The 57,671-nt window shown below is 72.5% G+C and carries 21 protein-coding genes (1 of these 21 only partly in view); 18 read left to right on the forward strand and 3 right to left on the reverse strand.

Annotated elements, in window-relative coordinates; all coding sequences use genetic code 11:
* The 9 genes from HUT18_RS28265 to HUT18_RS28320 all read left to right on the forward strand — a co-directional run.
* A protein-coding gene (locus tag HUT18_RS28265; RefSeq protein ID WP_176103358.1) for a type I polyketide synthase crosses the window boundary here: on the forward strand, nt 1–3,431 show its 3' portion. It extends 2,578 nt beyond the left edge of the window; the window shows 3,431 of its 6,009 coding nt (coding positions 2,579–6,009); its start codon lies beyond the left edge, outside the window; it ends in the stop codon at nt 3,429–3,431.
* Nucleotides 3,432–3,496: 65 nt separating this feature from the next.
* A complete protein-coding gene (gene pabB / locus HUT18_RS28270; RefSeq protein ID WP_176103359.1) occupies nt 3,497–5,626 on the forward strand; it encodes an aminodeoxychorismate synthase component I in 2,130 nt (709 codons plus the stop codon).
* A gap of 288 nt (nt 5,627–5,914) precedes the next feature.
* Entirely contained in the window at nt 5,915–7,177 is a 1,263-nt protein-coding gene (locus HUT18_RS28275) for a cytochrome P450 (protein WP_176103360.1), read from the forward strand.
* A 115-nt stretch (nt 7,178–7,292) separates the two neighbouring features.
* On the forward strand, nt 7,293–18,776 hold the full coding sequence (locus tag HUT18_RS28280) for a type I polyketide synthase (RefSeq protein ID WP_176103361.1): 11,484 nt from the start codon (nt 7,293–7,295) through the stop codon (nt 18,774–18,776).
* A complete protein-coding gene (locus HUT18_RS34245; protein WP_303246559.1) occupies nt 18,763–25,935 on the forward strand; it encodes a type I polyketide synthase in 7,173 nt (2,390 codons plus the stop codon). The genes HUT18_RS28280 and HUT18_RS34245 overlap by 14 nt, the downstream gene beginning before the upstream one ends.
* Before the next feature lie 60 nt (nt 25,936–25,995).
* Nucleotides 25,996–33,219 carry a type I polyketide synthase gene (locus HUT18_RS28305; protein WP_176103362.1) on the forward strand — a complete coding sequence of 2,408 codons (7,224 nt, stop codon included), beginning with the start codon at nt 25,996–25,998 and terminating at the stop codon, nt 33,217–33,219.
* Between the two features lie 34 nt (nt 33,220–33,253).
* Complete coding sequence (locus HUT18_RS28310; protein WP_176103363.1) at nt 33,254–34,024, forward strand: class I SAM-dependent methyltransferase; 771 nt, start codon at nt 33,254–33,256, stop codon at nt 34,022–34,024.
* 378 nt (nt 34,025–34,402) lie between these two features.
* Complete coding sequence (locus tag HUT18_RS28315; RefSeq protein WP_176103364.1) at nt 34,403–35,122, forward strand: helix-turn-helix domain-containing protein; 720 nt, start codon at nt 34,403–34,405, stop codon at nt 35,120–35,122.
* 115 nt (nt 35,123–35,237) lie between these two features.
* Complete coding sequence (locus HUT18_RS28320) at nt 35,238–36,965, forward strand: protein kinase (protein WP_176103365.1); 1,728 nt, start codon at nt 35,238–35,240, stop codon at nt 36,963–36,965.
* 70 nt (nt 36,966–37,035) lie between these two features.
* On the opposite strand, the gene HUT18_RS28325 is transcribed toward HUT18_RS28320, so the two are convergent.
* Nucleotides 37,036–38,865, reverse strand: a complete 1,830-nt coding sequence (locus HUT18_RS28325; protein ID WP_176103366.1) for a glycoside hydrolase family 15 protein — start codon at nt 38,863–38,865, stop codon at nt 37,036–37,038.
* 177 nt (nt 38,866–39,042) lie between these two features.
* Between HUT18_RS28325 and HUT18_RS28330 the strand changes: the two genes are divergently transcribed.
* The 9 genes from HUT18_RS28330 (at nt 39,043) to HUT18_RS28370 (ending at nt 52,028) form a co-directional block, all read left to right on the forward strand.
* Nucleotides 39,043–39,834 carry a glycosyltransferase family 2 protein gene (locus HUT18_RS28330; RefSeq protein WP_254878843.1) on the forward strand — a complete coding sequence of 264 codons (792 nt, stop codon included), beginning with the start codon at nt 39,043–39,045 and terminating at the stop codon, nt 39,832–39,834.
* A 488-nt stretch (nt 39,835–40,322) separates the two neighbouring features.
* Nucleotides 40,323–41,045 carry a glycosyltransferase gene (locus HUT18_RS28335; RefSeq protein WP_176103367.1) on the forward strand — a complete coding sequence of 241 codons (723 nt, stop codon included), beginning with the start codon at nt 40,323–40,325 and terminating at the stop codon, nt 41,043–41,045.
* Between the two features lie 4 nt (nt 41,046–41,049).
* The gene (locus HUT18_RS28340) at nt 41,050–42,549 is read left to right on the forward strand and encodes a glycosyltransferase family 4 protein (protein ID WP_176103368.1); all 1,500 of its coding nucleotides are present in this window, start codon (nt 41,050–41,052) and stop codon (nt 42,547–42,549) included.
* On the forward strand, nt 42,546–45,830 hold the full coding sequence (locus HUT18_RS28345; RefSeq protein WP_176103369.1) for a glycosyltransferase: 3,285 nt from the start codon (nt 42,546–42,548) through the stop codon (nt 45,828–45,830). The genes HUT18_RS28340 and HUT18_RS28345 overlap by 4 nt, the downstream gene beginning before the upstream one ends.
* Entirely contained in the window at nt 45,820–46,824 is a 1,005-nt protein-coding gene (locus HUT18_RS28350) for a PIG-L deacetylase family protein (RefSeq protein WP_176103370.1), read from the forward strand. Before HUT18_RS28345 ends, HUT18_RS28350 begins: the two co-directional genes overlap by 11 nt.
* On the forward strand, nt 46,821–48,461 hold the full coding sequence (locus HUT18_RS28355; RefSeq protein ID WP_176103371.1) for a glycosyltransferase family 39 protein: 1,641 nt from the start codon (nt 46,821–46,823) through the stop codon (nt 48,459–48,461). The genes HUT18_RS28350 and HUT18_RS28355 overlap by 4 nt, the downstream gene beginning before the upstream one ends.
* Nucleotides 48,451–49,551 (forward strand): glycosyltransferase, encoded by a 1,101-nt coding sequence (locus HUT18_RS28360; protein ID WP_176103372.1) that lies wholly within the window; start codon nt 48,451–48,453, stop codon nt 49,549–49,551. Before HUT18_RS28355 ends, HUT18_RS28360 begins: the two co-directional genes overlap by 11 nt.
* On the forward strand, nt 49,548–50,927 hold the full coding sequence (locus HUT18_RS28365; RefSeq protein WP_176103373.1) for a beta-galactosidase: 1,380 nt from the start codon (nt 49,548–49,550) through the stop codon (nt 50,925–50,927). Before HUT18_RS28360 ends, HUT18_RS28365 begins: the two co-directional genes overlap by 4 nt.
* Nucleotides 50,928–50,948: 21 nt before the next feature.
* Nucleotides 50,949–52,028, forward strand: a complete 1,080-nt coding sequence (locus tag HUT18_RS28370) for a GNAT family N-acetyltransferase (RefSeq protein ID WP_176103374.1) — start codon at nt 50,949–50,951, stop codon at nt 52,026–52,028.
* 67 nt (nt 52,029–52,095) lie between these two features.
* On the opposite strand, the gene HUT18_RS28375 is transcribed toward HUT18_RS28370, so the two are convergent.
* Both HUT18_RS28375 and HUT18_RS28380 read right to left on the reverse strand, forming a co-directional pair.
* Nucleotides 52,096–52,854: a class I SAM-dependent methyltransferase gene (locus HUT18_RS28375; protein WP_176103375.1), complete on the reverse strand. Its 759-nt coding sequence runs from the start codon at nt 52,852–52,854 to the stop codon at nt 52,096–52,098.
* On the reverse strand, nt 52,851–57,482 hold the full coding sequence (locus HUT18_RS28380) for an aminotransferase class I/II-fold pyridoxal phosphate-dependent enzyme (RefSeq protein WP_254878844.1): 4,632 nt from the start codon (nt 57,480–57,482) through the stop codon (nt 52,851–52,853). The genes HUT18_RS28375 and HUT18_RS28380 overlap by 4 nt, the downstream gene beginning before the upstream one ends.
* Nucleotides 57,483–57,671: the final 189 nt, after the last annotated feature.

Genomic DNA, 57,671 nt, shown 5'->3' on the forward strand with positions numbered 1-57,671 from the left:
AGGCGCTCGCGGCCTTCGAGGCGGACGGCGTGCGCGTACGGCGGATTCCGGTGGACTACGCGTCGCACTCGGCGCAGGTCGACGAGATGCGCGAGACCCTGTTGGCGACCCTGGACGGTGTCCGTCCGCGCGCGGCGACCGTGCCGTTCCATTCGACGGTGTCCGGCGAGCCGGTCGACACCACGGTTCTGGACGCCGCGTACTGGGTGCGCAACCTCCGCGAGACCGTCCGGTTCCACAGCACGCTGGAGGGTCTGCTCGCCGAGGGTCACACCACGTTCATCGAGATGAGCCCGCACCCCGTGCTCACCCTCGCCATCCAGGAGACCGCCGAGGCCGCGGGCCCCGAGCGGGCCGGAGACGTCCTGACCGTCGATTCGCTGCGGCGCAACGAAGGCGACCTGGCGCGGTTCCTGACCGCGGTCGCCGAGGCCCACGTCCATGGCGTCGCCGTCCACTGGCCGGAGGCGTTCCGCCACACCGACCCCCGCCTGACGGACGTCCCGACCTACGCCTTCCAGCGGACCCGCTACTGGCTGGAGGACGCGGCCGCGCCGGAGACCGACGTGACCACAGCCGGTCTGGACGGCGTCGACCACCCCTTGCTGGGGGCGGCCGTACCCCTCGCGGACGGGACCGGGGGCATGCTCTTCACGGGGGCGCTGTCCACACGGACCCACCCCTGGCTCGCGGATCACGCCGTCGCCGATGTCGTGGTCGTTCCCGGCACGGCGCTGGTGGAGATGGCGCTGCGAGCGGGCGCGCGAGTGGGCCACGAGGTTCTCGACGAGCTGGTCCTGCAAGCCCCGTTGATCCTGCCCGACCAGGGCACCGTACGCCTCCAGATCGCCGTCGGCGGCCCGGACGACGACGGGCGCCGGGACATCACCCTGTACTCGCAGTCGGGCGCCGCCGCACCGAACGCGCCCTGGACCCGGCACGCCGAAGGCGCTTTGGCACGCGGCGGCGAGCTGCCACCAACACCGCCGCGCCACTGGCCGCCGGGCGACGCGGCCGAGGTCGAACTCGGCGCGTGTTACGAGGAGTTGGCCAGGACGGGACTCCACTACGGTGCCGCGTTCCAAGGGCTGAAGCGCTGCTGGCGTCGAGGCGACGACCTCTACGTGGAGGTCGAACTGCCCGAGGGCGCCGGTGGTGTTGACCGCTATGGGCTGCACCCCGCCCTGTTCGACGCGGTCCTGCACGCCGCGGCACTCGTACCCGCGCCGGGTGCCGCACCCGGCGAGTCCCGGCTGCCGTTCTCGTGGCGCGGCGTAACCGTGAACGCCACGGGTGCCACCCGGCTGCGGGCCCACCTCCACCTCACGGGGACCGGTGCTCTGTCGGTTATGGCCACGGATCCGCAAGGGCGGCCGGTGGCACGCGTCGAGAGCCTCGGGCTGCGGCCGGTGGCCGCGGCATCCCTGCGCCGCGCCGCCGCCATGGCCGCTGCCTCACTGCTGCGCCTGGAGTGGCTGCCCGGCCAACGGCCCGCCCCGCGCGACCCGGTGACGGTACGTTGGGCCTGGATGGGGCCCGGTGCCGGGACCGACGGAGTCGACGGCGTGCTGGACGTACGAGGCATCGAGTGCACGCACCACTCGGATCCGGCGGCGCTACGGGCGTACTTGGACACCGGTGGCGCCGTGCCCGAAGTTGTCGTCCTCGCTCTGCCACCGGGGCTCTCGGGGCACTCGCCGGTTCCGGAACCCCGGGCCGCCGCCGACACGGACGCAAGTGCCGATACGGCCGCGAGCACCGGCACGACCACGGCGAGTCACCCTTCCGCGCCCGGCCCGGCCCCTCTCGTCGATCCGGCCACCGCGGCGCACAAGGCCGCACACACCGTTCTGGCCGCCCTGCAGGACTGGCTGGCCGACGAGCGCCTCGCGGACTCGCGCCTGGTCGTGCTCACCCGAGGCGCGGTCGCGGTGGCCGACGGCATGGCGCCCGACCCCGCCCTCGCCACGGTCTGGGGACTCGTCGCCTCGGCGCAGTCGGAGTACCCGGACCGTATCCGCCTCGTGGACCTCGACGGGCTCGACTCGTCCCGGTCCGCGCTCGTGGACGCGGTGGCGGGTGAAGCGGACCGGGTCGCGGTGCGTGAAGGCACCCTCCTGCTGCCGCGCCTGGCTCGGGTGGCGACGCCACCGTCCGCCGCCGGTGCGGGCTGGCGCACGGACGGGACGGTCCTGGTGACCGGTGGTCTTGGCACCCTGGGCCGGTTGGTGATGCGCCACGTGGTGGAGTCGTACGGAATCCGGCACCTCGTCGTGGTGTCACGGTCCGGCGACTCGGGCGCGGGGGCCGCCGAGTTCGTGAAGGAACTCGGCGCGGACGGCGCCGACATCCGTGTCGTGGCCGGTGACGTGGCGGACCGCGAGGTGCTGACGGAGGCGCTGGAGGCGGTTCCGGACGGGCACCCGCTGACGGCCGTGGTGCACATGGCCGGTGTCCTGGACGACGGCGTCCTGTCGGCACAGACACCGGAACGTCTCGACCGGGTGCTGCGCCCCAAGGCGGACGGGGCCTGGCATCTGCACGAGTTGACCGCCGACCCGGACGTGGCGTTCGTGGCGTTCTCGTCGGTGTCCAGCGTCCTCGGCCCGGCCGGACAGGCCGGTTACGCGGCGGCCAACGCCTTCGTGGACGCCCTGATGGAGTGGCGCAGGGCCGCGGGCCTGCCGGGTGTGTCGCTGGGCTGGGGGCTGTGGGAGAAACGGTCGAGTCTGACGGCGGGGCTGGCGGAGGCCGACGTACGGCGGATGGCCCGCTCGGGAATCAAGGCGCTCTCCGGTGACCAGGGGCTCGCCCTCCTCGATGCCGCTCGTGCCACCGGCGAACCGGTCGTCTTCCCGCTGCGTCTGGACACCGGCAACATGGCCGAGGGCGACGAAGTCCCTTACCTCTTGCGGGCGTTCGCCGGGACCCCGGTCCGCCGGTCCGCTGCCGGTACCGACAAGAGCGGAAACGAGCAGGGCAGCGAGCCGTTGGCCGTCCGTCTCGCCCCGCTGTCCGAGAGCGAACAGGACGACTTCCTGCTGACCTTGGTGCGCACCCATGTCGCGGCCGTCCTCGGCTACGACGATCCACGGACCGTGGGCGAGCGGCGGCCCTTCGCCGACATCGGCTTCGACTCCCTGCGCGCCCTGCAACTGCGCAACCGTCTGGGCGCCGCCACCGGCCTGCGGCTGTCGCCCACGCTGGTCTTTGACTACCCGACACCGGTGGCACTCGGCCGCCACCTGCGCACCGTACTGCTGCCGGACCCGCGGACGCCGACCGGGACGACAGCGGCGCCGGACGCCCATGCCGCGCCGGAGGTCTCGCCACCGCACGCTCCGCACCAGGGCGACGCGGTCATGGAGAAGCTGCGCTCGGCCTCCCGGGACGAGGTCTTCGACTACATCGACAACCTGCTCGGCGAGTAGGCCGTCTCCGGCGCGCTGAACCGGAACCCATCCGGTCCCGTTCGAACCCGACAAGGAGCAGCTCGATGCGTGCGCTGCTGATGGACAACTACGACTCCTACACCTACAACCTGTTCCAGCTCCTCGCCGAGGTGTACGGCAAGGAGCCGACCGTCATGGTCAACGACGACGCGGCATGGGCGAAACTGGACCCTTCGGCGTTCGACTGCGTGGTCATCTCACCCGGCCCGGGGCGCCCCCAGCGCCCGTCCGACCTCGGCTTCTGCCAGGACATCCTGGAACGCTGGCAGGACGTGCCGGTCCTCGGTGTGTGCCTGGGCCACCAGGCGATCGCCCACCACTACGGCGGACGGGTGGCCACCGGAGTCCCCCGGCACGGTCACCTCACCCGGGTCCGGCACGGTGGCGAGGACCTGTTCGACGGCCTGCCCCAGAACTTCACCGCCGTGCGCTACCACTCGCTACGGGTCACCGAACCGCTGCCGCGCACCCTGCGGGCCACCGCCTGGGCGGAGGACGGGACGGTCATGGGACTGCGGCACGAGACCCTGCCCCGGTGGGGTCTGCAGTTCCACCCGGAATCCGTCGCGAGCGAGTGGGGCGCCCAACTGCTGCGCAACTTCGCGGAGTTGATGGGCGGCCATTATGTCCCGCCGCCACCGGAGGACACCCGGTTTGCCTCCCCGCCGCCGGAGCACACCCGCTGGGCCTGTCCGTCCGAGGACGCCCCGGCGTCCCCACTCGACCTGTCCGTCGAGGTCGTCGAGCGGGCGGTGGACACCCCGGCTGCCTTCACCACACTCTTCTCGAAGAGCGAGTACGCCTTCTGGCTCGACAGCAGCGCACCCGGCGTCGGCGGCGCCCGGTTCTCCTTCCTCGGCGACGACTCCGGTCCCCTCGCGGAGACATTGACGTACCGGACCGGGAACGGCGCGGTGACGGTCCGCGACGCCACCGGTGAACGGACCGAGGACGGCACTGTCTTCGAGGTGCTCCAGGAACGGCTCCGCACCCGTGCCGTCCCCCCGACGGACCTGCCTTTCGATCTGAACGGCGGCTACGTCGGCTACTTCGGGTACGAGCTCAAGGCCGAGTGCGGGAGTCCGAACGTCCACCGGGCCGAGACACCGGACGCGGTGTGGATGTTCGCCGACCGGTTTGTCGCGGTGGACCACGAGCAGGGGCGCACCTACGTCCTGGCCCTGAGCGGCCCGGGCGCGGACGAACTCGCCAACGCCCGCGCCTGGGCGGCACAGACGGCACGAGAGGTCCGCTCCCTGCCCGGCCCCGCGGCCGACCGCACCCCCGGTCCGGAAGCAATGCCGGCGCACGGGCCGGTCCTCGCCCGTGGACGGGACGCATACCTCGACGACATCGAGGACTGCCTCGAACAGCTGCGCGGCGGCGAGAGTTACGAGATCTGCCTGACCAACCGGCTGCGGCTCCCGGCCCTGGCGGACCCCCTCGGGTACCACCTGCTGCTCCGGCGCCTCAACCCCGCTCCGTACGGCGCCTTTCTGCGGCTCGGCCCCGTCGGCGTGGTCTGCTCGTCGCCGGAGCGGTTCCTGCGTATCGACCGCGACGGAACCGTCGAGAGCAAGCCGATCAAGGGGACGGCGCCCCGTGGCGCGGACCCGGTCAGCGACGAGGAACTGCGCCGCTCGCTGGCGGCATCGGCCAAGACCCGCGCCGAGAACCTCATGATCGTCGACCTGCTCCGCAACGACCTGGGCCGGGTGTGCGAGGTGGGGTCCGTCGACGTGCCCGCGTACATGGTGACCGAGTCGTATGCGACGGTGCACCAGCTGGTCACGACGGTCCGTGGTCGGCTGCGACGCGAGGTGGACCCGGTTGCCTGCGTCCGGGCGTGCTTTCCCGGCGGCTCGATGACGGGTGCGCCCAAGCGCCGGACGATGGCGATCATCGACCGTCTGGAGCAGGACGCGCGGGGCATCTACTCCGGCACCATCGGCTACTTCGGGCTCTCCGGCGGCGCGGACCTCAACATCGTGATCCGCACGGCGGTGACTTCACCGGCGGGCACGGTGATCGGCGCGGGCGGCGCGATCGTCCTCGACTCGGACCCCGCCGACGAGTTCGACGAAGTGCTCCTCAAGGGCCGCGCGCTGGTGCGGGCACATGCCCTGCACTCCGCGATGGAGACGAACTCGACGCCGGATGGGGCGAGTTCCTGACAGGCGCGGTGTTCGTCGTCGTACGGCCGCTTGCGCTGTGCCACGGGCCGCCGCCCCGCCAGGTGTGTGGGGCCCGTCGGCCGTGGTCACGGCGCGCGGCTGCCCCCGTACCCGTCGATCTCCTCGACGCCCTCGATCCCGCCCAACAACCTGCCCGGACAAGCCCTGTGACCCTCCGCGCCGGGGAGCGAGCCGGCGATCAAGCGCATTCCAAGAGGGCGCCAAGACCCGCCGCACACAATCGCGATGCGGCAGCGAACCGCCAGTTATCCGAGGGAAGGACCGAGTATGTCGACCGTCGCAGAGCCCGGGATGTCGTGGCAGAACCTGCCGTTCCTGGACATCACCGTGCCGGATTTCGCATGGGACTCTCCCGAGGTGGCCGAGGCCAGAGAGCGCTCCTGGGCCGCCACCACCCCGCTGGGACTCCTCGTGCTGCGCTATGCGGAGTCCCACAGCCTGTCCCGCGACGCGCGGCTGGTGTCGGGCTTTCGCGATGTGGTGGACATGGTCGGGCCCTCCGACGGGCTGGTGCGCGACTTCATGCGCGACTTCATGCAGAGCCTGGAGGGCCCCGACCACCGCCGTCTGCGCGGCCTGGTGAGCCACGCCTTCACGGCGCGCCGCATCACCGCGCTCCGGCCGTTCATCCGAGCCACCGCGGAACGCCTCGCCGACGAACTGGCGGACGGCGGCGGAGAGCGCGACTTCGTGGAGGCGTTCGCCGACCCGCTGCCCGCGGCCGTGGTCTGCGAACTGCTCGGCTTTCCCCCGGCGGACCACGCCGTCGTCGGCCGCTGGTGCAAGAACACCAACCTGGTCCTCGCCCTCGGCCCCGACCAGAGCAGGGTCGGGGAGGTCGAGGAAGGCCTGGCGGGGATGTACGACTACTTCGAGACCGTGATCCAGGAGCGCAAGGCGAACCTCGGCGACGACCTGTTCTCCGACATCCTCCGAGCCCAGCAGCAGGACGGCGCGCTGGACGACCGCGAACTGCGCACGCTGATCGCGACCCTGCTGGTCGCCGGGTACCAGACCACCAGTCACCAACTCGGCCACTCCATGGTGGCGTTCGCGGCGCACCCGGAGCAGTGGCCGCTGCTGCGCGAGCGGCCGGAACTGGTTCCGCAGGCGGTGGAGGAAGTGCTGCGCTGGTGCCCCACGACGACGGTGGTGGCCACCAAGTCCGCGGCCGAGGACTTCGTCGTCAACGACCTCCCGATCCAGGCCGGAACCCCCGTGTGGCTGTGCGCACACTCGGCGCAGCGCGACCCCCTGGTGTTCAAGCGGGGCGACGAGTTCGACATCACCGTGCAGCGGGAGGCGTCCCCGCTGGCCTTCGGCGGCGGTGCGCACTACTGCCTGGGCGCGGCGCTGGCCCGCGTCGAACTCGCCGACGCCTTCGAGGCGCTCGCCGCCCGGCTCGGCCCGCCCGAGATCGCGGGACCGATCACCTGGCGGCCCTCCACCGGCGTCTCGGGCCCGGACGTCCTGCCGCTGCGCTTCGCACCTTTGTCGGAGCCCGACCCCGCCCGGTCCGCGGGCTCATGACCGAGAGGGCGCGGGAGGCGGTCACCACCGAGGGCGGACCAGTGCGGTCCGGCTTCCGCGCCACCCCCGGGCTCACGAGGTCCCCCAACTGTGCCGGAAGGGCAGCACGTTCGACATGACCCACGACTCCTACGACACCCATGACGACAGGACGCTGGACTATCTCAAGCGTCTCTCGGCCGAGTTGGGCAGGACGCGCGAGCGTCTCCGGCTCGCCGAGGCGGCGAGCCGGGAGCCGGTCGCGCTGGTGTCGATGGCGTGCCGTTTCCCCGGGGGTGTCACCTCGCCCGAGGACCTGTGGCGCTTGGTCGCCTCGGGGGAGGACGGGGTCGGCGCGCTTCCCGGGGACCGGGGCTGGGACGTCGAGGGTCTCTATCACCCGGACCCCGACCGGGTGGGCGCCTGCTATGCGCGCGAGGGCGGATTCGTCGACGACATCGCGTCGTTCGACGCGGCCCTGTTCGAGATCAGCCCGCGTGACGCACTGGTGATGGACCCGCAGCAGCGGCTCCTCCTGGAGGTTTCCTGGGAGACGTTCGAGCGGGCGGGCCTCGCGCCGGCCGCGGTGCGCGGCAGCCGGACCGGGGTCTTCACCGGGATGATGGGGCAGGACTACACGGCGCGGCTGCCCGGCACACTCTCGGAGCACGAGGGCCGCCTTGAGACCGGACGCGCGGCGAGCGTCGCCTCGGGACGGGTCGCCTACACCTTCGGACTCGAAGGCCCGGCGGTCACCCTCGACACGGCCTGCTCCTCGTCCCTGGTGGCACTTCACCTCGCCGTACAGGCACTGCGGAACCGCGAGTGCGACCTCGCCCTGGCCGGTGGGGTCACTCTGATGTCGACCCCGGCCACGCTTCTGGAGTTCAGCAGGCAGCGTGTGCTGTCACCGGACGGCCGGTGCAAGGCGTTCGCGGGCCGGGCCGACGGCACCGGGCTCGCCGAGGGCGTGGGAGTCGTCCTGGTGGAGCGGCTCGCGGACGCGCGGCGGCACGGGCATCCCGTACTGGCCGTCGTCCGTGGCAGTGCCGTCAACCAGGACGGCGCCTCGAACGGACTCACCGCGCCCAACGGCCCCTCGCAGCAGCGTGTGATCCGCGCGGCTCTCGCGGGCGCCGGACTCACGGGGGCCGACGTCGACGCGGTGGAGGCGCACGGAACGGGGACACGCCTCGGCGACCCCATCGAGGCACAGGCGATCCTCGCGACGTACGGGCAGGACCGTGCCCCGGAACGGCCGCTGTGGCTCGGGTCGTTGAAGTCGAACATCGGCCACACCCAGGCCGCCGCGGGCATCGCGGGCGTCATGAAGACGGTCATGGCGCTGCGGCACGGGCTGCTGCCTCGGACCCTGCACATCGACACCCCCACCCCGCACGTCGACTGGTCCGCGGACACCGTGAACCTCCTGACCACGTCCCGGCCTTGGCCGGACACCGGTCGCCCCCGGCGGGCGGGGGTCTCGTCGTTCGGCATCAGCGGTACGAACGCGCACGTCATCCTCGAAGCCGCCGACGAGGCACAGGAGAGCGACACCCGAGCCGAGACGGGTCCGACCGGGACGGCCGCGACCGAGACGGCTCCGACCGAGACGGCTCCGACCGGGACGGCAGATCAGGAGGCGGGCACCGCTGGCGTTCCCGTGCCATGGGTGCTGTCCGCGGGGAGCGCCGAGGCGCTGCGTGCGCAGGCGGCCCGGTTGCGGGAGCACGTGACGGCGCATGCCGGCCTGCGCGCGGTCGACGTGGCCCACGCACTGGCGACCACGCGTGCGCCGCTGACGCACCGGGCCGTCGTGGTGGGCCGCCACCCCGGCGAACTTCTGGACGGAGTCTCGGCGCTGGCCGACGGCCGACCCCGCGCGAACCTCGTCGAGGGCGTGGCAGGCGACCCGGGCCGGACGGTCTTCGTGTTCCCGGGCCAGGGCTCCCAGTGGGCCGGTATGGCCGTGGCGCTCTGGAACTCGTCCCCCGTCTTCCGCGAGCGGATGCGGGACTGTGCGACAGCCCTGGACCCGTACGTCGACTGGTCGCTGTGCGACGTGGTGCTCGGTCGCGCCGACGACGCCGTGAAGGACCGTGCCGACCGCGTCGATGTCGTCCAGCCGGTGCTGTGGGCCGTACTGGTGTCCCTTGCGGAGCTGTGGCGTTCGTACGGTGTCGAACCGGCCGCTGTGGTCGGGCACTCGCAGGGTGAGATCGCCGCGGCATGCGTCGCGGGCTCGCTGTCGCTCGACGACGGTGCCCGGATCGTGGCCCTGCGGTCCCGGTTGATCGCCGAGCAGCTGACCGGGGCGGGTGGCATGGTCTCCGTGACGGCCCCGGTGGCCGAAATCCGCACACGCCTCGCGGAGTTCGCGGGACGGCTCTCGCTCGCCGCCGTGAACGGCCCTTCCTCCGTTGTGCTTTCCGGAGATCCGCGGGCGCTCGACGAGTTGATGGGGAGCTGCGAGCGGGAGGGCGTACGGGCCCGGCGTATCGCGGTGGACTACGCGTCGCACTCGCCACAGGTGGAACTGCTGCGCACGGAACTCCGCGAGCAGTTGGCCGGGATCCGCCCCCGCGCGGGCGAGCTGCCGCTGTACTCGACGGTCACGGGCAACGTGGTGGCGGGCGAGCAGCTGACGGCCGAGTACTGGTATCAGAACCTGCGGCGCACGGTCCGGCTGTCGGACGTGGTGGACCGTCTCGCCACCACCGGACACGGCACGTTCGTGGAGTGCAGCCCGCACCCCGTGCTCGCCCTCGGCCTGACCGAGACCCTCGGCCACTTGGGCCGGGACGCGCTCGTGACGGGCACACTGCACCGCGACGACGGTGGACTCGACCGCTTCCTCCTCTCCCTGGGCGAGGTGCACGCGGGCGGCCGGTCTCCCGACTGGGAGAAGGTCTTCGCCGGGGCCGACGTCCGCCGCGTGGCGCTGCCCACGTACGCGTTCGAGCGGCAGCGCTACTGGCTCGATGCCACCCCGCCCGCCGGTGACGTCGGTTCGGTCGGGCTGAGCCCGCTGGACCACCCCTGGTGGGGCGCGGTCGCCGACCTTCCCGACTCGGGCGGAGTTCTTCTCACCGGGCGGCTGTCCCGGGACACGCACTCCTGGCTGGGCGACCACGCGGTCGACGACCTCGTCCTGTTGCCGGGAACGGCCTTTCTGGAACTGGCCGTTCGGGCCGCCGAGCAGGTCGGCTGCGCTGAGGTGGCGGAACTGACCCTGGAGGCGCCGCTCGTTCTGCCTCCCCGCGGCGGGGTTCAGTTGCGCGCCGTGGTCGGCCCCGCCGACACGGCGGGGAGCCGCCCGATCACCTTCCACGCACGGTCCGAGGCCGCGCCGGAGGCGCCGTGGACCAGGCAGGCCGCCGGAACACTGGCCGGGAGGAGCGCCCGGCACGGCGGCGCGGTCCTGGACGCATGGCCGCCGCCCGGTGCCGAACCCCTGCCCGTGGAGGGGACGTACGAGGATCTGGCGGCGCAGTCGCTGCGGTACGGACCCGCGTTCCGGGGCCTGCGGGCCGCCTGGCAGCAAGGGGAGGAGATCTTCGCCGAGGTCGTGCTCCCGGAGGACGGCGCCACCGACGGATTCGTGGTGCACCCGGCGCTCCTGGATGCCGCGATGCATGCGGCGGCCGTCGGCCGGGCCGCGACGGGCGCGGTGGGGGAGACGGCGGCGGACGCCGACCCGGGACCCCGCCTTCCCTTCTCGTGGTCCGGCGTGCGGATCCACGCGGTCGGCGCCAACCGGCTGCGGGTACGGATCAGTTCGGCGGGCCCCGACGCGGTCGCCCTGGAGGCCGCCGACGCGACCGGAGCACCTGTGGTCTCCGTTGAGTCGCTCGCCCTGCGGCCGGTGGCACTCGACCGTCTCCGGTCCGCGCCTGCCGGGCCGACGGACTCGCTGTTCGCCGTCGACTGGGTACGGGCGGCGGGAGCAGGGGCGTTCGGACCGCCGAGGGCGGGTGCGGCCGTCGGGCAGCCGGAGTCGTGGGCGGTGGTCGGGGAAGCAGGCGTGCTTGCTCGGGCGCTCGAAGCGAGCGGTGTTCAGGTGCGCCGGGAGGCGGACTTGGCGGCGGTGACCGCGGCACCTGAGGTGCCGGACGCGGTACTTGTGGCGCTGCCGACGCCCCCACCCGGCGCGGACGAATTGCTTCCCGCCGCCACTCGGGACGCTGTCGTCGCAGCGCTGGCGTTGATTCAGGAGTGGATCGGCGACGAACGGGCCGCATCCGCCCGCCTCGTGGTGGTGACCCGGGGCGCCGTCGCGGTGCGCGACGACGAGAGGGCCGATCCGGCCCTCGCCGCGGTCTGGGGTCTGCTGCGCTCGGCGCAGGCGGAGAACCCGGACCGGGTGGTCCTGGTCGACTGGGACGGTACGGAGCCCTCGGCCCAAGCCCTGCCTGCCGTCGTCGCCGACGAGGGCGCGGAGCCGCAGGTGGCGCTGCGGTCGGGGGAGGCTCTGGTTCCCAGGCTCGGGCGGGTGTCCGCTCTGGGGGGCCACCGGGATCCCGGGCCCAAGGCGCCCGCGAGTTCGGTCAGCCTGTCCAACCTGCCTACGCAGGCCAACCAGTCCAACCAGCCCAACGAATCCAACCAGCCCCTCGCGATCAGCCCGTCTGGCTCGCCCTCTCCACCAATCGGCTCACCTGCACCATTGGGAGAGGGCCCGGACACCGTCCTCGCCACCGGCGCCTTCCACGGCTCCGATGCCTTCCACAGCGACGGCACAGTCCTGGTCACCGGTGCCTCCGGCGTCCTCGGCCGTGCCGTGACCCGTCATCTCGTAGAGGCACGTGGCGTGCGGCGCCTGTTGCTGGTGAGCCGCCGTGGGGCCGAGGCACCCGAAGCCGCCGAACTGGGCGCGGAATTGGCCGACTTGGGTGTGTCGGTGCGCTGGGAGGCCTGCGATGCGGGGGACCGCGCGGCCCTCGCGGAGGTCCTCGCGCGGGTTCCGGCCGAGCATCCGCTGCGCGGTGTGGTGCACGCGGGCGGGGTGCTGGACGACGGGATCATTGCGTCGCTTTCGCCCGAGCGGATCGACACGGTGTTCCGGCCGAAGGTCGACGCGGTGGTCAACCTGCACGTACTCACCCGGGACTTGGACCTCTCCGCGTTCGTCGTGTTCTCCTCGGGCGCGGGCGTGTTCGGCGCCGCGGGGCAGGGCGGTTACGCGGCGGCGAACGCCTTCCTCGACGCGTTCGTCGGCGTCCGACGCTCGATGGGGCTGCCCGCGCTCTCGCTGGCCTGGGGGTTGTGGGCCGAGACCAGCGCGATGACCGGGCGGATGTCGGAGTCGGACCGTGACCGGATGAGCCGCGCCGGGGTGACAGGGCTGACCGCGCGGGAGGGCGTCGCCCTGTTCGACGCGGGCCTCGCTTCGGGACGGTCCGTGGTCGTCCCCGCCCGTCTGGACCTCGCGGCCGTACGTGCCAGGTCCGGGACCGACGGAGTCCCCGCGCTGCTGCGGGGGCTGGTGCGGCCACCGGCGCGGCGGGCGGCGGTGGGTACCGACGGGGACTCCGCACTGGGACGCGAGCTCGCCGACCTCGACCCGAGGGACCGGGCCGCGCGAGTCCTGGACATTGTGCGGGCCCAGGCCTCGGCCGTCCTGGGACACGCGGACGAGACGGTGGTCGAACCCGGGCGTGCGTTCAAGGAGTTGGGCTTCGACTCGCTCACGGCGGTGGAGCTGCGCAACCGCCTGACGCGGCTGACCGGGCTCCGGCTGCCGGCCACTCTCGTCTTCGACCGTCCGACGCCGCAGGCACTCGCCGAGTACGTACTCGAGCGGCTGACCGGGCAGGACTCGCGCAGCCGCGTACCGTCGGCCCCGGCGGTACGCGGCACGACCGGGGCCGACGAGCCGATCGCGGTCGTGGGCATGGCCTGCCGGTTCCCGGGCGGCATCGGTTCGCCGGAGGACCTGTGGGACCTGGTCGACCGGGGTGCCGACGCGATCTCCGGCTTCCCCACCGACCGCGGCTGGTCGCTCGGCACCGGCGCCTTCGCGGCGGAAGGCGGGTTCCTGCGGGACGTCGCGCAGTTCGACCCCGAGTTCTTCGGCATCAGCCCGCGCGAGGCGGTGGCGATGGACCCGCAGCAGCGGCTCCTGCTCGAGATCTCCTGGGAGGCGCTGGAGCGCGCGGGCCTCGATCCGGGGGCGCTGCGCGGCAGCCGCACCGGGGTGTTCGCCGGGCTGATGTACCACGACTACACCGCGCGGCTCGGGACGATCACGGACGACGAGGCCGGGTATCTCGGCACGGGCGGGTCCGGCAGTGTCGCCACCGGCCGCATCGCGTACACCTTCGGGTTCGAGGGCCCGGCCGTCACGGTGGACACCGCCTGTTCGTCGTCGCTGGTGGCGCTGCACCTGGCCGCGCGGGCACTGCGCGCCGGTGACTGCGACCTCGCGCTCGCGGGCGGGGTCACCGTGATGTGCTCGCCGAACGCCTTCACCGAGTTCAGCAGGCAGGGCGCGCTGGCCGCCGACGCCCGCTGCAAGCCGTTCGCGGCCGCCGCGGACGGCACGGTGTGGGGTGAGGGCGCCGGTGTGCTCCTCGTCGAGCGCCTGTCGGACGCGGTGCGCGACGGGCATCGCGTACTCGCCGTCGTACGGGGCTCCGCGGTCAACCAGGACGGGGCGAGCAACGGACTGACCGCCCCCAACGGCCCTGCTCAGGAACGGGTGATCACCCAGGCCCTGGCCGGGGCCCGGCTCGCGGCGTCCGACGTGGACGTGGTCGAGGCGCACGGCACGGGCACCACGTTGGGCGATCCGATCGAGGCGCAGGCGCTCCTCGCGACGTACGGCAGGGGGCGCCCCGCGGACCGGCCGCTGTGGCTGGGCTCCGTCAAGTCGAACCTGGGGCATCCGCAGGCGGCGGCGGGCGTCGCGGGCGTCATCAAGATGGTGATGGCGCTGCGACGGGGCGTGCTGCCCCGGACACTGCACGTGGACGCGCCGTCGCCGCACGTCGACTGGTCCGCCGGCGCGGTGGAGCTGCTGACCGAAGCACGCCCCTGGCCGGTGGCGGGGCGGCCCCGGCGGGCCGCGGTCTCGTCGTTCGGCATCAGCGGCACCAACGCACACGTCGTACTGGAGCAGGCTCCGGCGGCTTCGGCCAGCGACGGTTCGCGAACGCCGCAACCCGAGGGCCGAGACGCAGAGGCCGAAGTGACCGACAGGCCAGTGCCGTTGACCCTCTCGGCCAGGAGCGAGCTCGCGCTGCGGGCGGGCGCGGCGAGGCTCCGTGAGCACCTGGCCGCCGACCCGGAACTCGACCCCGTCGATCTGGCCCACTCGCTGCTGACGACGCGGGCCGCGCTGGAACACCGGGCCGTGGTCCTGGGAGGAAGCCGCGAAGCACTGCTCTCCGCCCTGTCCGCCGTCGCGGAGGGAGGGGAGAGCTCTGCCGTCGTCAGGGGAGGGGCAGGCGATCCCGGTAGGACGGTTTTCGTGTTTCCCGGCCAGGGGGCCCAATGGGCGGGAATGGCCGCGGAGTTGTGGGACGCCGAGCCGGTGTTCCGGGACCGTTTGACCGAGTGTGCCGACGCTCTCGCGCCGTACACCGACTGGCCCGTGCTCGACGTCGTACGGGGCCGGGCCGCGGAAGTCGACCCGGAACGGGTCGACGTGGTGCAGCCCGCGCTGTGGGCGGTGATGGTCTCCCTTGCGGAGCTGTGGCGTTCGTACGGTGTCGAACCCGCCGCCGTGGTGGGGCACTCGCAGGGGGAGATCGCCGCGGCCTGTGTCGCGGGCGGCCTGTCCCTGGACGACGGCGCGCGTGTGGTCGCCTTGCGCAGCCGGGCCCTGACCGCGATCGCGGGACACGGCGGGATGGTCTCGCTGGCGACGACGTCGGCCGAGGCCGAGGAACTGGCGACGGACTGGGGCGGGCGTATCTCCCTCGCGGCGGTCAACGGGCCCGCGTCGGTGGTGGTTTCGGGTGACGCGGCCGCGCTGGACGAACTCCTCGCCCGCTGCGAGCGAACCGGACTCTGGGCGCGCCGGATCCCGGTGGACTACGCCTCGCACTCGCCGCACGTGGCAGCGGTACGCGAACAGATCCTTCGCGACCTCGCGCCGATCCGCCCCCGGCCGGGCCGTATCGCCTTCGTGTCGACGCTGACCGGGGCGGTCCATGACACGGCCGGGCTCGACGGCGCGTACTGGTACCGGAACCTCCGGGAACCCGTCCAATTCGAGCCCGCCGTACGGGAGTTGCTCACCCAGGGGTTCGGTGTCCTCGTCGAGACCAGTCCCCACCCGATGCTCACCATGGGCCTGCGGGAGGTCCTGGAGGAGCGCCCCGGACGAGCGGGCGTGGCCGTGGCCTCACTGCGCCGCGAACAGGGCGGAGCCGAACGCTTCCTGACGTCGGTCGCCGAGGCGTATGTGCGCGGTGTCGCCGTCGACTGGTCCCGGGCCTGGTCGGGCCGGGCGCCACGCGTCGTGGACCTGCCGACCTATCCTTTCCAACGCCGCAGGTTCTGGCTCGACGCACCCTCCGGCGCCGGTGATGTGGCCGCGGCGGGCCTCGGCCGTCCGGACCATCCGCTGCTCGGCGCGCGTGTCGAACTCGCCGACTCCACGGAGACCGTTTTCACCGCCCGTTGGTCCCTGGACACGCATCCGTGGCTCGCCGACCACGCCGTCGGCGACACCGTGGTGGCGCCGGGCACCGCCTTCCTGGAACTGGCGGCCCTGGCCGGAGCCGAGACCGGCTGCCCGCACATTCACGAGCTGATCCAGGAAACGCCGCTGGTCCTGGCCGACGGCGGGGCCGTGCGACTCCAGGTGCGGGTCGGTCCTCCGGACGAGGAGGGCACCCGGCCCGTCGGCTTCCACACATGCCCCGAGGACGCGCCCGCCCACGACTCCTGGACATGCCACGCCCGCGGCTCGCTCACCGCCGCGGAGCCCTCGGCGCCGCCCGCGCTCGACGGCACCTGGCCGCCGGTGGGGGCGGTCCCCGTCGATCTGACCGACTTCTACGAACGGCTCGGCGAGATCGGCCTCACCTACGGGCCCGTGTTCCAAGGCCTGCGGACCGCTTGGCGGTTGGGGGACGAGATCTTCGCGGAAGCGGCACTCCCCGACGAGTCGCGTGCCGAGGCGGGCCGCTACCTGGCCCATCCCGCGCTGCTCGACGCGGCCCTGCACTCCTGCCTGCTCCGCGCCCTGGGCGACGACCCCGAGCGGGCGGCGATGCCCTTCGCCTGGAACGACGTCGCCTTCCACGGGGCGTGCGGTCCCGCGGTGCGCGTCCGGGTGTCCGCCGGGGCGTCCAGGGATGTGTCGGTGGTGGTGGCGGACGCCGACGGTACGTGCGCCGTGACCGTACGCTCGCTCGCGGCCCGCCCGGTCTCCGCCGCGCAGTTGCGCGCTGCGGGCGACCACCGCGACTCCTTGTTCCGGGTCACTTGGACAGCCGTACCTGCCGCGTCTGGCGCGGCTGTTGCTCCCGCCGCGCCCCCCGTGCCCGCTGCGTCCGGGACGGGGCCCGGCACTTGGGCGTTGCTCGGTGACGACGACCTCGGTCTGCCCCAGGACGTACGGCGCTTCCCCGATCTGTCGGCATTTCGCACGGCGATCGGTTCCGGCGTCCCGGAACCGGATGTCGTCCTCGTGGCACTCGGTACGGACCCGTACGACGGGGGCGACGGGAGCGATGAAGCGGCGCGCGCCCGGGAGTTGACCTGTCGGGCCTTGGGCCTGCTCCAGGGCTGGCTCGCCGAGGAGCCGGGCGGCACGGCACGGCTCGTCGTGGTCACTCGTGGCGCCCTCGCCACCTCGGACCGGGAGCCGCCCGGCGACCCGTCCGCCGCCGCGCTCTGGGGTCTGGTGCGCTCGGCCCAGGCGGAGGACCCCGGCCGGTTCGTGCTCGCCGACCTCGACGGCCACCCTGCGTCCGTCGCCGCGCTCGCCGAAGCCCTGACCACCGATGAGCCCCAACTCGCCCTCCGCGAGGGCCGGATCATGGTGCCCCGTCTGGAACGCGCGGCCTTGAACCCGGCGAGCCCGGTGAGCCCGGAGGCGCCGACGGACGACGACACCGCCCCGGCGTGGGACCCCGGGGGCACGGTGCTTGTGACCGGAGCCTCCGGAACCCTGGGGCGTGCAGTGGTCCGGCATCTGGTCGACGCGCACGGTGTACGCCGGCTGCTGCTCGTGGGCCGGAGCGGCGGCGACACCGGCGAAGCCCGGCTCCTCTCCGCCGAACTGCTCGCGCACGGCGCCGAGGTGACGTGGGCGGCGTGCGACATCGGCGACCGTGAGGCGGTGGCCGGGCTGCTGAAGTCGGTGCCCGCCGATCACCCGCTCACCGCCGTGGTGCACGCGGCCGGGATCCTGGACGACGCATTGGTGCCCGCGCTGACGCCGGAGGCGGTCGACCGGGTCTTCGGGCCCAAGGTGGACGGCGCGTGCCACTTGGACGAGCTGACCCGGGGCGCGGACCCGGCCGCGTTCGTGGTCTTCTCCTCGGCCGCGGCCACTGTGGGCAGTGCCGGGCAGGCCAACTACGCGGCGGCCAACGCCTTCCTGGACGGCCTTGTACTGCGTCGGCGCCGTGCGGGGCTGCCCGCGCAGTCGCTGGCCTGGGGGCTGTGGGCGGAGAGCAGCGACATGACGGCCGCACTCGACCGGGCCCGGATGACGCGCGTCGGCGTCCAGGCCCTGTCGACCGAGGAGGGCCTGGCCCTCTTCGACACCGCCCTCACCGCGCGCGAGCCGCTGGTACTGCCCATGCGGCTCGACCTGTCCGCGCTTCGTACGCGAGAGGCGGCTCTGCCCTCGGTGCTGCGGGGTCTGGTGCGTGCTCCGGCGCGGCGCGGCGGCACCCATGGCACGGGCGCGGCGACCCTGCGGCGACGCCTGGCCGCCCTGCCTCCCGCCGAGCGCGGCCGTCAACTGCTCGACCTGGTCCACTCGGAGACCGCCGCGGTCCTCGGCTACCCGACCGCGGAGGCGGTCGGGCGGGACCGGGCGTTCAAGGACCTCGGCTTCGACTCGCTGACGGCCGTGGAACTCCGCAACCGGCTCACCGGCGCCACCGGCCTGCGGCTGCCTCCGACGCTCGTCTTCGACCACCCGACGCCCACGGCTCTTGCCGGGCACCTCTCCGCGGAACTGGCACCCCGGGACGCGGAAGCGGAAGCGGGGGCGGAGACTCGGCGCGACACGGAGCGCCGGGTGCGCGAGGCCCTGGCCGCCATCCCGCTGCCCCGACTGCGTGACGCGGGCCTGCTCGACACCCTGTTGGAGCTCGCGGGCGGGGCCGTAGGGCTGGTGCCACCACAGGACGCACAGGACGACGGGGTCGGCTCCGGGCCGGGGCCCGTCTCGATCGACGCGATGGACGCCGAGGCGCTGTTGGCGGTCGCGCTCAACAACGGCAGCCTGCACGGCGGCAGCGGCAGCGGCAGGGGCAGGGGCAGCGGCACCGGCATCGGGAGTGGCAGCAACGGCCACGACCAGCCCCACGACGTAAACCCGGACCCGGCCAACGGCCCGGACGACGAAGCGCACGCGACGCATGTGACGAACAGGCACGCGACGCAGACGACGGACGCGAAGACGGAGGACCACCATGCCCGCCGGTGAGGAGAGGTTCGTCGAGGCGTTGCGGGCCTCGCTGAAGGAGGTCGAATCGCTGCGCGCCCGTACGCGCGAACTGACGGCCGCGGCCCACGAACCGGTGGCGATCGTGGCGATGGGCTGCCGCTTCCCCGGAGGGGTGCGCTCCGCGGCGGACCTGTGGGAGCTGGTGGCCAACGGAACCGACGCCGTCTCGGCCTTCCCCACCGACCGGGGCTGGCGCACCGAGGCACTCTTCGACCCGGATCCCGACCGGCCCGGGCACACCTATGCCGTCGAAGGCGCCTTCCTCGACGACGCCGCCGAGTTCGACGCGGACCTGTTCGGGATCAGCCCGCGCGAGGCGGCGGCGATGGACCCCCAGCAGCGGCTCCTCCTGGAGACCGCGTGGGAGACCTTCGAACGTGCCGGGGTCGACCCCGGCGGCCTGAAGGGCCAGGCTGTCGGCGCCTTCGTCGGCTCGGTCCTCATGACCAGTGGCGGCGGGGGCGGAACCGGTGAGAGCGCCGAGGGGCACCACGTCACCGGGGGCGCCGCCAGTGTGCTGTCGGGCCGCCTGGCCTACACCTTCGGCCTCGAAGGTCCGGCGATGACCGTCGACACGGCGTGCTCGGCGTCGTTGACCGCGGTGCACCTCGCCGTGCAGTCACTCCGGCAGCGCGAGTGCGGCATGGCGCTCGCCGGTGGCGCCGCGGTGATGACAACTCCGGGAATCTTCGTGGAGTTCAGTCGTCAGCGGGGGCTTGCCGCGGATGGGCGGTGCAAGGCGTTCGCGGGGGCTGCGGATGGTACGGGGTGGGGTGAGGGTGTCGGGCTCGTGCTGTTGGAGCGGTTGTCGGATGCGCGGCGGAATGGGCATCCGGTACTGGCCGTGGTGCGGGGTTCGGCGGTGAATCAGGACGGGGCGTCGAATGGGTTGACGGCCCCTAATGGTCCTTCGCAGCAGCGGGTGATTCGGCAGGCGTTGGCGTCGGCGCGGTTGTCCGCGGATTTGATCGATGTGGTGGAGGCGCACGGGACGGGTACGACGCTTGGCGATCCCATCGAGGCGCAGGCATTGCTCGCTACGTACGGTCAAGAGCGTTCGGTGGAGCGGCCGTTGTGGCTGGGGTCGATCAAGTCGAACCTCGGCCACACCCAGGGCGCGGCGGGTATCGCCGGGCTGATCAAAATGGTCATGGCGATGCGGCATGGTGTGCTGCCGCCGACGCTGCATGTGGATGAGCCGACGCCGCATGTGGACTGGTCGTCGGGTGCGGTCCGGCTGCTGACCGAGGCGCGGGAGTGGCCGCACACCGGCCGTCCGCGCCGAGCCGGGGTGTCCTCCTTCGGCGTCAGCGGCACCAACGCCCACGTGATCCTGGAACAGGCGCCCCTGCGCGACGGCGAGTCGATCACCTCAGCCGACAACGCTGAGCCGGGTCCAGCCGGTTCGGGCACCCTGAGGGCCGCCGATCCGGATCCGGATCCGACCGGCGCGGACACCTCGCGGGAGACCGAGGATCCGGCCGCCACCGCTACGGATGCCCGGTTGACCTCTGTAGCGCCGACCCCCGCAGCGCTGCCGACGCCCGTACTGCCGACCCCCGTACCACTGGTGATCTCGGCGCGTGGCGAACGCGCACTCCGGGATCAGGCGGAGCGGCTGACCGACCACGTCCGCTCCCGGCCCGGCGCGCGTGTCGCTGATCTCGGCTGGTCCCTGGCCACCACGCGGGCGGCCCTCGACACACGCGCCGTGGTGTGGGCGCGCGACCGGGACGAGATGCTCGCGGGGTTGACGGCGCTGGCCGAGGAGCGCCCTCTTTCCGGTCTGGTGCAGGGCGCCACCGCCGAGGGCGGGCGGGCGTTCCTCTTCTCCGGGCAGGGGAGCCAGCGCGCGGGCATGGGGCGCGAACTGGCCGAGGCCTTCCCGGTGTTCGCCGAGGCGCTCGACGAGGTCGCGGGCCACCTGGACCCGTATCTCGACCGGCCGCTGCGGGATGTCCTGTACGCCACCGAGGGGACGCCGACGGCGGCGCTCCTGGAGCGGACCTCCTACACCCAGCCGGGGCTGTTCGCGTACGAGGTCGCGCTGTTCCGGCTGCTCGCGCACTGGGGGCTCACCCCAGACCTGCTGCTCGGCCACTCCGTCGGCGAAGTGGCGGCCGCGCATGTCTCGGGAGTCCTGTCCTTGCCGGACGCATGCGCGCTGGTCGCCGCGCGGGGCCGTCTCATGCAGGAGGTTCCCGGCGACGGTGCCATGGTCGCGGTGCAGGCCACGGAGGCGGAGATCCTGCCCGAAGTGGCCGCGGACGCCGAGCGGTTGGCCCTCGCCGCCGTCAACGGACCCGTATCGGTCGTGGTGTCGGGGGCCGAGCGCGCGGTGCTCGACCTCGCCGAGCGCTGGCGCGGCAAGGGGCGCAAGACGCGACGGCTTCGCGTCAGCCATGCCTTCCACTCTCCCCACATGGCCGGAATGCTCGAGGAGTTCGGCCGGGTCGTGAAGACGCTGGCCTTCCACCCGCCGGGCATTCCGATCGTCTCGGACGTCACCGGGGACATCGCCACCGAGGACGAGCTGTGCGCGCCGGAGTACTGGGTGCGCCACGCTCGGGAGACCGTGCGTTTCCGGGACGGGATGCGTCGGCTGGTCGCCGCGGGGATGCGTACGTATCTGGAGGTCGGGCCGTCCGGGACGCTGACGGCGATGGCACAGGACTGCCTCGCCGAGGCACCGCGGAACACCCGCGCGGTGCTGATCCCGGCGGGCCGGGCCGGACGCCCGGAGGCCGACTCGGTGCGCGCGGCGGTGGCCGAGGCCTTCGTCCACGGTGCACCGGTGGACTGGCCTCGCTTCTTCACCGACACCGGCGCCCGCAGGGTGGATCTGCCCACCTACCCCTTCCAGCGCCGCCGTTACCCATGGAGCACGGCGGGCTCCGACACCCCCGAGGTGACATCGGTCGGTCTCGTCGGCCTCGAACACCCGCTGCTCGGCGCCTCGTTGGACTTGGCGGACTCCCAGGGCCTCGTACTGACCGGAGTCCTGTCACGACGTACCGAGGCCTGGCTCGCGGACCACGTCATGCTCGGCGCCGTACTCGTACCCGGTACGGCCGTCGTCGAAATGGCGCTCCGCGCCGGGGCCGAGGCCGGCTGCCGCCGCCTGCTGGAGCTGACCCAGGAGGCACCGCTGGCACTGCCCGAACGCGGCGCCCTGCGACTCCAGGTACGCGTGGGACCCGCGGGGGACGACGGCCACCGTCCGGTGGGCGTGTACTCACAGGACGAGGACGCCCGGACCGGCACACCGGACGGACCCGCAGGGCCTGATGGAGCCCGAGGGTCCGATGGGGCCGGATGGTCTGATGGCGCCGGAGGGTCCGATGGACCGGAAACGGGATGGGTGTGCCACGCGCGTGGTGTGCTCGCCCCCGAGACGGTCGCCGCACCACCCGGTCCCGGTCAGGCGTGGCCGCCCGCCGACGCGGAGCCCGTATCGCTCGAAGGGTTCTACGAGCGGATGGCGAGGGAGGGCTTCGCGTACGGCCCGGCCTTCCGGGGGCTCACCCGGGCCTGGCGGCTCGGCGACGCGGTGTTCGCCGAGATCGTGCTGCCCGACGTGGCGCGCTCCGGTGCGCACGGATACGGCCTCCACCCGGCGCAGTTCGACGCCGCGTTGCACGCGGCACTCCTCACCGGGGAGGCCCCCGGGCAGATCGCCGACCAGGAGACGTCGACGGCGGGCGGGCAGGCGCAGCAGCAGGTACGGGTGCCGTTCGCGTGGCACGACGTGTTCTTCCACGGCGCGGGCGCGGGCACGCCGGTCCTGCGCGCGCGACTGGCCCCGGCCGGAACGGACGCCGTGTCGCTCACCCTGTGGGACGAACACGGCGCCCCGGTCGCCTCGGCGGGCTCGCTTGTCACCCGCCCCGTCTCCGTGCACCAACTGAAGGCCACCCGTACCCGCGACACCCTGTTCCACGTCGAGTGGGTGGAGCAGGCTCCCGTCCCTTCGGCGCCGGACACGAGTCGCCCCACCCTCGCCGTACTCGGCAACGGGCACGGCCGCGACAACGGCCACGGCCGCGACCACGGCCGCGACTTGGCAGACCGCCTCGCGGCCACCGCCCACACCGATCTCAGCGCGCTCGTATCGGCGATCGCCTCCGGTGCGCCCGCGCCGGACCTGGTGTACCTCCCGTGCCACAGCGACCCCGCCCCCTCCTTCGCCCCCGGCCGGGGCACGGACGCGGCTGTGGAAGCGGGCAGCGGAGCCGAACCCGGAGCCGGAAGGGGCGGGAGCCTGCTCCACCCACTCGACGAGGGAGCAGCGCGCGGCCCCGACGATCGGGCAGGCGCCGCCAAGTCCCTTGCCGGGTATGTGCTCGACGTGCTCCGGGCGTGGCTCGCGGAGTCCCGGCTGCACTCGGCTCGGCTGGTCGTGGTGACCCGTGGCGCGATGTCCGTCGTGGCCGACGAACGGGTCACCGATGTGGCGGCGGCCGCCGTCTGGGGGCTGGTCCGTGCGGCGCAGGCGGAGCATCCGGGGCGGTTCCTCCTCGTCGACGTGGACGGGGAGGCCGAATCGGCGGCCGCCCTGGCCGGGGTGACGGCGACGGCGACTGCGACGGAGGAACCCCAACTCGCGCTCCGTGCGGACCGGGTGTTCGTCCCCAGGCTGGCTCGCGGCACGCCGCCGGGAGCGCTTGTGCCTCCGGCAGGGGTCCGGGAGTGGCGGGTCGACCGGGGCGGCGACACCGTCGACGACCTGGTCCTCACCCCCTGCCCGGAAGCCGCCGCGCCGCTCGCGCCGGGAAAGGTCCGGGTCGCGGTGCGTGCCGCGGGCCTCAACTTCCGGGACGTCGTGATGGTCCTCGGCATGGTGCCCGACCGCCGGGCGCTGGGCGGCGAGATCGCGGGCGTCGTCACCGAGGTGGGACCGGAGGTCAGCGAACTCGCCCCCGGGGACCGGGTGTTCGGCCTCGCGGCGGGCTGCCTCGGCCCGGTGGCCGTCGTCGACCACCGCCTGATCGCGCGGATTCCGCAGGGCTGGTCGTACGCGCAGGCCGCCTCCGTCCCCGTCACGTTCCTCACCGCCTACGAGGGCCTGGTGGACCTGGCCGACGTACGGCCCGGAGAGTCGGTGCTCGTACACGCGGCGGCGGGCGGTGTGGGGATGGCCGCCGTGCAGTTGGCGCGGCATCTCGGTGCCGAGGTGTACGCGACGGCCAGTCCCGGCAAGTGGGACGCGGTGCGCGCCCTCGGCATCGACGACGCGCATCTCGCCTCTTCCCGTACCGCGGAGTTCGAGGAGCGGTTCACCGCGCTGAGTGGTGGCGGCAGCGGCCCGCGCGGCGGTCGAATCGACGTGGTGCTGAACTCGCTGGTGCGGGAGTTGACGGACGCCTCGCTGCGTCTGGTGCGGCCGGGCGGCCGGTTCGTCGAGATGGGCAAGACCGATGTCCGTGACGCCGACGAGGTCGCGGCCCGACACGGCGTCGCCTACCGCGCGTTCGACCTGATGGATGCCGGGCCGGAGCGTATCGCCGTGATGCTGGCGGAGATCGTCGAGCTGTTCGAGCGAGGGCGGCTGCGGCCGGTCCCGGTGACGGCGTGGGACGTGCGGCAGGCACCCGCCGCGTTCCGGTTCCTGGCCCAGGCCCGGCATGTGGGCAAGGTCGTCCTGACGATGCCTCCCGAGTGGGACCCCGCCGGGACGGCCCTGATCACCGGTGGTTGCGGCGGGCTCGGCGCGGAGGTGGCCCGCCATCTGGTGCGTACCCGCCGAGTGGCGCACCTTGTACTCGCCGGGCGCCGTGGCCCGGACGCGGAGGGCGCGGCGGAACTCGTCGCCGAGCTCACCGCGGCGGGTGCGACGACCGTACGGGCCGTGGCCTGCGACGTGGCCGACCGGGCAGCGGTGGCGGACCTGTTGGCGTCGGTTCCGGCCGCACATCCGCTGACGGCCGTGGTGCACGCGGCGGGAGTACTCGACGACGGCGTTCTGGAATCGATGTCGCCCGGCCGACTCGACACGGTCTTCGGGCCCAAGGCCGACGGCGCCTGGCACCTGCATGAACTGACCCGGGACGCGGACCTGGCCGCGTTCGTCGTCTTCTCCTCCGCCGCGGGCACCGTCGGCGCCCACGGCCAGGCGAACTACGCCGCCGCCAACGCCTTCCTCGACGCGCTGGCCGAACACCGTCACGACCTCGGCCTCCCCGCCACGTCCCTGGCCTGGGGCCGATGGTCCGACGCCGGGGGAATGGCGTCGCGGCCGGGCGTTCCGGGACAGTCAACGCGGCCCGTACCGCCGGGAGTTGCCGGGCGGACTGAGCGGCACGGGCTGCCCTCGCTGCCCGCACCGCCCGGACCGGCAGCGCGGTCGGCGTCCACGGGCCGGGACCGGGCAGGGCACACACATGCCGGTGGTCTGTCCACCGAGGAGGGTCTCGCCCTCTTCGACGAGGCGCTCGCCGCAGGCCGGCCCGTATGGGTGCCGGCCCGCCTCGACCGGAAGGAACTGCGTGCCGCGGCCGAGGACGGCACGCTGCCCGCGCTGCTGCGCGGCCTGGCCCAGGTCGGCGAGACGGCGGCGGTGCCGGGCCGGGCGGCCGCGCTCCTGGAACGCCTGGCGACCCTTGCGCCCGAGGACCGCGGGGCGGCCGTGCTGGAGTTGGTGCGCGGTCAGGTCGCGCTGGTACTCGGCCACACCGCGCCCGGGAACGTGGCACCCCAACGCCCCTTCCAGGAGCTCGGGTTCGACTCCCTCACCGCCGTGGAACTGCGCAACCGGCTGGGCGCCGCGACCGGACTGACCCTGCCCACCACGCTGGTGTTCGACCACCCGACCCCCGCCGCACTCACCGAGTACGTCGAAGCCGAGCTGATGTCGCGGCTGGGCTCACCGGCCGATGCGGTTCTCAACCGGCTCGACGACTGGGCCGCCCACCTGGCGGCGACCCCACTGGACGACGGAGACCGGCAGCGGGTGGCGGACCGGCTGCGCACGATCGCCCTGCGGTACGGCGAGCGCGTACCCGCACAGGACAGAACGGGAGACGCACAGGACGGAACGGGAGGCGCACAGGACGACGGGACGACCGTCGCGGACGGGCTCGACCTGGCGACCGACGAGGAAGTCATCGACTTCATCAGCAAGGAGCTGGGCATCTCCTGACTTCGGTCCGGGGCCCGCGAGCGAGGGGACAACGATGACGTCTCGACGAGGTGGTTGCGCATGGTGACGGACGATCAGATCCGGTACTACCTGAAAAAGGTGACCGCCGATCTGCACGAGACCCGGGGGCGACTGCGGGAGTTGGAGGAGGCGGCCGCGGAACCGGTCGCGGTGGTGGCGATGGGCTGCCGCTTCCCGGGGGACGTCCGGTCGCCGGAGGATCTGTGGGAGCTGGTCGTCTCCGGGCGGGACGCGATCGCGCCGTTCCCCGAGGACCGCGGCTGGGACGTCGACGGCCTCTACGACGCCGATCCGGACAAGCCCGGAAAGACCTACGCACGCGAGGGCGGCTTCCTGGCCGACGTCGCCTCGTTCGACGCGGGCCTGTTCGGGATCGGCCCGCGCGAGGCACTGACCCTCGACCCGCAACAGCGTCTGCTCCTCGAGGTGACCTGGGAGACCTTCGAACGCGCGGGCCTCACGCCGTCCTCGCTGCGCGGCAGCCGCACCGGTGTCTTCGTGGGCACCAGCAGCCAGGAGTACGCGATTCTGCTCCAGAACGCTCTCGGGTCCTTCGAGGGCTACTCCACGGGCATCCTCGCCAGTGTGCTGTCGGGCCGTCTCGCCTACACCTTCGGCCTCGAAGGCCCCGCGCTGACCGTCGACACGGGCTGCTCGGCATCGCTGACCGCGCTCCACCTCGCCGTGCAGGCGCTGCGCCGGGGCGAATGCTCCATGGCCCTGGCGGGCGGCGCCTCGGTGATGACGACCCCCGGCATGTTCGTGGAGTTCAGTCGTCAGCGGGGGCTTGCCGCGGATGGGCGGTGCAAGGCGTTCGCGGCGGCTGCGGACGGTACGGGGTGGGGCGAAGGAGTCGGACTCGTACTGCTGGAGCGGCTTTCCGACGCGAGGCGCAAGGGGCATCCCGTACTGGCCGTGGTGCGGGGTTCGGCGGTGAATCAGGACGGGGCGTCGAATGGGTTGACCGCTCCCAATGGTCCTTCGCAGCAGCGGGTGATTCGGCAGGCACTGGCGTCGGCGCGGTTGTCGGCGGATCTGGTTGATGTGGTGGAGGCGCACGGGACGGGTACGACGCTGGGTGACCCGATCGAGGCGCAGGCGTTGCTTGCTACGTACGGTCAAGAGCGTTCGGTGGAGCGGCCGTTGTGGCTGGGGTCGATCAAGTCGAACATCGGCCATACCCAGGCGGCCGCAGGCGTCGGCGGCGTCATCAAGACGGTGATGGCGATGCGGCGAGGCATGCTGCCGCCGACGCTGCATGTGGATGAGCCGACGCCGCATGTGGACTGGTCGTCGGGTGCGGTCCGCCTGTTGACCGAGGTGCGGGAGTGGCCGCGGACCGGCCGTCCGCGCCGAGCCGGGGTGTCCTCCTTCGGGATCAGCGGCACCAACGCCCATGTGATCCTTGAGCAGTCGGAGGACGACAGCTTCCCCGCCCCCGCCGTGGCACCGGACCTCGCGGGCGCCCCCGCGCGGAACACGGCCGAGGGGGACCACACCGGGACCGGCCCCCTGCCCTGGCTGATCACCGCGCGGAGCGAGCGCGGGCTGCGGGACCAGGCGGCCCGCCTCCGCGAGCACGTACGAGCCCGCCCGGACCTGGCACCGGCCGACATCGCCCACTCGCTGCTCACCTCGCGCACCCTGTTCGACCACCGGGCCGTCGTACTGGCCGACGACCGGGACGCGTACGACGCGGGCCTCGAAGCGGTGGCCGAGGGGAGGAGCGCCGCCGGTGTGGTGGCGGGCGTGGCACGCGACCCCGGCAGGCCGGTGTTCGTCTTCCCCGGCCAAGGCGCCCAGTGGGAGGGCATGGCGGCGGACCTGTGCCGGGACTCGGCGGTCTTCCGCGCGCGGCTGCACGAGTGCGCCGAAGCCCTGGCGCCGTACGTCGGCTTCTCGCTGCTCGATGTCGTACGCGGCGTCGCGGGTGCGGCGCCACTGGACCGCGTCGACGTGGTCCAGCCCGCGCTGTGGGCCATGATGATCTCGCTCGCCGAGTTGTGGCGCGCCCATGGCGTGGAGCCCGGCGCCGTGGTGGGCCACTCGCAGGGCGAGATCGCCGCCGCGTGCGTCGCGGGCGCCCTGCCCCTCGATGACGGGGCCCGCATCGTGGCACTGCGCTCCCGTCTCGTCGCCGAACGTCTGGCGGGCAGCGGGGGCATGGCGTTCCTGGCCCTCCCGGAGGAGCAGGCGCGGGACCGGCTCGCCAAGTGGGGTACGCGGCTGGCCGTCGCCGCGGTCAACGGGCCCTCGTCCGTTGTCGTTTCGGGTGACGCGCAGGCGCTCGACGAGCTCCTGGACGCCGCGGAGCGGGAAGGCGTACGGGCGATCCGGGTCGCGGTGGACTACGCCTCGCACTCGGCCCAGGTCGAGACGCTGGAGGCCGAACTCACCGCAGCGCTCGCCGACATCACCCCGCGCACGGCCGCGATCCCGTTCTTCTCCACGGTCCACGGCGGCCCGGTCGACACCGTGGGGCTCGACGCCGCGTACTGGTACCGGAACCTGCGCGAGACGGTCCGCTTCGACCCGACCGTGCGGGAGCTCCTCGCGGCCGGGCACCGTACGTATGTGGAGGTGAGCCCGCACCCGGTGCTCGCGATGTCCCTGCACGAGATCACCGAGAGTGCCGCGAGCACCGTGCTGACCTCGCTGCGACGGGACGAAGGACACCTGGGGCGCTTCCTGACCTCCCTCGCGGAGGCGCAGGTCCAGGGGGTCCCGGTGGCCTGGTCGGCGCATACCGGACCACGGGCTCGCCTGGTGGATCTGCCCACCCTCGCGTTCCAGCGCCGCCGCTACTGGCCCGACACGCTGCCCGCGGCGTCCGCCGTCCGCGAGGGAGACGACAGCGCGGCGGCCGTGTTCCGGCGGCGCCTCGCCGAACTCCCGGAGAACGGGAGGCAGTCGATGGTCCTTGAGACCGTGTGCGAGCACGCCGCAGCCGTGCTGAACCACGGCTCCCCGGCCGGCATCGACATCACCCAGGCCTTCACGGACCTCGGTTTCGTGTCGATGACGGCGATGGAGATGCGCAACCGGCTGGCAGGCGCGACCGGTGTCCGCCTCGCCCCGGCAGCGGTCTTCGACCACCCGACGCCGGAACGGCTGTCCCTGCATCTCCTCGCCTGCCTGACGGGCGCTCAAGAGCAGGCCGAAGAGCCGGTGTCGGCACAGGCGGCCACCGGCGAGCCGATCGCGATCGTGGCGATGGGCTGCCGATACCCCGGTGACGTGACCTCGCCCGAACAACTCTGGGACCTGGTCGCCTCGGGGCGGGACGCGACCTCCTCCTTCCCGGCCAACCGAGGCTGGGACACGGAGGGGCTCTACGACCCGAACCCCGGGCGGCCCGGGCGCACTTACGTCCGCGAGGGCGGCTTCCTGCACGACGCCGACCGCTTCGACCCGCTCCTGTTCGGGATCAGTCCGCGTGAGGCGCAGGCGATGGACCCGCAGCAGCGCCTCCTCCTGGAGGTGGCGTGGGAGGTCCTGGAACGGGCACGGTTGGCGCCCGACGCGCTCGGCGGCAGCCGAACCGGCGTGTTCGTGGGCCTCAGCGGCCAGGACTACCTTCCGCTGCTCACCGCCGAACCCGAGGACAGCGCCGGGCACTTGATGACCGGGACCTCGCCGAGCGTCGCCTCGGGGCGTCTCGCGTACACCTTCGGTCTCGAAGGCCCCGCGGTGACGGTCGACACCGCCTGCTCGTCGTCCCTGGTCGCGCTTCATCTCGCGGTGCAGGCGCTACGGCAGGGCGACTGCACGGCCGCCCTGGTGGGCGGGGCGACGATCCTCTCGACCCCGGGCGCGTTCGTCGAGTTCAGCAGTCAGGGCGCGCTGTCGCCGGACGGGCGGTGCAAGGCGTTCGCCGCGGGGGCGGACGGCACCGGCTGGGGCGAGGGCGTCGGCATGCTGCTGCTCGAACCGCTCTCCGTGGCGCGCGGCGCCGGACACCCGGTGCTCGCCCTGATCCGCGGCACCGCCACCAACCAGGACGGGGCGAGCAACGGACTGGCCGCCCCGAACGGACTGGCCCAGCAGCGTGTCATCAGGCAGGCGCTGGCCCACGCCGGACTCACCGCCCGCGACGTGGACGCCGTCGAAGCGCACGGCACGGGCACCACACTCGGCGACCCCATCGAGGCGCAGGCCCTCCTCGCCACATACGGCCAGGGGCGCCCGGCCCACGCTCCTTTGTGGCTCGGCTCGTTGAAGTCCAACATCGGTCACACCGCCGCCGCGGCCGGTGTCGGCGGTGTCATCAAGACGGTGATGGCGCTGCGCCGGGGCGTGCTGCCGCCCACCCTGCACGTGGACGAACCGACGCCCCACGTGGACTGGTCCTCGGGCGCGGTGGAGCTGCTCACCGAGGCCCGGCCCTGGCCGGAAACCGGCAGGGCACGTCGTGCCGGTGTCTCCTCCTTCGGGATCAGCGGGACCAACGCGCACGTGGTGCTCGAGCAGGCGCCGGAGGACCTGACGGAGACGGCGAACGAACCGAACGAACCGAACGAACCGAACGAACCGGGCGGACCGGTCGGGCCGGATGTGCAGGACGGGCAGGACGCGGCCGAAGAGCCCGCCGCCGGTTCCGCACCGCGCACCTCATGCCCCCTCACCTCCTCCCTCCCCGTGCTGCCCTGGGTGCTCTCGGGCGGGACCGAGGAGGCGTTGCGTGCGCAGGCCGAGCGGTTGCGCCGGTTCGTCGAGGAGCGTGCTGAGCTCGTACCGGCCGATGTCGCACGCTCGTTGGCGGCGACCCGGGCCCGGCTGGAGCACCGCGCGGTACTCCTCGGCCCGGACCGGCAGGCTCTCCTGGACGCGCTGTCGGCGCTGGCGCAGGACGCGTCCGGCCCGGGTGTGGTGCGCGGTACGGCGCGCGCCCGCGACCGGGTCGCGTTCCTGTTCTCCGGTCCCGCCCGTGCGGGGGCGGGGGAGTGGGCCGGGGCAACGGCTGGGGAACGAGCCGCGTTCGTACGGGAGTTGGCGGCGCGGTTCCCGCTGTTCGCGTCGGCGCTGGACGAGGCCGCCGCCGCGGTGGCGGCCGAGTTGGGCTGCCGCCCGGCAGACGTACTGCTCCCGAACGGAGAGGCGCCGCAGGAGCCGGTACGTGCCCCTGAGCTCGACCCGGTACTTGACCCGGTACTTGCCCAAGGGGCGCTGTTCGCCGGGGAAGTGGCCCTCTTCCGGCTCCTTGAGCACTGGGGGGTCAGCCCCGGGTTGCTCCTCGGCCGGTCCGTCGGGGAGGTCACCGCGACGCACTGCGCGGGCGCGCTGTCCCTGACCGACGCGGCGGTACTTCTCGTCGCCCTCGGCCGGGCGGTCGCGGGCGACGGCGAGGGCGAGCGGGAGGGCGGGGGCCGGGCCACGGAAGAGGCCCGCGCGGTCGTCTCCCACGAGTCGGCGGCGGACGGTATCCGACGGGCGGTCAAGACGCTGACGTTCCGCCCACCGATGACTCCGCTCGCCTCCGGCCACACGGGGCGGCCGGTGCCGTACGAGGAACTGTCGTCGCCGGAGCACTGGGTGCGCCTCGCACGGGAGGGCGGCACACCGGCCGACGGCGCGGGGTGGGCCGGGGCCCAAGGCGTGCGTATCCACCTCATGATGGGGCCCGTCCGTACCGGGGCGACCGGCCCGGACGGGAACGGAACCGGGGCGGCAGCCACGGCCGAGGGCCTCACCCTCCTGTCGCCAGCCGGGCAACAGCACACCGGTGAACTCGAAGCACTCCTCGCCGCGCTGGCCCAACTGCACGTCAGGGGCGTCCCGGTGGGGTGGGACAGGATGCTCGCCGACTGCGGCGCACTTCTGGTGGACCTGCCCACGTACGCGTTCCAGCGTCGTCGGTACTGGCCCGAGGGCACCGCGCCGACGATGGGGGCGAGCTCTGCTTCGGACGAGCACGGTCGGCAGCCGGCGGACCGGGCACGGCAGGTCAGGCAGAGTCTGGCGGCGGCGGACGGCCAGGAGCGGACCCGGCTCCTCGCCACCCTGGTCCGTACCCATGTCGCGGCGGTCCTCAGGCTGGCGGACCCGGACGCCGTCGACGACGAGCGGCCCCTGCCCGAGCTGGGCTTCGACTCGCTGACGGCGGTGGACCTGCGCAACCGGATCGGCGCGGACACCGGTCTGCGGCTCCCTCCGGGCCTCGTCTTCCGGCACCCCACCGTCTCTGCCCTGACCCGGCATCTGGCCGCGGAATGGACACCGACCGGTCCCGGCGACCTGGACGAGCCGCACGACGGGCACGCCCCGTACGCCTCACACCACGGGCACGCCCCGCACGACGCGGAAGCAGCCGCCCGTGAGGCCGAAGGGGGCCAACGCCTCACCCTCGGGCCGCTCTTCGCCCGCGCCGGTGAACTGGGCCGGACGGAGGAGTTCCAGGAACTGGTGCGTCAAGTCGCGCGATTCCGCCCGGTCTTCGAGGCGTCCGAGGAGCGGCCGCGGCCTCAACAGGTCAGGCTGGCGCGCGGTTCCGCCGCCCGGCTCGTGTGCTTTCCGACGTTCGCCGTCGGCTCGGGGGCCTCGCAGTACGCCCGGCTGGCTGCCGCCTCCGGGGGCGAGCACGATGTCTGGGCCCTGCCGGCGCCCGGCTTCGACTGGCGGGAACCGCTCCCCGCGACTGTGGACGCCCTGGCGGAACTCCAGGCGGATGCCGTCGCACAGTGCCGCGGCGGGAACGACAGCGAGGGCGGCGGCGACGGTGAAAGCAATGGCGGCCGCAGGGACGACGGCGGGCCCCTCGTCCTGCTCGGGTACTCCGCGGGCGGCTGGATCGCGCACGCCACCGCGGCCGCGCTCGAAGCGCGCGGCGCGGGCCCGGACGCCGTCGTGCTCCTGGACAGCCACTGGCCGGACAGCGCGATGCTTCCGTACCTCCACTCCTTGATCGAGCAAGCCCGTAGGTCGCAGGCGCGTAAGTCCGGTGCGCCGGACGGGAGCTGGCCCCAGGAGGCCGGTGACGACGCCTGTCTCACGGCCATGGCGCACTACGCCGGGCTGTTCCGGTCGTGGGCTCCGCGCGAGATCGGCGCGCCGACGCTGCTCGTACGGGCGTCGACGGCGGACTCCGGCAAGGCACCGAAGGACTGGCAGCCCCGCTGGCAGCTCCCGCACACGGCCGTCGATACGCCGGGGACCCATTTCTCGATCATCGGTGAACACATCGAGCCCGCGCTGCACGCGGTGGGCCACTGGCTCGGCGGCCTGCGCCGGGATCACCGCAGCCACCCACTGACGATCACCCACTGACGAGAACCCCACTGAGGACCACCCAAGGAGCACGATGACGTCCAACGCCGCCGACGGCCGCAACGCCCTGAACGACGACGCCCCGAAGAACGACAATGCCCCGAACGACAACACCCTGAACGACAACGGTCCGAACGACCTCGGCCATCTCGACCAGGCCGTGATCGACGGGCAGGCCGGGTACTCGAAGCCGTTGCTCAACCTCTACGACCTCATGGTGTACCGAGGCACCGGCCCCCTGCTGTGGCGCTGCCCGTCGGCGGTCTCCCGGAGCCTGTACGACACCAGTGTGGGCGCGCGCCACATGGACATCGGTGTGGGCAGCGGCTACCTGCTGCACCATGCGCGGTTCCCGGTGCCCGACCCGCGGATCACCCTGGTCGACCTCAACCCCAACTCCCTGGCCCACACGGCGCACCGGCTCCGCCGCCACGAGGTCACCACGGTCCGCGCGAACGTACTGGAACCGCTGCCCGTACCGGAGCACTCGCACGATTCGGTGGGCATGAGCTACCTGCTGCACTGCGTCCCGGGAAACCTCCGGGAGAAGGGCGTCGCCCTGGCGCACGCCGCGGCCGCGGTCCGCCCCGGCGGAATCGTCTTCGGCACCACGGTCCTTTCGTCCGGCGTGCCGGTGACCTCCGCGGCCCGCCGGGCCATGCGGATGCTCAACAAGCGGGGCGCGTTCCACAACGACGGCGACACCCTCGACGATCTCCGCGCCCAACTCGCCCAGCACTTCGACCGCCATGAACTGACCGTTCAGGGATGTGTGGGCGTATTCCGGGCGTGGACGGTGGCTTGAACCGTCTGTCCCCGAAGATCGCGGCTGGTCCATTTATCAAACGTTGAGCAGGTGAGTGGATAGTCTTCCTGGGGCCAGTGGTGGCATGCCGAGGGGGACACCATGTGGGGTGACGTAGTTTTCGACAGCGAGGACTACCCTGCCGACGACAGGTTCGAAGCCTGGAGACAAAGGGGAGTTGTCGCCAGGCACGAGGGCTCACTCGAGATCTTGAGCGACCGGGATGATCGGTTCTCGTGGCGCCAGCGCAGAGGAGACCTGGGTCCCGCGGGTTATTGGGCGGCGCGGGGCACGCCCTGGGGCTATCACAGAACGCCACGTCACGTGCGGGAGAACGGTGCGGAGCACTTTCATGTCGGACTTCTGACGAGAGGATCGTTGAACGTCGTCTGGCATGGGAAGGTCGACGAGGAAATCACGGTCAAGGATGGGGAGTTGTTCATTGACAGCAGTGCACGCTCGGTCAGTGCTTTCGTGGACACGAATGCGCCGGAGTGCAATCTGTCCGTGGTGAAGGTGCCCCGAGATCTGATGGCGCTGCCGCCCTCCCGCCTTGACCGCGCAAGTGAGCTGAATCTGTCGGTCCACAGCGTGTACAGCGGGCTGCTGGCCCAGCTCCTCGAACAGTTGGACAACGGCGCTTCCTCGTACCGGAATGCGGACGGGCCGAGACTCAGCCAGATCGCCGTGGATCTGCTCACCGCCCACGTCGCCCATGTCGCCGATGCCGAAGAGGTTCTTCCCGCGGAAACCCGGCAGCGGGAACTCCTGGTGCGCTGCAAGGTTTTCATCGAGCAGCACTTACGGGACCCCTTACTCACACCGTCGGCTGTCGCCAAATCCCAGCACATTTCCCTGCGTTACCTGTACCTGATCTTCCGGCAGGACGAAATGACCGTCGCCGCCTGGATTCGCCGAAGGCGTCTGGAAGGCGCGCGTCGCGAACTCTCCGACCCGGCAATGAACTCACTGCGCATTCACGAGATCGCCGGGCGCTGGTGCTTCTCCGGCCCCTCGGACTTCACCCGTGCCTTCAAGTCCGCATTCGGAACCAACCCCGCCGAGTTCCGTCAACTCCGGCAGGGACATCGGCATTAGCCGAGCGGGGCTGCGCGTACGGCCCGTGAGGGGCACAGCCACCGCGCACCCGCGTACCACCCTGGTTGTACGCTGGCCCAGCTCAACTGGGGCGTGGCGACAGGGGGAACGCGACGTGGAACCGCTGCTGGCGGGCGATCCGGAGACGATCGGGGCGTACCGGCTTGTCGGGCGGCTCGGCAGTGGCGGCATGGGGGAGGTCTTCCTCGGCCGTGCGGCGGACGGGGGCCTCGCCGCGGTGAAGGCGGCGCGTTCCGAGTACGCCCAGGACGCGGAGTTCCGGCGCCGGTTCGCCCGCGAGGTCGAGGCCGCGCGGAGGGTCGACGGGCGCTTCACGGCGGCCGTTCTCGACGCCGACCCGGCGGCCGTACGCCCCTGGTTCGCCACCGAGTACATCCCCGGTGTCTCCGTCACCGAGGCGGTCGCGGCCGGCGGGCCGCTGCCGGAGGAGCCGCTGCGGGCGCTGATCGCGGGGGCCGCCGCCGCCCTTGAGGCGATCCACCGCACCGGGCTCACGCACCGGGATCTCAAGCCGTCGAACGTCCTGCTGGCCGCGGACGGCCCGCGCATCATCGACTTCGGGATCGCCCGCTCCGCCGACCACACCCAGCTCACGCGTACGGGCATGGCCCCCGGAACGCCCGGATTCATGGCGCCGGAGCAGCTGCGCGGTGAGGGGATCGGACCCGCCACGGACGTGTACGCCCTCGGCGCGCTGCTGGTGTTCGCGGCGACGGGGGAGGGGCCGTTCGGGCACGGTGACACGCTGACGCTGATGTACCGCACGCTGGAGGAGGAACCCCGCCTCGACGGGGTTCCCGACGCGCTGCGACCGATGCTCGCGCGCTGCCTGGCCAAGGACCCCGGGGCACGGCCGAGCGTGGCCTCGCTGCGGGCGGAGTTCTCGGTGGCGGCGACACTGCCGGGCGGGCAGTGGCTGCCCGCCGAGATCGGCACGATGGTGGTCCGGCGCCAGGAGGACAGCGCCGGGGCCCGCGCGCCCCACGACACCCCGCCGCCACCTCCCCTGCCCCCGTCCGCGCCCGCGTCCCCGCTGTCGTCCGCTCCCACGTCCGCGGCCGTCGCACCCCCGACCCCTTCAGGATTTCCTCCCGGCGCCCCCTTCGGACAGCTGCCCGGGCAGCCGCCCACCGCCGCTGAACGGGGGCGGCTCTCGCGTCGAGGGCTGTTCGCGGCGGCCGGTGCCCTGGTCGCCACGGCGGCGGTCGGCGGTTCGATCGCGGTGATCGCGACGCGTGACGACGGGGACGGGGGCGACAAGGACCGGGCCGCCGAGAAGCCGGGCGGCGAGGGTCAAGGCGGGGACCCGGACCAGACAGGTACGCCGGACGAGGCACCCGCCGCCGATGGTTCCGCGCAAGGGGAAGCCATCGGCGACTTCGCGACCGAACCGTTGCCCGAGATCACGGCGGGCCATGCGTTCGGCACCCAGCCCACGGTCGCCACGGCGTCCGGGCCGCCGCCGAAGGAGATCACGGCGCTGGCACTCACCCCGGGGGAGGGCGAACCGCTCGCCGCGGGCGACAGCGGCCAGTGTCACTTCACGATGCAGGTCTGGGGCGAGAGCAAGGTCGTGGACAACTCGTGGAAGAACGGCGGCTCACCGGCGCTGCTCACGATCGGGACCGGCGAGGTCATCCCGGGCTGGGACAAGGTCCTTGTGGGTCGGAAGAAGGGGAGCCGGACGCTGTTCGCGGTGCCGCCGAAGTGGGCGTACGGCGACCAGGACGTGGGCAACGGCGTCAAGCCCGGCTCCACCCTGGTCTTCGTGGTGGATGTGATGGGCATCGGGATGCCGAGCGGCGGTACGGCGACCCCGTAGCGCTCCCGCGAACTCTCGCGAACTCCCGCGAACTTCCGGGCGGACCAGCGGCCTTGCGACGGACGGACGTTCACGTTGCCGGGCTGCGGTCCCCACTGCGCGAGCCGTGCAGCGCGAACGCCGTGTTGACCAGGGCGACATGGCTGAACGCCTGCGGGAAGTTGCCCAGTTGGCGTTCGTGGACCGGGTCCCACTCCTCGGCGAGCAGGCCCACGTCGTTCTGGACGTCGAGCACGCGGCGGAAGACCTCCGTCGCCTCCTCGCGGTGACCGGCCATGGCCAGGCTGTCGGCGAACCAGAGGGTGCAGGCGAGGAAGGCGCCCTCGCCGCCGGTCATGCCGTCGACGGCGTGCACCGCGTCGCCGTTGGAGGAGTAGCGGCGCAGAAAGCCGTGCTCGTCCAGGCTGCGAACGGCACTCAGGGTGCCGAGGATCCGGCTGTCCTGGGCGGGCAGGAACCCCAGGCGGGGGATGAGCAGGGCCGAGGCGTCCACCTGGTGCGAGCCGTAGTACTGGACGAAGGAGCCCCGATCGGCGTCCCAGCCGCGGGCGCAGACCTCCCGGTGGATGTCCTGGCGCAGCGCCCACCAGCGCCGGGCGGAGCCGCGCATGCCCGCCACTCGGGCCATCCGCAGGGCGCGGTCGGCCGCGACCCACGCCATGATCCGTGAGTGGACGAAGTGGCGTGGCGGGCCGCGTACTTCCCACAGTCCCGCGTCCGGCTCGTGCCAGTGCTGCTCCAGATGCGTCATGAGATCCCCCATCAGATGCCAGGTGGGGGCGTCGATCGGCACGCCGGACCGCAGCGCCGAGTACAGGGCGTTCAACACCTCGCCGTACACGTCGAGTTGGAGCTGTTCGGCGGCGGCGTTGCCGACCCGTACCGGGAGCGAGCTTTCGTATCCGGTCAGCCAGGGCGCCAGGGACTCGTCCACGCGCCGCTGCCCGAGGACGCCGTACAAGGGCTGCAGATCGCCCGGGTCACCGGCGGCCGCCCGTAGCAACCACCGCGTCCAGGCGAGGGCTTCCTCGCGATAGCCGCTGCGCATCAGGCAGGAGAGGGTGAGGGTGGCGTCCCGGATCCAGCAGAAGCGGTAGTCCCAGTTGCGTTGCCCGCCGGGCCACTCGGGCAGGGAGGTGGTGACGGCCGCCACGATGCCGCCGCTCGGGGCGTAGGTCAGGGCCTTGAGGGTGATGAGGGAGCGTACGACGGCCTCGCGACCGGGTCCCTGGTAGCGGCACTTCGCGGCCCAGGAGCGCCAGAAGTCGAGGGTGCTCTCCAACTGGTCGGAGTCGTCCGCCTGTTGCGGGCCTTCGGTCGCGGGGGTGGCCGTGAGGTGTGAGGGGATCCAGTCCAGGACGAACGTCCGTTGGTCCCCGCGGCGCATGGTGAAGTCGAGTGAGGTGCCGGTCCGTTCGACCGTGATGTCGACACCGGCCGAGCAGGAGAGCACCACGGAGTCCGGGCCCGCCACGGCGGCCGCGGCACGGCTGTTGACGCGTCTGTTCCACGGGACGATACGGCCGTTGTCGAATCGCAGTACCAATTCCCCGTGCATGGCCACACTTCCGGAAAGGCCACGGACGATGCGTACCACCCGTGGATAGTCACGCACGCGCAGCGGCATGAAGTCCGTTACCAGAACGGCCCCGCCGACCGTCTCCCACACGGAATCCAGAACGAGCGTGTCACCGCGATACGAACGGCGATTGCAGTGGCCTTTCACGCCTGCCGGGGCCAGGCGCCAGAATCCGTGGCGGGCGTCCCCGAGCAGCGCCGCGAAGCACGCGGGGGAATCGAATCGTGGCACGCACATCCAGTCGATGGCGCCGTCCCTGCCAACCAGGGCGGCCGTCTCAAGATCCCCAATCAGGGCATAATCTTCAATTTGCCCAGCCATGTGGAAATTCTAGCCAGTCGCGCAAGCCCTGGATATGGCCGATCCTCCGTCGGTGAGTGCGGACGGGGTCTTGGGAGCGGGGTGCAAGGCGCGCTTGACCGGCGGGTTTGCGTCGCCGCATCATGAAGACGTTGTGCCTGTCCAAGGGAATCGAATGGGTTCCCGGAGGCGATCGCCTTGATCATTCATCCGCTGCGCCGGGCCACCGACAGGCCCGCACCCGTTGTCGCCGCACGGCCGACCGTGAGCCTGGTGATTCCGGTCCGCGACGAGAGTCCCGGGCTCGACCAGCTCCTTCGTGAAGTGCCCGGCTGTGTGGGGGAGATCGTCCTCGTGTACCACGGTCCGGGCCCGCACCCCGCTTCCCCCGCCCCGTCGTCGGCCGCCGCCCCGCGTATCCGCCGGATCTGCCCGGGAGTCGGCAGCGGGGGAGAGGCGGGGGAGATCATTCACGAGGGACTGCGGGTGGCCGTGGGCGAATTCGTGGTGCTCATCGACGCGGACGGCAGTATGCGCCCGGGGGAAATCCCGCATTATGTGCACTACCTGGAAAGCGGTTACGACTTCGTGAAGGGCTCGCGTTTCATCGCGGGCGGCGACAGTCCCGGTTATCCGCTCGCGCGACGTGCCGGTCACCGCGCGCTGCTGAGTGTGGCGCGGTTGCTCTACGGTCAGCGTCTGACGGATATCTGGTACGGATTCTGCGCGTTCCGGCGCGATTTCCTGCGGCTGCTTCCGCTGCGCCCGGACGGAGTGGAACCGGGTGCCTGGATGGTGGTGCACGCCCTGCATTACGGTCTGCGTATCGCCGAGGTGCCCAGCGTGGAACTGCCGCGCCGATTCGACACCTACCGGCTGCGCACGCTCCATGACGGCTGGCGAATTCTGTGGGTTCTGCTGGCGGAACGGCCGCGCAATGGACTGGCGCGAGCCGTCCGGACGCACCGTCGGCGCCGAGCCGAGACATAACGGCGATTCTTAAAAATCGTCATATTCAGCCTGAAACGGTTGACATGCTTCTCCGGGCGCGCACAGCATGGGTGAGAAGACAAGTCGCCTCACACGTGCTTTTCCGTATCCGTGGCGACAACTCGTTGGGAAGAGATCTCCGTGTTCTCGGTCCAGACCATCACTTACTCGGGACCGCCCGGGGCACACCCTCTGCGGCGGTCGACCGACTGGCCCGCGCGGCATACGCGCGGCGGTGGCCGGGACCACGACGCGGCGAGGGACCACGCTCCGGCACGGCGCCAGTCCGACCGTGTGCGCCGGGCTCCCTGCGCCTACCGGCCGCTCGTCCCGCGGGTCCGCGTCGCGCCCCGTCGCCGCCGTGCGCGGGCCCGCGTCGCACGCTCCGGCACCGCACGCCGCGACGACTCCGGCCCATCGGCCCCAGGCGACGGCTCACCCGCACACAGGACCCTCCTCGGCCCTGACCCGGCGGGGGGCGAGGACGGATGACCTCCGTGCTGACGCGCCCGCCCGTCGACCTGGAAGTGATCTTCCCGGCGTTCAACGAGGAGCACCGCCTGCCGAGCACCGTCTCCACCGCGGTCGATCATCTCGCCCGGTGCCCCTGGTCGTCCGCCGTGGTGGTGGTCGACAACGACAGCGGCGACCGCACCCATGACGTACTCGACGGCTATGGCGCGGCCGGGGTCGAGGTCTACGCGATCGGCTGCAGCGACCACGGCAAGGGCGCCGCGGTACGCCGCGGCATGGCCACCTCCTCGGCCCGCTTCGTCGGCTTCGCCGACGCGGACAACGCCACCCCCTTCGACACCGTCGACCAGGTCATGCCGCTGCTGCGGCAGGGCCACGCCGCGGTGATCGCCTCCCGGCGCGCGGACGGAGCGAGCTACGAGATCGAGCAGTCCGCGCTGCGCCGCTGCGGCGGCTGGATGTTCCGGGCGCTCGCACGGCTGACCGTGCCGGACATCGCCGACACCCAGTGCGGTTTCAAGTTCTTCGACGGCCCGCTCGTGCGTGAGGTGATCGACGACTGCCGCATCGACGGCTTCGCCTTCGACGTGGAGATCCTCGCCCGCCTCGCGCGCCGTGGCCACCGGGCCACCGAGGTCCCCGTGGCCTGGTCCGACGTACCGGGGTCGACGTTCTCCGCACGACGGGACGGCCTGCGCTCGATGGCCGACCTGATCCGGATCTCTCTTGCCAGGTGACACCATGTCCGCACTCCAGGAACTCTCCCGCGCCGACATCCTCTTCCTCAACTGGCGTGATCCCGGCCATCCCCGGGCCGGTGGCGCCGAGGCCTACTGCTTCGAGATCGCCTCCCGGTTCGCCGCCGCCGGTGCGCATGTCACGCACTTCTCGGCCCGGTACCCGGGAGCCGCACCACGCGGGACGAGGGACGGCGTACGGATGCTGCGCGGCGGTGGCACCTACGGGGTGTACGCGGCGGCCGCCCGCCATCTGCTCGGGCACCGGCACGGCTACGACGCCGTCATCGACTTCCAGAACGGCATCCCGTTCTTCTCCCCGCTGTTCACCCCGCGCTGGACCGCCGACATCTGCGTCATCCACCACGTCCACCAGAGCCAGTTCGACCTGATGCTGCCCCGGCCGCTCAACATCGTCGGCCGGATGCTGGAGAAGCAGGCGGGCAGCGCGGTCTACCGGGGGCGGCCGGTGGTCGTGGTGTCGCCGTCGACGCTGGAGGGCACCCGCAGGGAACTCGGCTTCCACAACCCGATCTACATCGTGCCCAACGGCAGCCCGCCCGCGGCCACTTCGGACAACCCCGCGAGTACGCCGCGCAGCGATACACCGACCCTGGCCGTCGTCAGCCGTCTGATGCCGCAAAAGCGCATCGACCTGCTGGTGCGGGCCATGCCGCAACTCGCCTGCCGGATACCGGACCTGCGGCTCGACATCGCGGGCGAGGGCCCCGAACTCGGCGCGCTGCGCGACCTCGCCGAGGACCTCGGCGTCGCGGACATCACGCACTTCCACGGACACGTTTCCGAGGAGGCCAAGCAGCGGCTGCTCGCCGGTGCCTGGCTGACGGTCGTCCCGTCCGCCGCCGAGGGCTGGGGCCTCACCGTGATCGAGGCCAACGCGGCGGGCACCCCGACACTCGCGTACGACGTGCCCGGGCTGCGCGACGCCGTACGGCCCGGGCACAACGGCTGGCTGCTGCCGCCGGAGGGGGACCTGGCCGACGGAGTGGCCGCCGCCCTGGAGACGCTGGCCGAACCGGCCGCCCGGGCACGGGCGGCGACCCGGTGCCGGTCCTGGGCAGCGGCGTTCTCCTGGGACGACAGCGCGGAGCGCCTCGCCGCCGTGGTCCTCGAGGAGATCCGCAGGACACGACGTCATCAGCGCTCCCGCCGCCGGCCCAGCGACCTCACCGTGGTCGGCCGATTCCGGGCCGAGGACGCCGAGGACGCCGCGGCCACCGAGGCCGCCCTGGAACGGGTGCTGCGGCAGACCGACACCTGGGTCCGCGACGGCGACCGCTTCCATCTGCTCCTGCACGGCTGCGACGAGGTCAGAGCGCTGCGCGCGCTGCACCGTCTCGGCGTGCACGCACCCGAACTCACCCTGGCCAGCCGCCAGGACGTCCTCGTCGGAACGAGCGGCCTCGACGGCGCCGACGGCACCGAGGGCGCCGACGACCTCTTCCCCGACCGCCGCCGGGGATTCGGCGGAGGCACCTCATGAAGGACCGGGTGACCGCCGCGGCGACCGGGCCCACCGGCTCGGACGGGGCCACGGCCGTTCGTGGCGCACGCTGGATCACCGGTGCCTCACTGGTCATCGGGGTCCTCAACTACGCCTACGCGCTGGTGCTCACCCGGCTCCTCGACGTCGACGCCTACACGACCTTCGCGGCCGGACAGGGTCTGCTGCTGTGCGCGGCGACCGTGGCGCTCGTCGCCATCCCCTGGGTCCTGGCCCAGGCCCTCGCGCGCTCCACCTCGGCGGCCGAACGCGAGGCCGCGGTGCGGTTCGCCGTACTGATCTCCGTAGTGGGCGGCGCGGTCGCCGGAGTGGCGGTCGCCGCCGTGTCCGCGCAGTTCGCGGGGCCCGACGTGGTCGTACTCCTCGGCGGCGTCACCCTGCTCATCTACGTCACCCGTGTGACCATCGGCTGGCTCCAGGGCACCGAACGCATGCGCACGCTCGCGGGCGTGACCGCCGGAGAGGCCGCGCTGAAACTCGTCGTCGGCCTGCTGCTCGTGGCCGCGTTCGGCCTCGGCGACCTGGGCGCGCTCGCCGCGTTCGGGATCGGCGTGGCGCCGTTCCTGATCTGGTGGCCCCGCGGCCGGTCGCGCGGCGGCAGGCGCTGGTCCGAGATGCCGGCCAACCGTGCGCTGTGGCGCCGTGCGCTCCAACTGGGCACCGTTCAGGGCCTGGTGGCGATGACGGCCACCATCGACCTGGTGCTCGTGGCGCTGCTGCCGATGGCGGGCTCGTCGATCGCCAGCTACCAGGTGAGCGTGATGGTGGGCCGGGTGCCGCTCTTCCTGGCCAGCGCGATCGCCGTGGCCTTCTTCCCGATCCTCTCGCGCCGCCGCCGGGACACCAGCCTCGCCACCGCCGCGGTACGGATGTACCTCGTGGCCGCCCTGCCGCTGACCGCGGTGTGCGCCACCGCGCCCGACGCCCTCCTCGGCGCGGTCTTCCCCGACGGCTACCAGCAGATGGGCGCCCTCGTCCTGTTCACGGCGATCTCCGGCTTCGCCGTCGGCGCGGTGAGTCTGGTCGCGATGTTCTTCCAGGCCGACAACGACCAGTCCTGTCTGCGCCCGCAGGTCGTGGGCCTGGTCGCGTTCGTGGCGGCGCTGCTGCTCGGCTGGCGGATGGGCGGCGTCGTGGGTCTCGCGGTGGGCGGCGCCTGCGGCACCCTCGTGGCGATGGTGCTCATGGTGCGCCTGCTGATACGGCGCCAGGGCTCCGCTGCGCTGCGCGGCCTGCCGTTCGCCGAGCCCCTGCTGATCACCGGCGTCCTCATCGCCGTACACACCCAGCCGGTGCTCTGGCTGATCGCCGCCACCGGTACGGGCGTTCTGGCCTCCATACGCTTCCTGCGCCACCGCGCGGACGTGGACGCACCCACCACGGCGCACTCCGAGGGGAGCACAGGCCCGGCCGGTCACCCCGCCCGCGACGCCCGCACCGGCGGGCGCAGGGCCTCCCGCCGACTCCTTGTCGGCGTCTCCGGCCCCGACGGCGTCGGCAAGACCTCCCTCGTCGACAAGCTGGTCCCGCTGCTGCGCGACAGCGGCTACACGGTGAGCACGGCCCACTGCTACGGCTGTGTGTTCTGCCGCCGTTTCCCCGGACGGCCACGGTTCTGGCGGGACGCGGACCGCAGGACCGTCCTCGGTGTGTGGTTCGACACCGCGCACGCCTGGTTCGACGCGGCCGAGGCCGCCGTACGGACCGCCGGGGCGTGCCTGGGCGCGCGGACCCGTGGCCGCGACGGTCGACCCCGGCTCGTGGTCACCGACCGGGGCCCGCTCGACTCCCTGGTGAAGTTCGACCCTCCCGAGGGCTCGGCCACCACCGCCCTCTTCCGCCGTCTGGCGCGCCGGTACGACATGACGCTGAGCCTGTCGCCCGGCACGGAACCCGGACACTGCGTTCGCCGCGCCAACTGGACCACCCGCTACGAGCGTTGGGGCCGCACCCTGCCGCGCACACACGAACTGCCGACGCCCGGGCACGACGTACGCACCGCGACCCGCTCCGCCCTCGCGCTCGTCCGCTCACACGGGGACGAGCCGCGCACACCGGCGACGGCGGACGGCCACCGGCGCCGCCGTGTCGTCATCTCGATCTTCGACGACTTCGGCAACCCGCACTATCGCGGCGGCGGGGCAGCGGTCATGGAACGAGTGGCCCGCCGCCTGGACCAGGACTACGACGTCACGATCGTCACCGCCGCCCGGCACGGCGGCACCCGCACCAGGAACGGACTGCGCTACCACTATGTGCCGGTGTGCCGGGCCGGACCGCGCGCGGGCCAACTCCTCTTCTGGGCCACGCTTCCCTTCCTGGTCCGCCGGGTTCCGCACGACCTGTGGCTGGAGAGCTTCACGCCGCCGCTGGGCACCGGCTTCCTGCCGCTGTTCACCCGCAAGCCCGTCATCGGTGTCGACCAGGGCGGCGGCGCCATCCGGCAGAAGTACCGCTTCCTGCCCTCCGGCGCCGAGCGCGCGGGAGTGCGCCACTACCGGCAGATCGTGGTCCTGAACGAGCCGGACGCCGAGGAGGTCCGGCGCCGCAGCCCGCGCGCGGCCGTGCACGTCATCGAGAACGGCGTGGACCCGCGGCACACGGACCGCAGCGAGTTCGGCACCGGCACCCACATCACCTGGCTGGGCCGTATCGACATCCGGATCAAGGGACTCGAACTCCTGCTTGAGGCCTACCAGTTGGCCGCGCCCGCCCTGCCGCTCCTGGTCGCCGGAAGCGGGACGGCGGCGGAGGAACGCAAGCTGGAACGGCTCCTCGACGAGACCGAGGGCGACGTTCGCTGGCTCGGTCATGTCTCCGGCGAGCGCAAGGACCGGCTGCTTGCCGAGAGCGCCTTCGTCGTGATGCCGTCCCGCCACGAGACCTTCGGCCTGGTCGCGCTTGAGGCCATGGCCCACGGAAAGCCCGTACTGCACTTCGAACTCGCCAGGCTGCGCTGGCTGTCGGGGAAGGGGGACGTCGCCGTCCCGCCCTTCGACGTGCCGCGCCTGGCCGAGGAGATCGGCCGTCTCTCGCGGGCGGAGGAGGAACGGCGCAGGCTCGGCCGCGCGGCCTACCGTGCCGCGGGCCAGTACACCTGGGACCGGATGACCGGACGCTACCGGGCGCTGGTCGAGTCCGTACTCGCGGACGGCCGTCCGGCCCCCTCCGCCCCCACTCCCGATGCCGTACCCAAAGCTCCCGAACCCCTTGACCCCGTACCGACCGGAGCGAAGGAGGCTGCCGACCATGGCCGTTGAACCCGTCGGAGGGCGCATTGGCGCGCGACCCGGCGCACTCACGGAGACCGACTCCCTGGCGAGCGCGCTCGAGCGGTGCGCCCGGCTGGTGGTGCTCTCGCCCCATCTCGACGACGCCGTCCTGTCCTGCGGTGGGCTCATCGCCCACGCCCGGCGCCGGGTCCCGGTGACCGTGGTGACCCTGTTCTCCGCGGCCGACGGTCCGCCGTACACGCTCTCGGCGCGCCGCTGCCTCCAGCTGGCCGGGGTGTCCGACGCACGGACGCTCTACGAGGCCCGGCGCACGGAGGACCGGGCCGTGCTCGGCGGGCTCGGTGTCGACTGGCACCACTCCGGCCTGACCGAGGGCCTGTTCCGCCGCAAGCCCGGCTACGGCCCGCCCGACGGCCGCCCGGTGAACCGGCTGCTGCCCGAGCTCGGCCATGTGTACCCGACCTACCGCTGGCATGTGGCGCGCGGCCGGATATCGCCGTACGACAGAGCCGTACTGAACGACCTGACGCGCGCGCTGAACAACGACGGGACGCGCACCGGGAGGGAAAACGGGCATGACCCGCACCACCGGCGTGCGGACGGACGGGCGGGGGAATCCGCGGGCCTCCTCCCTGAGATACCCGAGATACCTGAGGTACCCGAGATACGCGAGATGCCGCCCGGGCCCCGTGCAGGCCGACCGGAAGGCCCGACCGGCCCGACACTCCTGCTCGCCCCGCTCGCCGTCGGCGGCCACGTCGACCACCTGCTGGTGCGTACCGCCGCCGAGCTCAGCACGCGCGACGTCGTCTACTACAGCGACTTCCCGTACAACCTGCGGCACGCCGCCGACGCACGCTTCCTGGAGCGCAACGAGCTGACCGAAGTGCGCTGGGAGCGGGAACTCGACGGCAAGTCCGCGCTGATCAGGGGCTACCGCACACAGGCCGACGGACTGTTCCCCGGCGGGCACATCCCGCTCGCCGCCGAACGCTACCTGTGCCCGAGGACGCGCCCATGACTGTCACCGAGCAGCCCCGAACCCGCGTGCCGGCACCCGTGCGCCGGGTCCGCGGGCTGCCCACCGCGCTGCTCGCCCTCGCGCTCTTCGCGCTGACCGCGGCACTGCGCATCGTGGGCCTGGACCGGTCCGCGGACCTGTTCGTCGACGAGCTCATCTACCGGGAGCTCGGTGCCAGCGCGGCACGCGGCGGCTTCCCCCGCACCGACGAGGGACTCTTCTTCCTGCACCCGCCCGGCTATTTCTACGTACAGGCCGGATGGGGCGAACTGATCGGCTTCAGCCCGGACTTGGCCACCAGCATCTACGAGGCCAGGCTGCTGAGCGTGCTGTTCGGCGCCGGGACCGCCGCCCTGCTGATGCTGCTGGTCACCCGCGCCTCAGGCTCCCGTATCGCCGGAGTGCTCACCGCCCTGCTCTTCGCCCTCGACCCGTACGTCATCCGGCAGAACGACCGGGCGATGCTGGACACCCTGACCATGTTCTGGGTGGTCGCCGGATATCTCGCATTGCTCGGCCTGTGCCGGAGGCCGGGCCCCGACCGCAAGTACGGGCGGGCCGTCGCCGTGGGCCTGCTGTTCGGGATGGCGCTGCTGACCAAGGAGCACTCGGCACTGATCACGCTGCTGCCGCTGCTCCTCGCCCTGCTCCTCGGCTGGGGACCGCCCCGCCGCCTGCTGGCCACCGTCGCCGGGGCCTCGCTCGTTCCGTACGCGGCGTATCTGACCGTGGTCTACACGACGGGCCACTTCGAGGGCTTCCTGTGGGCCAAGCAGAACGGGGTCCAGCGGCTCATCGGCGTCGTTCAGGACACCGGGTTCAACGCCGAGGGCACCCCGTCCCTGGCGAGCCGCCTCGCCGCCGAACTCGCCACCTTCGCCTCCACCTACGGACTGCTCGCGCTCGGGCCGATCGCCCTGGTCGTCCTGATCCGGCGCAAGGACCCCGGACTGCGGATGCTGGCCCTGTTCGAACTGTGCGCGGGTTTCACCCTGCTGTTCGCGCTCACCCAGGGAACCCTTGAGGAACAGGCGCTGTACCTCCTTGTGGTCCCCAACCTGGCGGCGCTGGGCGTCGCGGGGGCGCTGCTCGTCCGTCGGGTGCCGGCCGCCCCCGGCCGCATGAAGGACGAGCGGCCCGCACGGCTGTTGCGACGCCGGTTCCTGCTGGCGACGACGGCGCTGGTGCTCGGCGCGGCGACGGTCTTCTCCAGCGTCTCCTACGTGGAGGGCCGGACCCAGCGCGACGACGGATTCGCGCGCCTGCGCGCCTATATGGCAGAGAACGTGCCGAACGGCGCGGCCGTCACGGCGGGCGACGGCGCCAGCGCCGGAGGCATCTCCAGCTGGGCACTCAAGGACCGCTACCAGGTGGGGGACTGGCTGACCCCGGCCGACCGTGAGCACTCCCGCGTCCGCTATCTCGTGGTGCCGTGGAAGCTGCTCGACCAGGGCTACGGGCGACTCGACGCCGACAGCGTCCGGCGGCTCGCCAAGGAGGGGCGGCTCGTCTTCTCCGTGCACGAACGCAGCTACGGCACCCTCGCCCTGTACGAACTGCCGCTGCCCGGCCAGGCGAACGGGAAGGCGAGCCCGGCCGGGCACCTCACGGGAGCCGGATCCGGCCATGACCGTTGACGAGCCCGTCACCCGGGTACTCCTCCTGACCAGCGGACCGCTGGACGGGCGGCGGGGCGCCGACATCCAGCTCGCGGCCGCGCTGGCCCGCTCCCTGCAAGGCCTGCACTACTACTGGTTCCGGCAGTGGCCGCCGCGGCCGCGGTCCGCCTTCGAACTGCCGGGGCGTGCGGTGCCGGTCCTGTCCTCCACCGGGGTGCCGGGCCGTCCCGAGCGGTTCCAGGCGGCGGCGGTCGGCGCGCTGCTCGCCCACCGCGTCGAACTCGTACACGCCGTGATGACCATCGGCGAGAGCTTCCCCGGCTTCTCCCGGATGTGGCCGCGGCTCATCGGCAACAGGCCGGTGCTGCACACCGTCCCCGGAGTGATGGATCCCCAACTCCTCGCCGACTGCCGTCCGTTGGGACCGACCGTGGCCCACTCGGAGGCTGCCGCGCGCAATCTGCACGAGGCGGGTTTCGGTGAGGTGTGCGTGGTCGGGCCGCCCGTTCCGCTGGACCGGTGGCCGATGATGCCGCGGCGGATCGACGGACCGCCCGTCGTCCTGGTCACCGGGCACCACGACCCGGGCGGCGGCGCGCAGGACGCGATCGCGGCCAGTGGCGTCGCCGTCCGCGCCGGGGCACGGCTCCGCCTGGTCCTCGCCGTCCGCGACCGGCCCGGCCAGAACCCGGCCAGGCGCGTCGAGGAACTGCGCGCCCAGGCCGCCCACGAAGGGCTCAGGGACACCGAAGTCCTCGGCCACGTCGAGGACATGGGCGCACTGCTCGCGGCCGCCGACATCCTGCTCTATCTGCCGACCGTCCTCGGGGCCAAGGCGGACATACCGCTCACCGTCCTGGAGGCGCTGGCCACCGGGCGGCCGGTCATCCTCAGCGAGCTGCCGCAGTTCGTCGCCCTGCACGACACCGTCCTGCGGGCACCGCTCAACGACCCGCACCGTACCGGCCATCTGCTGCGGCAACTGCTCGAACGGCCGTGGTGGTGGCAGCATCTGGCCGAACAGGGCCGGGCCGTGGTCGAGAGCCGTTTCGGTGAGGACCGGTTCGTCGCGCGGTACGCCCGCCTCTACCGGGAGCTCCTGCAGTGACCGGCCGCCACCGGCTGCCCAAACGGCGCTGGGAGTCCCTCCGCACGCTGCTGCCCCGCGGCCGCAGGTTGCTTCCGTACGCGGCACTGGTGGTGTGCGTGGTGACCCTGGTCGTGGTCACGCTCAGCGTCGGCGGCCAGCCCTCGCAGGACCGGGGACGCCACTGGTTCGGCACCCTCCAGACCGAACCCGCCGCCGCGCAACGGGAGAAGGAGCACGGCGTCACGGTGGCCCACCTCCAGGTCGACTGGAGCCGCCTGGAGCCCTCACCCGGCCACTTCGACCGCCGCTACCTCGCCGAACTACGTACCCGGCTCGCCGCGTTCCGCACCGCGGGCATGAAGGTCGAGGCCGGACTCGGCCTCAACCAGCCGCCGCGCTGGCTGTTCGAGCGGCACCCGGAGGCGGCCTTCACCGACCAGCACGGCAAGCGGTCCCGGGAGAGCGCCAACCTGGTGTTCAGCCAGGACGTGCGCGACGCGGCCCGGAACTATCTGCAACGCCTCGACCGTGCCCTCGGCCTGAACTCGTTCTGGGCGATCCGCGTCGGCGTCAACGGCTCCGGCGAGTTCACCTACCCCGACGCCGCCCCGGCGCCGGAAGAACGGTCCGGGGGGCACCACGGCTCCTTCTGGGCCTTCGACCGGTACGCACGGGCCGCACACGCCGAGCCCGGCCGGGCCGAGGGCGTGCCGATGAACCCGTACCCCGGCTGGCGCCCCGGCCAACGCACCCACCACGGCGCGGAGTTCACACCGCGCCAGGCGCTGCGCTGGTACGAGTGGTACCTGTCCTCCCTGGCCGGTGCGGTCAACTGGCAGGTCGACCGGTACGACGACCTCGGGTACCGGGGACTGCTGAAGGTGCTGGTCCCCGGGACGGGCCTGCGGCCCGCGGAGCTGAGCGCGGCCGTCCGCGACCGGCTCGGCGACGGCCGGGAGTCGGCGCTGCTCGGCGAGGGCGCCGGGTTCTCCCGCACCATCGGCCGGATCCAGCACCAGGACAACGTCCAGATCGTCAGTACTGCACTCGTCGACGGCTCCGGCATCCCGCGCGACAACGTCTGCCGCCCCGAGGACAAGTCCGTCGGCCTGGACGGGCGTACCCACAACGGGCGCCCGGCCGCCGTGGAGAACTGGTCCTCGGTCCGCTGGATCGCGCGGATCGCGACGCTGGAGGACTTCCCGCTGAGCGGCGAGAGCGCGGGCGCGCACGTCGCCCCGTACCACCCGGGCGTCATGGACAGGGCGGCGTGGCAGATGCGGGCCTGTGGGCTCAAGGGGCTCATGTGGGCCTTCGACGCCAATCTCCACGACGGCACCGAGGGCACCTCGCTCAAGGAGTACGCCGCCGTGATCGAAGAGCAGGACCGGTGAACGAGCCTCAAGGAGGCAGCCATGACAGTAGATGTGATCACCCCCGACGAACTCGGCCCCGCCGAACTGACCGCCTGGCGCGACTTCCAGCGGGCCGACCCCGGACTCGACAGTCCGTTCCTGGCACCGGAGTTCACCCTGGCCGTCGGCCGTGAACGGCCCGGCGCCCGGGTCGCCGTGCTCAGCGACGGTACCGGCGAGGTCGGCTTCTTCCCCTTCGAGCGGCACCGCCTCGGCCTGGGCGTCCCCATCGGCGAGGGTCTGTGCGACCGGCAGGGACTCGTCCACACCCCGGGACTCGACTGGGAGCCGCGCGAACTGCTGCGCGCCTGCGGGCTCCAGCTCTGGCGCTTCGACCATCTCGCCGCGGGACAGTGGCCGTTCGAGCACGGAGTCGTGCACCGCGGTGAGTCCCCGGTGCTGGATCTGCGCGAGGGCTTCGACACCTATCTGGCGGGCTACCGCAGCCGGGCACCGCAGAGCGCGAAGTCCCTGGACAAGAAGCGGCGCCGCCTGGAGCGCCGACTGGGACCCGTACGGCTGGAGTTCGACGATCAGGACCCCCGCATGCTCGCCACGCTGATGCGGTGGAAGTCCGGGCAGTACCGGGACAAGAACCAGGTCGACCTCTTCTCCCGGCCCTGGGTGGTGGACCTTCTGGACGAACTGCGGCGCACCCGGGCGCCCACGTGTACGGGCGTCCTGTCCACCCTGTACGCCGCCGACCGGCCGATCGCCGTCCACCTCGGCCTGAGGTCCGAGCGGGTGCTCCACTACTGGTTCTCCTCCTTCGACCCCGAGGTGTCCGCCTACTCGCCCGGCCGGATGCTGCTGATGGAACTGGCACGGGCCGCCGCCGACGAGGACCTCGACTGGCTGGAGCTGGGCAAGGGGCAGGAGGACTACAAGCAGCACGTGAAGTCGACCGCCCTGACCGTGACCGAGGGCTGGGCGACCCGCGACACCCTGCCCGCGACGGTGCGCCGCGCCCAGGTCGAGTCCGCGAACCGGCTGCGCGCGGCGGTGGCTGACAACCCGATGCTGCGGGACCTGGCCCTGCGGACACTGCGCCGCTTTCCCCGCATGTGGCAAGGGACTTGAGCGCACGCCGGGCGTTGGGACCGGCGGTAGGCCGTACGCCGCGCACCTCACCGGTACGCCGCTCACGTCACCGTGCGGGCGGCCGTACCGCACTCAACAGCACCATGCCGGTGTCCCCGTACTCGGGCAGGCTGCGGTCCTTGGGCACCCGGTCGATGCGCAGCCGGTCGGTGAGCGGGGCGAACACCGCGCGGATCACCGCCGTGTCCACCCGGGTGGCGGGCCACACCCGTTCGGCGTCGAGACGATAGCTGGGCATGTTCTCCATGAAGGCGGCGACCAGCCGCCCGCCGGGACGGACCGAGCGGACGAACGCCCGGCACAGCGCGGCGAATTCGGCCGGATCCTCGGTGACGCTCTCCGCCACGAAGTGCATCGACGCCAGGTCGTACGTCTGAGGCGCGAGACTCTCCAGACTGCCCGGCACCACGCGAACCCGCCGCAGAGCCTCGTCGAGCGTCGGCGGCAGCGCCGGATTGAGACCGCGGCACAGTCCGTAGAACGGCAGCCAGCTCGCGTCCGCACCCTCGGTCAACTGCCGCCGCAGATACGCCCGGTTGCTCGCACCGGGCTCCACCGCGTCCACCCGGCGACTGGCCGCGGCGGACAGCATCAGCGGATACAGATTGGGCCCGGCCCCGCACTCGGCGCTGGCCCGGAGCCCGCCCGGCGCGATCTCCCGGTAGACGCGTGAGTGGTGCCGGATCACCGCGGCGTCACCGGGATGGATGTCACGGTAGTTCTGGTCCAGATACGCGTCCACCGGCCAACGGTCCCAGTCCGCCTCGGAGTTGGCCCTCGGGCGCGGTGCGGAAGGCGGTGTCACCGCCGCCCCCTGGACGGGCTCGGCGCTCCCCTTCGGGACCGGACGGGAGACCAGGAGCCCGCGGAACCCGGCGGCCGTGCCGTACCCGGTCCAGGTCCCGGCCCCTGCTCCTCACCGGCCCGTTTCAGCGGGAACCGCTGCATCAGATCGGTGAGTACGGAGTTGAGCTCGTCGATCTCCTCGTCCGTGTTCGCCGCCGTGACCTGGATACGGAACCCGACCTGATGACGCGGCACCAGCGGATAGGCGGCCAGGGTGACGTAGATGCCGCGCTGCCACAGATACGTGCCGAGGGCGTCGATGTCGGAGGCCTCCACGAGCTGGATCTCGATGATCGGCAGCCCGTCCGCGTTGGGGGTGGCGAGCCCGAGCCCGCGCACATGGGCGAGCACCCGCGCGGTCTTGCGGTAGAGATCGCCCCGGATGGTGTCCCCACGGCGGTCGTTGACGTCGAGCCCGGCCAAGGTCGTCGCCAACGAGGCGGTGGGGGAGGGCCCGGAGTACAGATACGGCGCCGCGGCGACCTTCAGATGCTCCTTCAGGCGGCTCGGTGCGGTGATGAAGGCGAGCAGCGAGGAGTACGCCTTGGAGAAGCCGCCGACCAGGATGACGTTGTCGTAGCTCTCCCCGACATGGCGCACGACGCAGTTGCCCCGGCTGCCGTAGGGGCTGGTCTCGGTGGGGTTGCGCTCCCCGATGATGCCAAAGCCGTGCGCGTCGTCCACGTAGAGCAGCGCGTCCCTGCCGCGGCAGACTTCCACGATGGCGTGCAGGTCGGGGATGTTGCCGGTCATGCTGTTGACGCCGTCGATGCAGACCAGCGTGGGTTCCCCGCCGGGGGCCGACCGCAGCAGGTGGTCGAGCTCGTCGAGGTCGGCGGAGTGGAAGCGGTACAGCGAGGCGCCCTGGCCGCGGGCCGCCACGGCTCCGTCGTAGACCGTGCGGTGTGCGCGGGTGTCGACCAGTACGCGCCCCTGGCCCGCGAGGACCGGGATCACGGAGGCGTGGATCAGCGTGATCGTCGGCAGCAACAGGGTGTCCGGGGCGCCGAGCAACTCGCTGACACGGTCCTCGATCTCCGGGTACAGACGCGGGTTGCCGATGAGCCGGGACCAGCTCGGGTGGGTGCCCCAGCGCCGGACCTGGCCGTCGATGGCGTCCATGATCTCCGGATCCAGGTCGAAGCCGAGGTAGTTGCAGGAGGCGAAGTCGCTCAGCCACTGGTCACCGCTGCGCAGCCGTCTGCCGCGCACCTCGTCGATCACCGCGTCGCACATCGGATTCGACCGCTGGAGACGGGCGAGGTCGCCCCAGCGCCGCTCCGAACTCGCCGGCGCCCCCGCTCCCGCCGAGGCCACCGCCCCGTCCGCGGTCTCGATGCCGCCTTCCGCGGGCCCTTCGGCCTGGGCCGCCGCCACACCCCCGGCCGTGCCGGAGGTGAGCAGCCGCTCCGCCTCCGGGGCCGGTACCGGAGGCGCGAAGAGAAAGCCCTGACCGTGCCGGCAGCCGATGGCGGTCAGCAGATCGCGCTGCCCCTCGTTCTCGATGCCTTCGGCGATGACCCGCAGTCCGAGGACGTCGGCGATGCGCACGATCTCCTCGACCAGGGCGATCTGCTGGCCGTCCGTGGCGATGTTGTCGATGAAGGACTTGTCGACCTTGAGGACGTCGATGGGGAACTCGCGCAGATAGCTCAGGGAGGAGAACCCGGTCCCGAAATCGTCGATGGCCAGCGCCACCCCGAGCTGCTTGAGCTGGTGCATGGCCGCGACGATCTGCTCGTCGTGCTGCATCAGCACCGACTCGGTGAGTTCGAGGACCAGCGAGCCAGGCACCAGCCCCGAAGTGGCGAGGGTGCGCTCGACATGGTCGATGAAGCCCGAGTCGCGGAACTGCCGCGGGGAGACGTTGACATGGAGCGAGAGGGGCTCCTGCGCGGGATGCGAGCGCTGCCAGGCCGCCAGCTCCCCGGCGGCGTTGTCCAGGACCCAGTCACCGAGCGGCACGATGTGGCCGGTCTCCTCGGCGAGGCTGATGAAGTCCAGCGGCGGTACCAGCCCGCGGCGCGCGTGCCGCCAGCGGGCCAGCGCCTCGAACGCGGTGACCTCACCGGTGTTCAGGTCCAGGATCGGCTGGTACCAGAGCGCGAAACTCCGGTCGGCGATGGCACCTTCCAGACCCGCCCGGAGCTCCTGCCGCTCCGCCATCCCGGCGTGCAGATCGGGCCGGAACCGCTGCCACTGCCGCTTGCCCGCCGACTTGGCCGCGTACAGCGCGAGATCGGCGTGACCGAGCAGTTCCTCGGCCCCGGAGCTGTCACGGGCGGTGGCCACGCCGATGCACGCGGACACCGTCGTCGTCCCGCCGGTCAGCCGTACCGGCCGGTCCAGGGCGTGCACGATCTGCGCGGCGAGCCGGTCGGCGTCCTCCGGGCGCCTGGCGCCCTCCACCAGAATCGCGAACTCGTCGCCGCCCAGCCGCGCGGCCGTGTCGCTCAGCCGCAGGGTGCCGTTCAGCCGCCGCGCGATCGCGACGAGCAGTTCGTCCCCGACCGAGTGCCCCAGCAGGTCGTTGACCACCTTGAAATCGTCCAGATCGACGAAGAGCATGCAGGTCAGCGTGGAGTCGCGGCGGCCACGCAGCAGCGCGCGTTCGGTGCGCTCCATGAGCAGGGTCCGGTTGGGTAGATCGGTCAGCGAGTCGTGGAACGCGCGATGGATCAACTCCCTTTCGAGCTGCCGCTGTTCGGTCACGTCGTGCAGGGTGAGCACCCGCCCGCGCACGGTCTCCTCGGCGCGCAGATTGCTGCACCGCACCTCCACCTCGACCTGGCTGCCGTCGTTGCGCCGGACCCGCCACTGGTCGCTGAGGTCCACCGCGCTGTCCCGCGAGCGCGACAGGGTCGTGACGGCCCGCTCCGCGTCCTGCCGGTCGACCAGACCGGCCAGCGGCGGCGCCCCCGCGAGGCTCCGCCCGAACATGACCTCGGCCGAGGGGCTGGCGTACCGGATGCCGTCGTCGTCGTCGAGGATCAGAATGACGTCCGAGGCGTTGTGCACGAGGGTACGGAAGTACGCCTCGCTGTTGCGCCGGGTGATCTCCTGGCTGAGACTGACCCGCGCCAGCGCCAGCGCCGCCTGCGCGGCCAGCGAGCGCAGCGCCGCCGACAACTCGTCCAGGGTCTTCTCGGGCGCCGCAAGGAGCAGGGCGCCCGTCGGCGGTCCGGTGCCCGAGGGCGCCTTGGCGGAGAGCGGGCGCAGTACGACATGGGTCAACGGCCGCAGCCGGGCGGCCAGTTCGGGCCCGAGCCGCTCCACGGGCAGGATTCTCGCCTCCTCGTGGACCAGCGCCCAGATCCGCTCGCCCGAGCTGCCCGCGGTGCTCGGCAGCGTTTCCTCCCGGTTCCCGTTGCCCACCCACTTCACGAGTTGCCCGCGCTCGATGAGCAGCGTCGCCACCTGGTAGCGGACCGAGGAGCCGACGAGCGCGGCGGCCGCGGCCTCGATCGCGCGCGCCACCTCCTCCCGGCTCGCGGCGGCCACCAGCGAGGCGGCGGCCATCCGCAGCCCCCGCTCACGCGCGACCGCCTTGCGGTGCTCGGCCACCACGCCCCACAGCCGCGCCAGGACCAGTACGAACGTCACGGCGGAGAAGGCGGAGATGACGGCCTCGTCGAACGCGCTGTCGTCCTGCCGCGCCCGCAGTGCCTGCACCATCAGCACGCCCGGCGCCACCAGCGCGGCACCTCCGAGCAGGGCGACCCTGCCCTTGGTCATGCTCAGCGGCCGAGGAGTGGCGCGCTCGGTGAGGGAGACCATCGACGGGTGCAGCCCGGCCATGCCCCAGGCGGTGAAGAAGACCACCCACCCCAGGTCCAGCGGGGTGCCCACCTGCCAGGTGCCCTCGAGCTGGAGCAGGCCGTAGACGATGTCCGAGAACAGGATCCCGAGTGTGCCGAGGGCGAGCAGCTGGATACTGCGCACGCGCAGGCTCCCGAGCGCGAGCAGCCGGGTCACCATGACCAGGATCAGCACGTCCCCGAGCGGATAGGCCAGCGAGATCGCGCGCTCCGTCCAGGGCGCCCCGGGTACTTCGCTCAGCGGGTTGATGAGGTGCACCCAGCACAGCAGCGCCATACCGCAGGCGAGGATCAGGGCGTCGAAGAGGCTGGGCAGATCCCGGTTGCGGTAACGGAGCCGGATGAAGCCGAGGATCCCCAGCGCGAACAGCGGATAGGTGGTCAGGTAGAAGACATCGGCCACCGAGGGAAACGGATTGGGCTCGTCGTACAGCGACTTGATCAGGTTGTACGCCGTATCCCCCATGGTGAAGGCCAGGTTCGCGCAGGCGAGCATGATCCACGGCCACCGCCGGGCGGGCCGGTTCAGCCGGACCCCGGTGAGAATGGCCGCGACCCCGGCGAGACCGATGATCGCCCAACTGACCGTGTGCAGCGCCGGCACCGTCAAGTACACGACGACCGGCACCGTGACGAAGGCGCCGTAGACGATCATCAGCCGACGCGCGAGCTCCCGCCGCCGGTCGGCATCCTCGGTACCGGCGCGGCCGCTCACGGACGGCGGTCTGCTGCCCGCACGGTCGCCCGGTGCATCGTCACGGGCCTTCATCGTCCACTTCCGTCACCGCCTCGAAGCGGAGGGATTTACCGAGGCTCGATGCGTCGGCCGTGCCGCGCAGTCGTCACTCCCGGTGGAGCCGTGTTCACGGGTCACCACGGTCTTCCGGTGCGGATTTCGACCCGCACCCATTCCAGGTTGCGCCTGATCGGCGGGTGGGGCAAGGGACGCCGGGGGTGC

Source organism: Streptomyces sp. NA04227 (assembly GCF_013364195.1).
Taxonomy (GTDB): Bacteria; Actinomycetota; Actinomycetes; order Streptomycetales; family Streptomycetaceae; genus Streptomyces.

Excerpts from the sequence above, each read along its gene's own strand:
- HUT18_RS34245 (WP_303246559.1), top strand. The coding sequence starts at position 18,763 with ATGCCCGCCGGTGAGGAGAGGTTCGTCGAGGCGTTGCGGGCCTCGCTG.
- pabB (WP_176103359.1), top strand. The coding sequence starts at position 3,497 with ATGCGTGCGCTGCTGATGGACAACTACGACTCCTACACCTACAACCTG.
- HUT18_RS28350 (WP_176103370.1), top strand. The coding sequence starts at position 45,820 with ATGGCCGTTGAACCCGTCGGAGGGCGCATTGGCGCGCGACCCGGCGCA.
- HUT18_RS28305 (WP_176103362.1), top strand. The coding sequence starts at position 25,996 with ATGGTGACGGACGATCAGATCCGGTACTACCTGAAAAAGGTGACCGCC.
- HUT18_RS28275 (WP_176103360.1), top strand. The coding sequence starts at position 5,915 with ATGTCGACCGTCGCAGAGCCCGGGATGTCGTGGCAGAACCTGCCGTTC.
- HUT18_RS28310 (WP_176103363.1), top strand. The coding sequence starts at position 33,254 with ATGACGTCCAACGCCGCCGACGGCCGCAACGCCCTGAACGACGACGCC.
- HUT18_RS28335 (WP_176103367.1), top strand. The coding sequence starts at position 40,323 with ATGACCTCCGTGCTGACGCGCCCGCCCGTCGACCTGGAAGTGATCTTC.
- HUT18_RS28355 (WP_176103371.1), top strand. The coding sequence starts at position 46,821 with ATGACTGTCACCGAGCAGCCCCGAACCCGCGTGCCGGCACCCGTGCGC.
- HUT18_RS28360 (WP_176103372.1), top strand. The coding sequence starts at position 48,451 with ATGACCGTTGACGAGCCCGTCACCCGGGTACTCCTCCTGACCAGCGGA.
- HUT18_RS28280 (WP_176103361.1), top strand. The coding sequence starts at position 7,293 with ATGACCCACGACTCCTACGACACCCATGACGACAGGACGCTGGACTAT.
- HUT18_RS28380 (WP_254878844.1), bottom strand. The coding sequence starts at position 57,482 with ATGAAGGCCCGTGACGATGCACCGGGCGACCGTGCGGGCAGCAGACCG.
- HUT18_RS28340 (WP_176103368.1), top strand. The coding sequence starts at position 41,050 with ATGTCCGCACTCCAGGAACTCTCCCGCGCCGACATCCTCTTCCTCAAC.
- HUT18_RS28325 (WP_176103366.1), bottom strand. The coding sequence starts at position 38,865 with ATGGCTGGGCAAATTGAAGATTATGCCCTGATTGGGGATCTTGAGACG.
- HUT18_RS28370 (WP_176103374.1), top strand. The coding sequence starts at position 50,949 with ATGACAGTAGATGTGATCACCCCCGACGAACTCGGCCCCGCCGAACTG.
- HUT18_RS28345 (WP_176103369.1), top strand. The coding sequence starts at position 42,546 with ATGAAGGACCGGGTGACCGCCGCGGCGACCGGGCCCACCGGCTCGGAC.